Origin of the sequence: Thiocystis minor, assembly GCF_016653465.1 — a bacterium.
Classification (GTDB): Bacteria; Pseudomonadota; Gammaproteobacteria; order Chromatiales; family Chromatiaceae; genus Chromatium; species Chromatium minus.
The window spans coordinates 1-44,271 of record NZ_NHSQ01000030.1 but is presented as its reverse complement, the minus strand read 5'-3'; the positions used below and the strand labels follow the sequence as shown (position 1 = coordinate 44,271).

The window sequence follows — 44,271 nt, the reverse complement described above, 5'->3', positions numbered from 1 at the left end:
GGTCCGCGGCGACGGCATAAAAATCTCTCGTGAAAGCATGGATATTCCTGTGTGCAGAGAAAGACGTTCGACCTCGGCGAGGCCGGGATGGACAAGCGTACTGACGGTCCGCGTCACGGATTCGCCGACATGCTTGGGAAAACCTGGGTGAAGGCGGTCGGCATCGGCCCCCCCTGGAAAGGTGAGGTGCGCGCGCGGGGATTTAGGTGCCGTGGCGCTGGCGCACGATCGCGGTCGCGCGGGCCTGAATGCCGAGCAGAAACGCGGCACTGGGGGCCAACGTGCGCGGGTGGACCGGCAGTTCGTCGTTATGGCGGAAGGTGCGCGTCGGGATCGACGCCTGCGCGGCGCAGGCATGGCACTGCGTTTCCGGGCGCGCGCGCCGCGCCTTGAGCTGCGAGGACGACAGCGTGGCGAGCTTGTCGCAGCAGCGATAGCGGACGCGATAGCCGTGGGGCAGTCGGGCCAGAATCGTGACGCCGCCCACGACGGCGCCGGGCTGAAACACCGCGGACCGCGGTCGCGTCGCGTGCGGGCTGGGTGCGGCGGTCGGGGTGTCGGCAATGTTCGCCACCTGGCCCGAGCCGGGCGACAGGGCGACGGTCTCGTGTTGCGCGGTCATCGGGGTCTCTCCATCTCGACGAAAATCCTCGGCCAGTGGGCCGGTCCGGATCGGATCGGATCGACCGTGGGCGATCCGCGATTGCGTGGCGTGTCTTAAATTACGTGATAAAAAGTCGATCATCAACGGTTTTTTTGGCCGAAGAAAAGATTAAACAGTTGTAGTAAACTGGAAGTGTGAACCGTTTTTAAACGTGAACGGTGTTTTTGCTCACCACAGGAGTTTCCATGTCGACTTTCGGCGAACGCATGAAACACGAGCGCAGAACGCTCAATATCACCCAGGCCGCGCTGGCCAAGACGGTCGGGGCGGCGCAGCAGACCATTCATCAGATCGAGAATGACGTGGGGCGCGATACGCGCTTTGCGATCCAGATCGCCCAGGCGCTCGGCGTCAATGCGGAGTGGCTGAAAACCGGCGTGGGGCCGAAAACGCAGGCGGATTGGCGGTGGTATCTCGACACCCACGGACTGTCCGAGGACACCCGCGAGGCGCTCCGGGAGATGATTGCCGCCGTGCTGGCGGGACGGTTTTCCGAACGGCGTCTCCTGGTCTTGATGCGGACCTTTCTGGACGACTGAGGGTTGGTTTTAAGACTGTATGATCAGTGACAAACTTTTTTATCGATTGACCGTTTAACTGTCAGAAAGGTACTCTGGTTGCTCGTTGTCCTTCCGCCTGCGAGTCCGTCCATGTCGGCTGCCGTTTCCCCGCGCGACCCCGCCCCCCTCCATGAGCGAGGGGTCGCGGACACCGACATCAGCGCCATCGAAGGCGCACTCCAGATCCGCCAAGCGATGCGCGACCCTGCCCGGTGCGAGGATTTGCGCGATCCGTTGCGTCAGTCCGTCGCGTCGCTCGATGCGATGCACGCGGCGTTCTTAGACGTGTTGACACCGGCGCAGGTCTCGGCATGACAAACGACCGGGCGGCGTTGCGCGAGCGCGTCCTCGCGCCGTGAGCCCGTCATCGACGGACGCGCGAGGACTGGCGTGGCTTCGCGCGGGCAGCGGATGGCGACGCTTGGTGGCACGACCGTGCGACCCGGATGGCGGTCGCGACAGACCTGGCACAGATCGATGCCGACACCTGGCGGACCGACATGGCCCGCCTCCAGCTTCACATCCAAGGCGCGCCGCTCTCGGCCTGAGCGCCAGCCGTGCGTCCACCCCGAATCCTGCTCGACAAGGAGGCTTATGTACCCGCTGATCCCCGTGCTCTTTCGTCATTCCGTGCTGTTTTTGGTGCCTGTCGAGGGGCAGCCGTTCGTGCTGATGAAGCCCTTGGTGCTGGCGATGGGGCTGGTGTGGTCGGTGCAGCAGGAAAAACTCCTCAAGGATGCCCGCTGGCACGCCCAGACGCTTCCGCTCGCCGATGCCGACGGGGCGTCGGCGGCGGTGTGTCTGCCCCTGCGCAAGCTGTTCGGCTGGCTGACCAGTCTGCGGCCTTACCAGGCGAAAGCCGCGACGGACAACCGCGACAATTTTCTCACCTTTCAAAAAAACTGCGACGAGATCCTCTGGAACGCTTGGCGCAAGTGCGAATTCGCCCGGCTGACCGCACGGCCCGTGGCGCGGATTCCCGACCTCGGACCGGAATCGACACCCGCCGTCGCAGCGGCGGGCGCAAATCAGGCGATCGCGCCGGCGGGCGTGACGGATCGCGAGGGCGCGGACGACGCCCCGCTGGTCGCGGTGTTTCCGGGGGAGATCGGCGGGGTCGCTGGACAGGTCTGCCATGCGACCGATTTACATGCCTTCTTGGACGTCGGTCGCGACGTTTCGACCTGGCTCAACGAGCGCATCGTGAAATATGGATTCGTTGAAAATCAAGACTTTGCATTGGTTCCCCGAAACGGGGGCATCAAAAAAGGCCGAGGTGGAGACCGCCGCAGCAAGGATTACCTCATCACCCTCGACATGGCCAAAGAACTGAGCATGGTCGAGAACAACGCCAAAGGCCGCGAAGCCCGGCGCTATTTCATCGCCATGGAGCGCCAGGCGCTGGCTGCCGCCGGGCCGTCGGTACCGATCCGTCCGCCCGCGTCTGCACCCGCCCCCGCGTGGACCGACAGCCCGCGTCCGTTTCCCGCGCTGGATCTGACGCTCCAGGTGGCGGAAGTCGCCATGCGGAATCTGCGCCTGTCCGAGACCTCGAAAATTCGTCTGTTGGCCGACATCTGCCGGACCAAGGGCGTGTCGAGTTCGTTTTTGCCGGAGTTCGTCGACGAATCGCTGGTGCGCGCGCTCACGGATTTGTTGAAGGAACACGGGAGCGCGCACTCGACGATCGTCGCGAATCAAGCCTTGCTGGACCTGGGTCTGCTGGAAATTCTTACGCGCAAAAGCGCCAAGGGCACCGTGCGGGCGTTCAAGAGCCTCACCCTGGACGGTCTGGCCTATGGTCGCAACGAGACCAGTCCGCAAGCGCCCCGCGAAACCGCGCCGCTGTATTTCGCCGAGTCGTTTCCGACATTGCTGGCGCGCATCGAGGCGCACCTCGCGACGGCGGCAAGCGACCGGCCGCGTGCGCGGCGTCTGGGATCGTCGGTGCATTGAAGGAGATCAACGATGCCAATCGACAACGAACCGATGTCGCGCGTCCCCTCCGCCGAGAAGATGGACGAAATCCGGCTCGCCATGACGGCGGCAATGTCGCGTTCCGAACGCTTTTTAACCCATCGCGAATTTTTACGGCGTGTCTTGGCGCGCTTGGGGACACCAAGCGATGCGGATCGCCTGCTTAGAGCGTGGGGGTATCGACCGGATGCCTTGATGCGCACACGCGGCGCCTTGCTCGGGACGCGCACGGTGCAAGCGCTGCTGGACACCGTTATCGCCACGCGAGCGCAACGCTTGATCCCGACGCGCACGGGCAGGTTGCGTCTGGAGGACGCCGAATGACCGTAACGCTGCTTTTAACGCTTGAAGGGGCCGCCAAAACGCTGGCGATCAGCGCGCGCAGCGTGCGCCGCCTGATCGACGCGGGCGAACTCGCGCCGGTGCGCATCGGGCGATCCGTGCGCCTTAGTGCCGCCGATATCACAGCCTATGTCGACCGCCAAGTGTCCGGGAGTACTATTGCTCTTGGGGTGGTGGTGCCTGGAGACAGCACATGCCACGACGTAAGACCAAGACCAGACCGAAAGAAGGGATCTACGAACGGCCACGCTCGCCGTATTGGTGGGCCGTCTACCCCAGCGGGGTCGGGGGTTCGACTCGCCGCAGTACTGGGATTCCCGTCGCCGACGATCCCGAAGGTCTGAAAGCCGCCGCGATCCGTGCCGGTTGGATGGCCGAGAAGCAGATCGAACGCACGGGCGAGGGCAGCACGTTCGACGATCTGCTGTTGCTCTACCTCGACCAAGTGACTCCAGCCAAGCGTGCGCCGGAACGTGACCAGTGGAGCGCGAAAGCCTTGTTTCCGATTTTCACGGGGCGACGCTTGTCCGAGATCGGTGCGGTCGATGTCCGCGCCTATATTGCCCGCCGTCGAACGGCGGGGATTGCGCCAGGGACAATCAACAAAGAACTGGGATTGATGAGCGCCGCCAGTAATTGGGCGAAGCGTGAACTGGAGTGGGACATCTCGAACCCCTGGGGAACCCGCCGACAGAAGGAGCCAGCCGGGCGTAACCGCTGGCTCACGCGCGAGGAAGCCGTGCGACTCCTGAAGGCCGCCGCCCAGCCAACACGACTGATGCGCTCGCCGTGGCTGCTCGACTTCATTCGACTCGGGTTGTACTCAGGGATGCGACCGGGGGAAATGCTAGGGTTAGCGTGGCGGCGGGTCGATCTCAAAGGTGGCTCAATCACCTTTGAGACCGGAGACCAGAAAAATGGGAAGCTAGGACACGTCCCGCTAAACCGGGAGGCTCGGAAAGCGATCCTGGCACGCGCGCGATTCATAGCGGAATATTGTCCGGCGTCGCCGTGGGTGTTTTGTGATCGTCAGGGTGAACGGATCGCGAGCGTCAAAAAGGGATTTACCGCTTGCGTTAGGGATGCCGATCTAGTGGATGTGCATCCGCACGACCTGCGTCGGACGTGTGGAAGTTGGCTCGTTCAAGCGGGTGTTGGGATCGAGCGGGTGTCGGAGTTACTTCGACATAGCGATGTTGCGATCACGGCTCGCGTCTACGCCCATTTGCGACCGAGTGATTTGGCGGATGCGATCGCCATTCTCGACCGATAGGAGCAAAACGGCTCGGGAACGCATTTGCACACTGATTTGCACACAGGCCCGAGATCGCTTGAGGCAGGCAAGAAAAAGCCGCTGTTAAGCGGCTGATTCAAATCGAGAATATTGGTGGGCGCACGTGGGATCGAACCACGGACCCCTGCCGTGTGAAGGCAGTGCTCTCCCGCTGAGCTATGCGCCCTTTAAGACGTGCGATCATACGGGGAGAGCACTGAGAGGTCAAGATGCGCAGACCATCGATGATCTCCCGTCAGTCGCAGATTTTACCCGCATCAAGACCTAACTCCAGGATCTCCATACGATAGTTTCCACAGGGGTTCTCGGCTGTCGGTCCCTGGGTCAGCAGAACCAGGCCGCTGTCGATGCCGCGCTCGCCAAGCCAGTGGCGGGCGAACCGGGACCAGTCCGGGCGGTCCGCCTCCACTTGAATCGCATGGATGCCATAGGAAAATTGTAGCGATTGGCAGGTGGCTGGATTCGGGCTGAAGGCGAGAATCCAGACCGGCGGACGGAACCGCGCGACGTTGCGCGGGGTGCTGCCAGATTGGGTGGGGACGATCACGGCGCGGGGTGCGCTGTTGTTGATGGTGTGATAGACGCTGGCGGCAACCAGGTCGACCGCGCGCATGCGTTCGCCGCCATTGAAGCCGTCCATGGCACGTACGAAGGGCTGTTTGCTGCGCTCGGGTTCGACCTGAGTGGCAATGCCGGCGAGCATGGCGACGGCGTCCACCGGGTAGCGGCCCATCGCCGATTCGGCGGAGAGCATGACGCAGTCGGTGCCGCCGAGGATGGCGTTGGCGACGTCGGTGGCCTCGGCGCGGGTCGGGCGCCGGTAAATGACCATGGATTCCAGCATCTGGGTGGCGGTGATCACGGGTTTGCCGAAATGATTGGCCAGTTCGGTGATCTGCTTCTGGACCACGGCGATCCGCTCGATCGGGATCTCGACGCCCAAATCGCCGCGCGCGACCATGATGCCGTCGGCGGCGGTCAGGATGGCCTTCAGGTTGTCCAGCGCGTCGGCGCGTTCGATCTTGGCGATGATGAAGGGCGCATAGTTCATGGCCTCGGCGGCCCGACGCACGGCCAGGATGTCGTCGGCGGTGGCGACAAAGGACTGACTGACCGCGTCCAACCGGTGCTCGGCGGCAAAGCGCAGCCAGTCGTGATCGTTCTCGGTGAAGGCGGTGATGCCAAGATTGATGCCGGGCAGGTTCAGCCCCTTGCGGGAGCGGAGTTCGCCGCCGACGCGGACGTTGCAATGGATGTCCGTCCCCTTGACCTCCACGACCTTGAGCAGGATGAAGCCGTCGTTGAGATAGAGCCGGTCGCCCGGTTGCACGGCGTCGAGCAGGTCCGGAAAGCTGATGCCGATGCGGTGTTTGTCCCCAAGGATCTCGTCGGTGGTCAGGATGAGGGGATCGTCGCGTTGCAGTTCGATCGGTTCCTCGGCCAGATCGCCGATGCGCATCTTGGGGCCTGGGAGGTCGCCCATGATGGCGACGCGGCGGTTCGCGACCTTGGCGGCCTCGCGAATCCGGGCGATCACCGCGCCATGATAGGCTGGGTCGCCATGCGAAAAGTTCAATCGGGCCACATTCATTCCAGCCTCGATCAATTGCGTCAGTACCTCTAGGGTGTCCGACGCGGGACCGATGGTCGCGACGATTTTTGTTTTGTGGTCAGGCAGTTGCATGATTCATTCTCGGAAGGTAAAGGGAAGGGGAAAGTCGGCCGTGTCGTCCGCCAGGGTTGAGCGCGCCCTGGCGGGCGACGGATGGTTCAAAAGGATCAAAGACGTTGGTGTGAGCGCCGCCAGGCAAGGATGGCGGCGTGATCGATCGCCTGATCCTGGATATAGAGCCGGTCGAGCGCGGCTTTGCGCTCGGGGGGCGCGTCGCGCAGCAGGGTTGCGACGGTCAGGACGGGAGCCTGCTGCAAGAGTGCGCCACCCGTGATCCCAGCCAGATAGATGCTGCGGTCGCCGCTGCCCATCTGCTGTTCGACCCGACAATCCAGCCAGGACAGGGCGCCCGGATAGAGCGGATTGCCGCCGGGCGTGTCAGGCAGCACCAGATCCGCGAATTTGTCGACTCGGTGACCGCTGGCGAGTCCGAAGCGCCAGACCGTGTCCAGATCATCGTGGCGGAGCAGATGGAGCGCGAAGCGTCCGGTCGTCTCGATCCGACTCCAGGTGTCATGCTGTTTGGCGATGGCGATCAGCATCCGCGGCCACTCGGCGACGATGGAGGCGCGGGTGGCGGAGGTGGCGATCATGCCGCTCCGACGGTGGCCATCACCAGCCGTCACCAGCCACAAGGGTGGGTCGTAGAGATGGAAAATCCGGGAAACGGCGTCGCGGGTCTCGGGCGGTAGGTCGAACTCGTCCTGCATGGGGAAGCGCTCGCGGTCAGTTTATCACGATGGATGGCCTCGATTGGGTCAGCATGCCATGAAAAAGTGACGAAACGATTTTCAGGTCGGCGAATCGGGCAAAGGCTCGGGATCGATATCCTGGTAGGCATGGGGCGTAAAACGCGGCGTGCAGATCGCGAGAAAGATCAGGTCGGTGTCGCCGCGGTTGCCGATCCGCTGTCCCAGCCCGGCGGGGATGTGGACCAGGTCGCCCGCGCGCACCCGCCTGGATGCCATGCCTTCGACCTCGACCAGACCCTCTCCGCTCAGGATCAGATAACGCTCGACGATGCCCGCGAGCCGATGGAGCCGGGTCGTGACCTGGGGCGCGACCCGGGCACGGGCGATGGAGACCGCGGGATCGTCCTCCCGGTTCCAGGATTCCAGGATAAAACAGCCTTCGGCGGTGAGGAATTCATCCGCCTCGCGGGGCGTATAGACCTCGCCTCGCGTCATGTTCATTCGCGTCCGACTCATTCCATTCCGGCATGACGCCGATACGCGGCGGAGCGGCGGTCGCCGCCGCGCGGTCGCGGTAGGGCGCGACGATTCAGCAGGCTCTCGATGGCCTGGCAAAAGTCGGGATTGCCCAGGAGCCATGCCTTGTTGGTCGCGTCGCGAATCTCTTTCAACAGGTTGTCGTCGAGCGGGGATGCGGCCGTCTGGGCATAGCTGGCCTGGCGCGCCTTGGCGCTTCGCCCTAGACGCTCGTACTCCGGATGAGGCGTGATCAGGGGATCCTCGTTCCCCGCCGCATTGGCCCCATAGCTCGACCACGCATAGTCGGAGGTCTGCTCGACCAAACCCGCGCGCACCGGATTGGCTTCCACATAGTGACAAACCGGGAGCAGATAGGTCTTGGGATCCAGCAGGGTGGCGCGATAACGCCCCTCCCAGAGCGTGCCGGTGCGTTCGTAACGGTCGTTGAAATACTGCACATAATAGCGGCCGACATACTGCATCAGCTTGCCGATCCCGTTTTCCAGACGGGGCGTGAGCAACAGATGGAAGTGGTTCGGCATCAGGACATAGGCATGGATGTCGCACTGAAATTTTTCCGCGGCGATCCCGATTTTCTCCCAGAGAAACCAATAGTCTTCCTCCTCGAATAGGATTTGCTGTCGGTTGTTGCCGCGTTGAATGACATGCTGTGGATAGCCGGGCAGAACGAAGCGAGGTAGACGTGCCATGAGTAGGGTCGGATCCGGTTGATTGACCTGGGATCTAGTATAGACTGAGCCCACCGGATTTATACGCGATTGGAGAGGAACCAGCTCATGTCGCCGACAGCGCCCGCGGTTCGCGATCGAACGCTCCCCATCGAATCCGCGATGGACGAACTGCGTGCCGCGCTACGCCAGGGGCACGCGCTTCTTCAGGCGCCCACCGGATCCGGCAAGTCCACTTGGGTTCCGCTGGCCCTGCTCGACGCGGACTGGCTGAACGGCCAACGCATCCTCATGCTCGAACCGCGCCGTCCCGCCGCGCGCATGACCGCGGCGCACATGGCCGCGCTGCTCGGCGAGAGCCTGGGCGAACGGGTTGGCTATCAGGTTCGCTTCGAGCGTCGGATCGGCCAACACACCCGCATCGAGGTGATCACGGAAGGGATTCTGACCCGACGCCTCCAGTCCGACCCCGAACTCGATGGGGTCGGATTGATCGTTTTCGACGAATTCCATGAGCGCAACCTGCAATCCGACCTCGGGTTGGCGCTCGCGCTGGATGTCGTCGCGAATCTGCGCCCGGAACTGCGTCTGCTCGTGATGTCCGCGACCCTGGACGCCGAGCCGGTCGCCAGACTGCTCGGCGGCGCGCCGATCGTGCGCGGCGCGGGTCGGAGTTTTCCGGTCGCGGTCCAGTACGCCGAACGGACGCCGGACTCCGATCCGGTCCAGACGACAGTCGCCGGAATCCGCGCGGCGCTCGCCGAACACGACGGCGATATCCTGGCCTTTCTGCCCGGCGCCGGCGAGATCGATCGCTGCGTGGAGCAACTCGCCCGAGGCGCGGATAACGGCGTCATCGTCCTGCCGCTCCACGGCAGTCTGCCGACGGCCGCGCAGGATCGGGCGCTGCTGCCGGGCAAACCCGGCCAGCGGCGTGTGATCGTCGCGACCGACCTCGCGGAGACCAGCGTCACCATCCAGGGCGTGCGGGCGGTCGTCGACAGCGGTCTGACCCGCAAGCCGCGCTTCGATCCGGGTGCTGGACTCAGCCGCTTGGTCCTGGAGAGCATCCCGCGCGCCTCGGCCGAGCAGCGCGCCGGGCGCGCGGGACGCGTGGGACCGGGCGTCTGTTATCGCCTCTGGACGCGCGCCCAGGAGCATGGCCGCCCGGAGCATCGCACGCCCGAGATCCTCCAGTCCGATCTGGCCCCTCTGGTGCTGGAACTCGCGCTCTGGGGCGTCAAGGATCCCGCGCGACTGCGCTGGCTGGATCCGCCGCCCGCCCCGGCCTGGGAGCAGGCGGTGGAGCTTTTGCGCGCGCTGGACGCGCTGGATGCCGGGCACGCGCTCACCCGCTTGGGCCGCGCGATGGCGGAGCTGCCCATCCATCCGCGGCTCGCCGTGATGCTGCTGGGGACCGCGCCCGCGGCCCGCCAAACCGCCGCCGATCTCTGCGCGCTGATCTCCGAGCGCGACCCCATGCTCTCCGCCCCCGGCCTTGCCCGGTCGGCCGATCTGGGGCCGCGACTTCAGGCGCTCCAGGCCCTGCGCGATAAGCGCAGTCCGTTCGGCATGGACCGGCAGCGTCTCGCGGCCATCGAGCGCGTCTCGCGGCAATTGCGACGGCTGGCCGGCGAATCTCCGGCGGATGGCGTCACCGCTCCCAGTGCGCTTCTCGCCCTGGCCTATCCGGAGCGCATCGCCCAGCGGCGTGGCGGCGCGGACGATCGCTACCTGCTCGCCTCCGGGGCCGGTGCGCTGCTACCGCGCGACGATGCGCTCGCCGTCCATCCCTATCTGGTGGTCGCGGCGCTAGATGCGCGTGGGCGAGATGGACGTATTCAGTTGGCGCTGCCGCTCGCCGAAGCGGACTTGCGCGCGCAGTTCGCCGACCGGATCGAGACCGGCCGGCAGGTCGCCTGGGATCCGGAACGCGAGTGTGTCGCCGCGCGCGAACTCGTCCGGTATGGCGCCATCGTCCTCGACTCCCGCCCGCTTGCGCTGGGGGAACACGCGGAGGTGACCGGGCTGCTGCTCGACCGCATTCGCGATCAGTTCGAGCGGGCACTGAACTGGACCGACGCGGCGCACCAGTTGCAGGCGCGCGTCGGACTGTTGCGCCGAACCGATCCCGCCGGCGAGTGGCCGGATCTCTCGCCGGACGCGCTGCGCGACAGTCTGACCGACTGGCTCGCCCCTTGGCTCGCGGGCAAGTCGCGGCTAACCGAGGTCCAGCGGCTCGACCTGACGGCCATCCTGACGGCCCGCCTTTCCTGGGAACAACAACAGCGTCTGGAACGGGAGGCGCCCAAGGCGTTCGTGACGCCGGCAGGGAACAGCCGCCCGCTCGATTATGTCAGCGCCGAACAGCCCATCCTCGCGGTGCCGCTCCAGGAACTCTTTGGGCTGACCGAAACTCCGCGTCTGTGCGGCGGACGGGTTCCGGTCCTACTCCATCTGCTTTCCCCGGCCCGGCGTCCGCTTCAAGTGACGCAGGATTTGGCCGGATTCTGGGCGCGCGGTTACGCGGAAGTGCGCCGGGAGCTGCGAGGGCGTTATCCCAAACACCATTGGCCCGAGGATCCCACCCAAGCCAAGGCGGTCGTCGGCGGGATTCAACGGCGCTCGCATCGGATGTCGCCGACGGCAGGCGTCTGAATTCCGCGTTACGACGACCCGCCATCGATTCCGCGTCGCCGCGTCAGTCGGCGCACATCCAGCAGCAGGACCGCTAGCAAAAAGACCGCCAGACAGAGCGTCCCCGCCACCAGCGCATTCCAGCCGAGTCCCGAGACCAGCCCACGGCTCGCCAGATAGAGCGCGACCCCGAAGACCACATAGCCCAGCACGCGCCCGACCTCGTAGGGCACCGGGTAATAGCGACGTCCGAGCCAATAGGACATCGCCACCATCGAGCCGTAGCAGACCAGATGCGCCCAGGCCGCGCCCTCGTAGCCGTAAATGGGCACCCACCAGAGCAGCAGGACGATGGTGATCCCCGCGCCAATCAGCGAGACGCCAGCACCCATCAGGGTACGGTCGGTCAGTTTGTACCAGATGGACAGATTCACATAGATGCCGAGAAAGAGGCTCGCGAGCAGCAGCACCGGCACCACGCTCAGTCCCTCCCGGTAAGCGCTGCCGACGAAATACTGAAAGACATCCAGATAGAGCGTGACCAGCAGAAACAGAAAGACGCAGCAGATGACGAACCAGTTGAGCACCAGCGCATAGGTCTGTCGCGCGTCGCTCTGTTTGGCGTAACTGAAGAAAAACGGCTCGCCGGCATACCGGAACGCCTGGATGAAGAGCGCCATGAGGATCGACAGCTTGTAGCAGGCGCTGTAGATGCCGAGTTGCGCCATGTTGGTTTCGTCATCGAAGGGCAGCAGGTATTTGAGCGCGGCGCGATCCAGCATCTCGTTGATGATCCCCGCGAAGCCGATGATGACCATGGGGAGCGAATAGCGCAGAAGACGCCCGAAGAGCGCTGCCTGGAAGGTGCCGAATCCGTCCCGAAACTGCGGGGCCAGCAACATCAGCTTGAACCCGCTCGCCGCCAGGTTGGCGATGAAGACATAGCCCACGCCGATGCTCGGGTTCCAGAGCGATCCGAGCAGCGAGTGCGGATCGGACTCGAAGGCGCGCCGGCAGACGTAGATGAAGAAGATGGTCAGACCGACGTTGGCGCCGATCTCAATCAGCTTGAGCGTCGCGAAACGCTTCGCCCGATCCTCCGCCCGCAGGCGCGCGAAGGCGACCGAACCCACCGAATCCAGGGCCAGGATCGCGGCGCTCCACCAGACATATTCGGGATGACTAGAATGGCGCAGCAATTCGGCGATCGGCTCGCGCTGGACATAGATCAGCAGGAAAAAAGCGATATTCGTCAGCACCAGAAAGCGCAGCACCGTCCCATAGACGACCTCGGGCGGCCACTCGCCCCCGGCGCGAAAACGGAAATAGCCGGTCTCCAGCCCGAACATGAGCACCACCGCCAGAAACCCCATGTAGGCGTAGAACTCGGCAATCACGCCATACTCCGCCGGGGCGAAGGTATAGGTTAGAAAGGGGACCAGCAGATAATTGAGAAAGCGCCCCAGGACGCTGCTGACGCCATAGATGGCGGTTTGGGAAGCGAGTCGCTTGAGTGGGTTCAAGGTAGGGGTCCGGATGTGGCCTGACGGCGGATGCGGAGCGCATTCTAACGCAATCGAAGATCATCTCCTGGCCATGTCTGGTGGTGTTCTGCGGTCCGGCTGCCGACGTCGACGTCCAGTAGGGCGATGCTGATCGTCGATCTGGCCGGCACACGTTCGATCCGCCACCGCGCAATGGCCTGCGACCAGAAGCGCTGGATCAGGCCGCCATGGATCGATCGCTCCAAGGGCAACGCTTCCTGACCCAACAGATCCCAGGCTCGTTTCAGGGCCGGGAGCGGATCGTCCGGATCGACCGGCGCGGCGGCGAGCGATTTGCTGAGTTTGCGACCCCCGTCATCCACCGCCAGCGGTACATGGGCATAGCCTGGCTGGCTCAGGCCCAAGGACTGCTGGAGCAGGATCTGACGTGGCGTGGAGAGCAGCAGGTCGGCACCGCGCACCACATGCGTGATTCCCTGCCAGGCATCGTCGACGACGACCGCGAGCTGATACGCATGGATGCCATCGGCGCGTCGGAGCACGAAATCGCCGATCGTGGCCTCGATCGACTGCTCCCATGCGCCCTGGATACGGTCAACGAACGTGATCGGTTGTGCAGGCGCGCGCAGGCGCACGGTGCGCGGCAAACGTCCCGGCGGCAGGCCCGCGCGACAGGTTCCGGGATAGATGGGGCCTTCGAGACCTGGCAGGTCCAGCCGGGCGATCTCGGTGCGGCTGCAACCGCAGGGATAGGTCAGGCCGCGCGCGGCGAGTCGGTCCAGCGCGGACTGGTAGGCGTCGGAGCGGTCGCGCTGAAAAAGGACGGGGTCGTCCCACACGAAGCCGAATGCCTGGAGGGTGCGCAGAATGTCGGCGGCGGCGCCGGGAACCTCGCGCGGGCGGTCCAGGTCTTCCATACGCACCAGCCAGGCGCCGGCCTGCGCGCGAGCGTCGACGTAGCTCGCCACGGCCGCGAGCAGGGAGCCGAAATGCAGCGGTCCGGTCGGGGAGGGGGCGAAACGCCCCCTGTAGCCCGCCCGGGCGGCGAAGGTTTGCCCGGACATCGGCTCAGGGATCGGTTGAGTGCGTGCCGACGGTCAGCCGCGTTGTTTTTCGCGAATCTCGTCGAGCGTCTTGCAGTCGATGCAAAGCGTGGCGGTCGGACGTGCCTCCAACCGGCGGATGCCGATCTCCACGCCGCACGCCTCGCAGTAGCCGTAGTCGTGCTCGTCGAGACGATCGATCGCCTCGTCGATCTTTTTGATCAGCTTGCGCTCCCGGTCGCGGGTGCGCAGTTCCAGGCTGAACTCGGATTCCTGGGTGGCGCGATCATTGGGATCCGGAAAATTGGTCGCGTCGTCCTGCATATGGTGAACGGTACGATCCACCTCTTCCATCAGGGACTGTTTCCAGGCCAGCAGGATGCTACGGAAGTGCTCCTCCTGCTGGGGGTTCATATATTCTTCGTCGGCACCCGCGTTATAGGGTGCGAATCCGAACGCCGTGGTTTCTTGTGCTTTTGCTTCGGCCATCGATATCTCCCGAAGGCTCTGGTCGTGGGGATGCCCACGGCTCGGATTCCGCGCTCTGTTTCGGGAATCCGCACCGCGAAAAGCGCTCTTAAGTACCAGATCTGAGTCAAAGGGGCAACTGAATACAACTTGCAGGTGCGTAATCGATGCGTCGGAATCCCCGGTCAGGTACTCTTCGTGGCTTGCGGATCCCGCGCGGATCAAACGTTTCAGCTTTATGGAGTCCTTGCATGTATGGTTTCAAGGCCATTCTTTTCGATGTCGATGGCACGCTCGCCGATACCGAGCGCGATGGACATCGGCCCGCCTTCAATGCCGCCTTCGCGGAGGCCGGTCTGGATTGGGTCTGGGATGTCGAGCGCTATGGCGAACTGCTGACGGTGACCGGCGGCAAGGAGCGGATTCGCTATTTTATGGAATCCGACGGGATCCGGCTGGATCCCGCACTGGATTCGGACGCCTTTGTCGGCGGCCTGCATCGCGCGAAGACCCGGCATTATGTGTCCATGCTGCAAACCGGTGCGATTCCGCTGCGTCCCGGCGTACTGCGTCTGCTGCGCGAGGCGCGCGCGGCTGGGATCCGGCTCGCGATCGCGACCACGACCACGCCGGAGAATGTGACCGAATTGCTCGACCATTGCGGTGAGCCCGGTCTGCGGGACTGGTTCGCGGTGATCGCGGCTGGGGATGTGGTTCCGGCCAAGAAGCCGGCGCCGGATATCTTTCGGCTGGCGCTCTCCGAACTGGGACTCGACGCGCGTGAGTGCGTGGCGGTCGAGGATTCCGACAATGGCGCTCGCGCGGCGTTGGCGGCCGGGCTGAAGGCGTTGCTGGTGACGGTGAACGACTACACCGCCGCGCAGGATTTCGCGGCCGCGCCGCTGGTGGTGGACCGGCTCGGCGATCCCGGTCAGCCCGTCCGAGTGCTGTCCGGCGCGCTGGGCGGGAGCCCCTTCGTCGATCTGGCTGCGCTGGATCGGATGCACCGTCTGGCCCATCCGGCCGCTTGACGCCGTCCATGACGAACGTCAGCGACAGCCATCTCGCGGCTCGCGCCCAGGCGGTGGAGCCCTTTCATGTGATGCGCCTGCTGGCGCGGGCACGCGAACTGGAGGCGCTCGGGCGCTCCATCGTGCATCTGGAGATCGGCGAGCCGGATTTCCCGACCCCCGCGCCCATCGTGGCGGCGGGACAGGCGGCGCTTGCCGAAGGTCGGACGCTCTATACCCCGGCGGCGGGTCTGCCGGCCTTGCGGCAGGCCATCGCGGAGGAGTATGGGCGTCGCGACGGCGTGGACGTCGAATCCGCGCGCGTGCTGATCGCGCCGGGCGCCTCCGGTGCCTTGCAACTGGCCTTTTCCGCGCTTCTGGAACCAGGCGACCGCGTACTGATCGGCGATCCCTCCTATCCCTGCTATCGTCAGGTGCTGCGGCTGATGGGGGTCGAACCGGTGGCGGTGCCGCTGGGACCGGAGAACGACTATCGGTTGACCGCCGGGCAGGCGGAATCGGCCTGGGGGGCGGAGATCCGCGCGGTGATCGTCGCCTCGCCCGCCAATCCGACCGGCTCGGTGCTGGATCCCGCCACGCTCGCCGAGCTTTACGCGCTCTGCCGTGCGCGCGGGGCGGCACTGATCGTCGACGAGATCTATCGGGGGCTCACCTATGAGACGCCCGCCCGCACCGCCTTGTCGGTCGGGTCGACGGATCTCTATGTCATCAACAGTTTTTCCAAATATTTCGGCATGACCGGCTGGCGTATCGGTTGGGCGATCGCGCCACGGGAGGCGGCCGGGGTGCTGGAGCGTCTGGCGCAGAATCTCTATATCGCCGCCAACACGCTGGCCCAGCACGCGGCGCTGGCGGCCTTTGACGCGACGACGCGGGCGATCGTCGAGGAACGGCGCGGGATCTTCCAGCAACGTCGCGACCGACTGCTGAGCGCGCTGCGCGGGCTCGGTTTCGCGATTCCGCACACGCCCGCCGGTGCCTTCTATCTCTACGCGGGTCTACCCGAGCGAGTCGCGGAGGACGCGATGATCTTCGCGTCCCGGCTGCTGGAGGAGGCTGGCGTCGCGGTGACGCCCGGTCAGGACTTCGGCGAACATGAGGCGGGGCACCATGTACGCTTCGCCTACACCCGTGATCTTCGCGAACTGGACGAGGGCGTGCGACGGATCGGCGAGTTTCTGTCTGGCGGCGGAGGTGAATGCCGGACATGACTTGACCAAGCGTCAAACCCCGTCGGAGCCCGCAAGCGGGCGACGGCTGGGCGCATGGAAGGCATCCTGGCTGGTCACGTCGCCCGCAAGCGGGCTCCGACGGGTAGGATCTTTTCCAAAAAACGCCTGATCCTCCGCGCATCGGTACCTCACCCAGGCTCTTCGGCGGTCCGAACCTGTACCGAGGCTGGCTCGAAACCGGGCGCGGCTCGGTGGCCGATCCGATCCGGCGCGATGAAAAAGAACCCGCAGGTTTGCGGGGTCAGGTTCTCGGCCGCGACGCGCGGATATTTGCGACAACTGGGCGGGCGGAAAAGGTAGACCGAGCAACTGCTCAGTCCCGCGTCATCGAAGCGCAGAAAAGGGCAGGGGTAGGGGAGCTTGCAACAACTGCCGCAGCGGTTGCACTCGCCGCGACGATTCGGATCGATGGGCAACAGGGAGGTCAGAAAACGTCTGGTTTTATTGAGCATGGTTTGGTATCTCGGTTGGACGGGAATATCCTGATCGTGTCAGGCGTCGCAAAATCGTCATGAGATGCTAATGAAAAGCCCTGCCGCTGTCACTTAAACCCATCAGCGAGAACGCTTGCCTGGTCGCTGGACGCTCTTTTTCGGTTCCGGACATGTCTCAAGCCAACCCCTCGAATTCCTTTCATCCCTGTGACAGCGCTCAACGCGAAGCGAGCGAACTGCTTCTCGCCCTGCGCCAGGCGTTGCTCCGCAAGCCGCCCCGTCAACCCCGGCGCGGTGTCTGGGGACTGCTCCGGGAGCGTTGGTCCGGGCCGGCGCTCCCGGTGCGCGGTCTGTATCTGTGGGGCGGCGTCGGGCGCGGCAAGACCTATCTCATGGATTGGTTCGTGGGCGAGCTGGAGGTGCCCGATAAACGCCGGGTACACTTCCATCACCTCATGCGGGAGATTCACGCCTTGATGGCGCGTCTTCCCAAGCAGCCCGATCCGCTGGAGGTCGTCGCCGATCGTTTGCGCGAGGAAGCGCGCGTGCTCTGTCTGGACGAGTTCATCGTCACCGACATCGCCGATGCCATGCTCCTGCACGGTCTGCTGAAGGCGCTCTTCGCGCGCGGTGTGACGCTGGTCACGACCGCCAACGCCCAGCCCGACGATCTGTATCGCAATGGCCTGCAACGGCAGTTGTTTCTACCCGCCATCGAACTGCTCAAACGGCACACCCAGGTCTTCGAACTGGACGGTGGGGTTGATTATCGGTTGCGCACGTTGACCCAGGCGGGAGTCTTTTATCTGGAAAACGACGCTGGCGAGCGACGGCTGGCCGAGGATTTCGCGCGGCTGACCGGGGGGCACGAGGCGTCGTCCGGCGCATTCTCGGTCAATGGCCGTGCGTTTCCGGCACGGCGGGTCGGGATGGATGTCGTCTGGTTCGATTTCGCGGCGCTCTGCGCCACGGCGCGCTCCGCCGCGGACTATATCGAAATCGCCCGCGAGTTCCACACCGTCCTGCTGTCGGGCGTGCCGCGACTCGGTCCGAACCAGGAGGCCGCGGCCCGTCGTTTCCTGCATCTGGTCGACGAGTTCTATGATCAGCGCGTCAAACTCGTGCTGTCAGCCGCCGCGCCGATCGAGAACCTCTACCTTGGTGGCTTGACCGACTTTGCCCATGAGCGACTGCTCAGCCGCTTGATCGAGATGCAGTCGCGCGACTATCTGGCGGCGGCGCTGACGTCTTGATCTGTAGCGATCCTGCCCAGCAGGGTCTGCGTCATGGTATGCATGAGTTGTGGCAGCGTCCGCGCTCATCGGCCTCGCGACTGCCGCGGTTGCGGAATGCTAGACCCGAAGTCCCTGTAAACTCGATCGGTGGCGGGTCGAGCGACGGGTCGCTGCTGTCGAGCGGGTTGCAAAACTCCGTACTCAACACGATTTCAAGCGCATTCGCTCGTTCGCACCGGAGAATCCCATGAGTGCCGCGCAGTTGACCGCGTCGAGTATCGATCCGGATGAAGTCGCCTATTTTGAGCGTCTTGCTCATCGTTGGTGGGATACGGAGGGGCCATTCTGGCCGCTGCATCGTCTGAACGCCTTTCGGGTGGACTATATTCGCACGCGACTTGCCGCGGCATTCGGGCGCGATGCCGCCCTGGAGCGCCCTTTCGAGGGCTTGAATGTGCTCGATATCGGTTGCGGCGGCGGTATTCTGAGCGAGTCCCTGGCGCGCCTCGGCGCGCAGGTCACCGGCATCGAGATCACCGAAAAAAATGTTCGGGTGGCCGATCTGCATGCCCAGTGGAGCGGGCTCGAGATCGTATATCGGCTGGCGACGGTGGATCAACTGGTGCGCGAAGGCGCGCACTTCGACGCGGTGCTCAACATGGAGGTGATCGAGCATGTGGAGCAACTGCCGGCGTTTCTCGACGATTGCGCGCAACTGGTACGGCCGGGCGGGGTCATGTTCGTCGCCAGTATCAACCGTACCTTGGCGGCGCTGATGATGGCCATTCTCGGCGCCGAATACCTGTTGCGCTGGCTGCCTCGCGGTACCCACCATTTCCGCAAGCTCGTGCGTCCGCGCCAGGTGCTTGACCGGTTGGGCGAGCGGTTCGATTTGCTCCACAAGACCGGGGTGCGGGTCAATCCTTTCACGCGGGTCTTCGGCTTCAGCCGCTGGATGGGGGTGAACTATATGCTGCTGCTGCAAAGGCGTACGGTATAAGGATTTTTTAGTCAACATCGGTTGAATGAATGAGTTTCCACGCCTATTTTGCAGAAATCGCCTTAATCCAAGCGTGTCGGCGCATCGAACGGTGACGCCGGGAGAACGAGTAGTGGAGGATCGGCTGTCGTCGAAGTGAGGACTGAAGTGATGGAGACAAAACAACAAGAGTTTGAACGCTGGGTCGCGTTCATGGTTCGCGGCGATCTGGGGTATACCTATTTGCGACTCTATGCAGATGCCCCGCCCTGGGTGCGGGATATGGCCGTGAATCGTTTCGGCAAGGGAACCGTGTTCCTGCCGTCCCAGCAGTCCAGGCCGCAAGCGGCCTAAACTGCCCCGTCGGATCAGGTGTCCGTGTGTTCGAGCTTGATCCGCGCCTTCTCAATGCCCTGGTCGCGCAACAAGACAGCCGCGCGCTGGACAAGCTCCGCTGGACCGGCGAGGTAATACCGCCGTCCGCCGGGATCCGAATGATCGGCGCGCACCACGGCGATGACATCCTCGGGCTGGCCGCTCATGAGCGGGGTGAAGCTGAAGTTGTCCAGTGCGTCCTTGAGCGCCCGGCCCCAGTGAGCCTGATGATGGCCATCGGGATAGGTGGTGTCCCAATAGAGATGAAAGGATTCGATGAGATCGATGGAGACGGCGTGCTCGATCAGGCTCTTGATGGGCGCGATGCCGTCGCCGAAGGCGATCAGGATAGCCGGTTCCGGCGCGTCCTCGATGAGCACAAAATCGCCCTGGGGACCGGTGACGGTGACCAGATGGCCGGGGTGCAGGCTGTTGAAGACGTGCTCGGAGAAGGCGTCGTCCTGGCGTCTGACATAAAACCAGAGATTACGCCCATTGCAGGGACAGCTTGCGATGGACAATTCGCGCGTGGCGCCGTCTTCCAGCGTCAGATGCGCCCGCTGACCGGCCATGAAGCGCAGCGTGTGGGTGCGCGGTGTCTGGATGTTCAGGGCGATCAGGTCGGGCGAGAGTCGTTCGAGCTTGCGCAGGCTGGCCCGGATCTCCTGTTGCGGCAGGTCGTCGACCGACAGGGCTTCGGCGGCCTCGATGACCAGATCGGTGACGGCCGTTTGCGAGCAGGAGAGGAGGTAGCCCATCGACTTCTCGCGTTCGCTGATGACATAGTCGTGATCGCGGATCTTGCGGGTTTCGCCGCTGATCAGGCGAACCTTGCAGTCACCGCAATTGCCGCTGGAACAGCCATAACTCAGTTTGAGCCCGGCGCGCACCGACGCCTCCAGGATCGACTCGTTGCCCTCGACGAAAAAGTCGTGGCCGCTTGGGATCAGCTTGACGTTGGCTGCCATGATGCGCAGAAAGGTATCCTTGGCGAGAAGTTGGGCGTGCCCGTCGGGCGCGGGTTGGAGTGCGAGCTGGCGACGGGCGTCGTCGAACCAGTCATGGATCTCCCGTAGCCCCGCTGAAAGCTGCTCCGGGGGCTGCGTGGCGAGTCCCGCGAGCCGTGCGCCAACCTGATCCAGCAAGGCATCGGCGAGTTCGTTGGCCGCGATGCGTTCCGCCAGGGTTTCGCTTAGGCCGCGCAGACGCGACAGGAAGACCTCCGGGCTCGGCAGGACGGTTTCGCCCGCGTTGAGCTTGGGCAGAGCCTCGCGCTTGATGCGTTCGACCCGTTCCAGGGCATCGTCATTGGTCAGGCTCACCGCCGGATAGGCCCGCAGCAGATCCTCCACCGCCACCGCCCCCTCGAAGGTTGCGATCTCGCCGCGACGGATGCGGCGTTGCAGTTCGGCGCGGGTGACGCCGGCGAGACGGGCGGCGCGGGAGAGGCTCAGATAGGTCATGGATCAGAGATCTCCGCTGGCGCCCGCGGCCATGATCTCGTTCATGGTGTCGCGGACCTTGGTGGCGAGTTCCAGGAGCGTCGGCGGCAGATCGGCCATTTGAATCACCTTGTTCAGGTCCAGCGTCACCAGCCAGGGCTTGCCCGCCTGGTCCTCGATCAGGGTGATACGGCAGGGCAGATAGGCCGAAAAGTCCAGGTTCTCCGCGATCATTTGGGCGGCGATCCGGGCATCGCAGAACTGGAAGATCTCGATTCGCCCGGTGGGGACGCCCATGGCGTCCAGTTCCTGGGAGAGCGGCAGACGGGCGACCAGCTTGAAGTTCAGCGCATTGGCGCGCAGCAGCATGGAATCCACGGCGTCATCCGTGGACACGCCTTCCTCCAGCGGGAGTTTGTAGACGGTGTCGGCGATGGTCATGCCTTCCGCGTGGCTGGCGGAGACGGGCAGGAGCATCGGCAAGCAGGCGAGCAGAACCAGCCAAGGCGCGCGAATTCGGATGATTTTCCGCATGTCTTTTATCCTTCCTTATCGATGGTGTGGGGTTTTTATTGCGTTTCGTCGAAGCGGTAGTGTTTTTCCACCGGCTCCAGGATCTCCCAGACGCAGGAGAGACCGGCCGGAAAGCTGATTAGGTCGCCCCGGCCAAAGGTGAGCGGCTCGCCGCCGTCCGGCGTGACGACGAAGCGCCCGCGCTGTACGTAGCAGGTCTCGGTTTTTTCATAATGCCAGGGGAACGTGGACGGCTCTTTTTTCCAGAGCGGCCAGCCGTCGATCCCGAGTACCTCCAGTTTAGCGGGGGATGGCTTGTGCTCGCAGCGGATATTCAGGTCATTCATCGGTCGAAATCTCTCCAAAGCGTGAGGTCGGACGGTGGCGGTCGCGGTCTTGATAGTGCGGCTGTTCGGTGAGGTTTTCCAGACGACGAGTCGTCTGTGCAAGGGATTGTCTGCGTCACTGACTTCGGCGACACTCACGCCATGATCGATCGAATCGAAGACGAATCGCTTGAATCCATTGCCGCGCGTTTAGGCGAGCGGATGCTTCAACTCGGTCTCCGGCTGACGACCGCCGAATCCTGTACAGGCGGTTGGGTTGCAAAGACGGTCACCGACATCGCGGGCAGTAGCGCCTGGTTCGACCGTGGGTTTGTGACCTATAGCAATGCGGCAAAGCAGGAGATGCTCGGTGTCGCGTCGGAAACCCTGGACGCGCATGGTGCTGTCAGTGAGCCCGTGGCGAAAGAGATGGTTGCTGGCGCGCTGGCGCGGAGTCAGGCGGATACCGCCGTTGCGATCACTGGCATCGCCGGACCTGGCGGGGGTAGCGTCGATAAGCCGGTCGGCACCGTCTGGTTCGCTTGGGGGATGCCCGGTCAGCAGGTACTGACCGGGTGTGATCGATTCGATGGCGATCGTGACAGGGTGCGCCAGCAAGCGGTTCGGGTGGCGCTCGAAGGCTTGCTGGAACATCTGCGAGCGCGTGTCTGAACGCTGTTTTTACGCGCTTGCCAGGTAAGGACGATGATGTTGCCGTGACGGCACATCCTGCGGGCTTGCGCGCTTTACTGGGTCAGTGGCTGGCGTGTCTTCGGCGAGTCGATTGGGACGATATTCAAGGCATTCGTCATGACAAGCGTTAGGCGGCGCTGCAGTTCCGGTTGATCGCTCAGGGTGACCACCGTTGCGCCGATTCGCCGGAGACGCTCGTTCAGCATCCACAGCAGTGCGAGCCCGGAGTCGAAGACTCGATCGAGACGCGTCAGATCCATGATGCAGGTTCGCAGGCCGGCCGGGATGTCGGCGAAGACCCGGCAGGCGTCTTCCGAGATCGTCAGGTCGAGGTCGCCATGGAATAACAGATCAAGTCTGTCCTCGCTTGGAATGAATGACGTCATCATCGGCATGAAATCCCTCCTCGTGTGGAACGCGGCAATCCTGGGTGCATTGGCGTGGCCTTGCCGAACCGGCAAGCTTTGGCGCGAACGCGGTATCAATCCTTATAATGCTTTCATTTTTATTTTTATGAAATCGATCATGCCCCGCCGATCATCCTGGATGGCCGCTGGGTTAGGGCTGCTCGCAACAGTGCAAGTCCCACAGGACGTGGCCTAGCCGCCAAGTATTGTCTGTCATTGCTCGTTTGCCTAGTCCGTGCAGCTACTCTATCGCTCGTCGATTCGGAACAGGCGGATGCGCGGCGATGCACTCGCCACGCCTGCCAGGCCGGGCGCGGCTTCGGTTAGCCTGGGTACTGCAGCACCTTGACCGGATCGACGCGCCACTGCGCCGGCGACTCGGCGCTCTCGATCCGCTCCTCGGATCCCTTGCTCAAACGTGAGAGGTCCACGTCCCGCACGGTCAGATAGGTGCGTCGTCTGGCGTCCATGAAGACCCGCACGACCGGGTGGAACAGCCCTTTCCGGCCGGTTTCCACCACGACACCGAGCAGTCCGCTGCGCAGTCGTACCAGGGTTCCGACCGGATAGATGCCGACGCAGCGGATGAATTGCTGCACCAGATGCGCGTCGAAATGATGATGGCTCCATTCCAGCAGTTTGCGTAGCGCCTGATGAGGTTCCAGTGCCTTGTGATAGACGCGCTCGGTGGTGATGGCGTCATAGACATCGGCGATCGCGGCCATCTGCCCGTAAAGGGAGATGTCGGCGCCGGACTTGCGATTCGGATAACCGCTGCCGTCGATGCGTTCATGATGCTCGGCGGCCACCGCCAGGGCGATCGGCGGGATGCCCGGAACCTTAGTCAGGATGTCGCGGGTGTGGACCACATGGCCGCGCATGACGGTAAATTCCGCGTCGGTCAGTTGTCCCGGTTTGTTGAGGATCGCGGGGGGGATCAGAATCTTGCCGATGTCATGCAGGAGTGCGCCCAGTCCGATGTCATGGATCAACGCGCGCTCGATCTCCAGGGTGCGGGCAAAGGAGACCATGAGCACGGCGACATTGACCGAGTGCTCGAAGGTATACCGGCCCACGCGGCGGATGCGGGTGAGCGCCAGCAGGGCGTCCTGATTGCGAAAGATCGAGCCAACCATTTCGGTGACCAGCGGATTGACCTGCTCCAGATCGATCTGTTGGCCCAGGCGCGCATCCTCCATCAGACTGCTGACAATCCCGATCGCTTCGCTGTGAATCCGTTTTGCCTGATTGCGCTCCTCGGCCAGCGGGACCGCATGCTCCTCGCCCCCGCCGGTCCCGGCCACCTGGACCAGATCCTGTTCCAGCGCCTCCTCGACCTCGCTGGCGGTCGGGGCGAGCGAGACATCGAGTCCCTTGTCCGTATCGATGTAAATCTCGCGAATGCCCAACTGGCGAATCCGCTCCAGGCTTTTGTCCGCCTTGAGCAGAAAGCGATTCCGCATGAATCCATGATCCATCCAGTCGCAATTGAGATCTTGGATATACATGCCGAGTTGGAGTTGTTCGACCCCGATCTTCTTGATCATTCCATTCGCTCCTGACAGCGGAAAATGGCCGTGGATAAACGTCGCCGAGATCGGATCAGCGTCCCCAATTCAGCATCTCGCTGGCATGGTCGCGGGTGCGCGCGGTGATCTCGGTTCCGCCCAGCATGCGGGCGATCTCCTCGACGCGGTCCGTTGCGTCCAGGGGCTCGATGCGGGTATGCGTCTGACCGTCGAGGGTCTCCTTGCGGACCCGGAGCTGCGCGTGCGCCTGGGCGGCGACCTGGGGCAGGTGGGTAACGCAGAGAACCTGACGGGAGTCGCCGAGCTGATGGAGCAGTCGGCCGACGATCTCCGCCACGCCGCCGCCGATGCCGACATCGACCTCGTCGAACACCAGAGTGGGCACGCTGCCGCATTCGGCGGTCGCGACCTGAATGCCAAGACTGATCCGCGAGAGTTCGCCACCCGAGGCGACCTTCGCCAGAGGCTGCAGCGGTTGCCCCGGATTGGCGCTGACGAGAAAGTCGATGCGCTCCAGACCGCCGCTGCCGGCCCGCTCGCGCGGGAGCGGGTCGATCTGGACCGCGAAGCGTCCGCCAGCCATGCCAAGCTGCTGCATGGACGCGCTGACGGTCTCGGCGAGGCGGTCCGCGGTCGTGGTGCGGGCTTGGCTCAGGCGCTGGGCCAGGGTCAGGAAATCCTGCCAGGCGGTCTCATGCGATTCGCGCAGACCGGCCAGCGTGACATCGGCTTGTTCCAGATCGTTCAATTCAGCGCGCCGCTCGATCAACGTCTCCGGTAACCGCGAGGGAAAGACCCGATACTTGCGCGCCAGATCGTGAACCTGGGCGAGACGGGTTTCGACGGTCTCCAGCGCGGCCGGATCCAGATCCAGTCCGTCGAGATAATGGCGCAGACTGGCGGCGGCCTCGCCGGCATGAATGGCCGCCGTTTCCAGCAGTTCCCGGCTGTCGGCAAGCCCCGGATCGATGACCGCGAGTTCCGCGAGCTCGGCGGTCGCGGCACGTAGATGATCCTCGATCGAGGGTTCGGACTCCGCCAGGGTCTGCAGGACACGCGCGGCGGTCTCCTGCAGTCGGCCAAGATGGCTCAGACGCCGTTGTTCCTGGTCCAGCGACTCGATGTCGGCGGCGGTCATTCCGAGCGACTCCAGATCCTGGACCTGGAAACGCAGCAGATCGAGCCGCGCGGAACGTTCCTGAAAGGCCGTTTCCAGCGCGGCGAGTTTCTGATCGAGCGCGCGGAACTCCCGAAAGGTTTTCGCCACCGCATCCGCCAGAGGCCGATGGCCGCCATAGGCATCGAGCAGGTCGCGCTGGGCGTTGGCGCGCAGCAGGGACTGATGGGCGTGCTGACCGTGGATGTCCACCAGCAGATTGCCGAGATCGCGCAACTGCGCGCCGCTGGCCGGGCGACCGTTGATATAGGCGCGCGAACGCCCCTCGCGCACGATCAGCCGGCGCAGGATGCAGCCGCCCTCGTCGTCCAGTTCCTGTACGGCGAGCCAGTCGCGGGCGCCGGGGCAGGCGGCAAGGTCGAACTCGGCAAGAATCTCGGCACGCTCGCGGCCGGCGCGGATCATACCGACCTCGGCCTTGTCGCCCAGGGCCAGACTGAGCGCGTCGATCAGGATCGACTTGCCGGCGCCGGTCTCGCCGGTGAGCGCTGTCATGCCGCGCGGGCAGTCGAGTTCGAGTTGGCTGACGATGGCCAGATCCCGGACCTGGAGATGGGTCAGCATGGTTGTGCCCGCGTGGCGTGATGGCCGCCCCAGTGGAGCTTGGCGCGCATGATCTGGTAGTGATCGTGCCCCTTGGGATGGATCAGCCGGACCCGGTCCGGGTGACCGCTAATCCGCACCCAGGCGTCGGTCGGGAGTGGGAGCGCGGTCTGTCCGTCGCAGGTGACCTGGACGTGTCCCTGATCGTGCCCGCGCACCCGCACCTCGATGCGGCGGTCGCCGGGCACCACCAGCGGTCGGTTGCTCAGGTCGTGCGGACAGATGGGTACCAGCAGGATGGCGTCGAGCGCCGGATCGACCAGCGGACCGCCGCCGGACAGGGCATAGGCGGTGGAGCCAGTCGGGGTGGAGACGATCAGGCCGTCCGAGCGCTGGGCGTTGACGAAGACGCCATCGATATAGGTCTCGAATTCGATCATGCGCGCCGTGTTCCATTTATGGATCGCGACATCGTTGAGCGCCGTGTAAACCGGCCCTGCGGTTTGCTCGGTGACCACCGACGCCTGCAGCATGGAGCGGTGATCCGCTTCGTATTCGCCGGCCAGGATCCGGTCGAGGACCGCATCGATATCGCAGGGCGAGACATCGACCAGAAATCCCAGTCGGCCCAGATTGATGCCCATCAAGGGCACGCCACGCGCCGCAGTCGCGCGCGCGGTATGCAACAGGGTGCCATCGCCGCCCACCACCACGATCAGATCGCAGCGAGCGGCGAGTTCGGCGAGGGGGAGGGCGGTGCCGATGGGCGCGTCGAGCAGGTAGGAGCTCTCGGCATCGAGTAAACACGCCACCTCGCGCGAACGCAGATGATCGCTCAGACGCGCGAGGGTGCCACGCACCCGCTCGGGGTCGCCTTGCTTGGCAACGATGCCGACGGTCGTAAAATGCGGCATGGGATCTGAGTGGCATGGTGGCCGGCGGTGAAGACCGCGCAACGTTAGCATGGGGCGGCAATCGCGCCAAGACTGAATCGGCGAACGTGTGTGCGCAAGTGCGGGAGTCTTGACAGGCCCGGTCTCGATCCCTAAATTCAGGTGTTAGCACTCTCCGGTGGTGAGTGCTAAAATAGCGGCTCAGAAAGCTCATCTCCGGTTGACGATTCAAACCATTGTGATCGCTGGAAAATCGACATTGACATCCGAAACACGACCGACCGACAGCCCGGTCAGCGAGCGAGCGCTTCATTTTCTGAAAGCGCTGGTCGAGCGGTATATTCGAGAAGGTCAGCCGGTCGGCTCCCGTACCCTCGCGAAAGACACCGGGCTGGATCTGAGCCCGGCGACCGTCCGCAATGTCATGTCGGACCTGGAGGATCTGGGTCTGGTGGTGTCGCCCCATACCTCCGCGGGCCGGGTGCCGACCGTGGCCGGGTATCGGCTGTTCGTGAATTCGCTCCTGACCTGGCGCGCGCCCTCGGAGGACGATATCGCCTCGCTGCGCACGCGCTTCGATGTCCGCACGGATGCCAAATCGTTGATCGAGACGGCCTCGACGCTGCTGTCTGGCATCACGCATCTGGCTGGCGTGGTGATGCTGCCGCGCCATGAGCGCAATGTCTTTCGTCAAATCGAACTCCTGCCCCTCTCCGAAAAGCGGGTGCTGGCCATTTTGGTCACCAGCGAAGGGGAGGTGCACAACCGGATCATGGGTACGGAACGGTCTTTCACGCCGTCCCAGTTGGAACAGGCGTCGAATTATCTCAATCAGATGTTCACCGGCCAGGACATCGGCGAGGTTCGCAAGCGCCTGCTGGACGAGTTGAAGCACGCGCATGCCAGCATGGACCAGCAGATGATCCGCGCGGCGGCGCTGGCGCAGGAAGTCGTGGAGGCCGCCGAAAGCCGGGACGACTGCTTTATCGCCGGACAGACGAATCTGATGGAGTTTGGCGAGCTGGCGAGCATGGACCGGATCCGGCAGTTGTTCGATATCTTCAATCAGAAACGCGAAATTCTGCACATCCTCGACCGCTGTATCGCCGCGGAGGGTGTGCAGATTTTTATCGGCGAGGAGTCCGGGTACGCGCTCCTGGACGATTGCAGTCTCGTGACGACGAGCTATCGGGTCGATGATCGGGTGGTCGGCGTGCTCGGCGTCATCGGTCCGACCCGGATGGATTATCAGCGCGTGGTGCCGATCGTCGATGTCACCGCGCGGTTGCTGGCGGCGGCACTGCGCCAGTGAGGCGCCCGGCGCTGGCGCCGGGGCGTGCAAACAATCGAAATCATGCGAGCAGGCGACCCGGCGTCGAGAGCGACCGGGAGCATGCTCGTCCGCAGCCTTTGGAGGTCAACATGAACACGGATCCACATCGTATCGACCCAGAGCCGCCGGAATCGGCGGCCTCGGCGTCAGCGCTCCCCACTGGAGAGGAGTCGGCCAAGCGGGCGGCCGTCGATGCGTACATCAAGGCGTCGTCGGCGGATGTCTCGGAAACCCCCGAGGGTGGCGCGCCGGAGAGCGCCCCGCCCGCCGAGCCGTCGCTGCCATCGCTGGAGGAATTGGCCGCCGCGCTGAACGAGGTGCGCGCGGTGGCGGACGAAAATCGCGATCAGCTTCTGCGCGCGCGCGCCGAACTGGAAAACATCCGGCGCCGTCACTCCAACGAGCTTGAAAAGGCCCATAAATATGCCCTGGACAGCTTCGTGCGCGAACTGCTCCAGGTACGCGACAGCCTGGAATTGGGACATAGCGCGGCGCTGGAAGAGACGGTCAACATCGAAAAACTCCGCGAAGGCACCGAATTGACGCTGAAGCTGCTCGGCGACGTGATGGACAAGTTCGGGGTCGCGCCGGTCGAACCGCTGGAGCAGCCCTTCGATCCGGAATTCCATCAGGCCATTTCCACGCAGCCGCGCGCAGACCTGCCGCCGAATACCGTGGTGGCCGTCATTCAGAAGGGCTATACCCTGAATGGCCGGCTGGTGCGCCCGGCGCTGGTTCTGGTGTCTCAACAAGTCGCGTGATCGCCGGCTTGAATGGCGCGGGGTTTTCCCCAACTCACTGAACAATCTGGCGCCATCGCGCCACCAAAGACATTATCGGAGAATAGACTCATGGGAAAAATCATCGGTATCGATCTCGGCACGACCAACTCCTGCGTCGCCGTGATGGAAGGCGACAATGTGAAGGTCATCGAGAACGTCGAGGGCGATCGCACCACGCCCTCGATCATCGCCTACACCGGCGATGGCGAGGTGCTGGTCGGGCAGTCCGCCAAGCGGCAGTCGGTGACCAACCCCGCCAACACGCTCTTTGCGATCAAGCGCCTGATCGGGCGTCGCTATGAGGATCAGGTGGTCGCCAAGGACAAGGACATGGTCCCCTACAAGATCGTCAAGGCCGACAATGGCGACGCCTGGGTCGAGGTGAACGGGCGCAAGATGGCACCGCCCGAGATTTCGGCCAAGGTGTTGCAGAAGATGAAGAAGACCGCCGAGGACTATCTCGGAACCACGGTCACCGAGGCGGTCATCACCGTCCCGGCCTACTTCAACGACTCGCAGCGTCAGGCCACCAAGGACGCCGGGCGCATCGCCGGGCTGGAGGTCAAGCGCATCATCAACGAGCCGACCGCCGCCGCGCTCGCCTATGGCATGGACAAAAAACGCGGCGACCAGAAGATCGCCGTCTATGACCTGGGTGGCGGAACCTTCGACGTGTCCATCATCGAGATCGCCGAGATCGAAGGCGAGCATCAGTTCGAGGTGCTCTCCACCAACGGCGACACCTTCCTCGGCGGCGAGGACTTCGACATGCGGATCATCGACTTCCTGGTCGAGGATTTCAAAAAGTCGCAGGGCTTCGATCTGCGTAACGATCCGCTGGCCCTGCAACGGCTCAAGGAATCCGCCGAGAAGGCCAAGATCGAGCTATCGACGAGCCAGCAGACCGACATCAATCTGCCTTACATCACCGCCGATCAGACCGGTCCCAAGCATCTCAACGTCAAGCTGACGCGGGCCAAGCTGGAGTCGCTGGTCGATGAACTGGTCGACCGCACCATCGAGCCCTGCCGCATCGCGCTCAAGGATGCCGGACTCACCGCCGGGCAGATCGACGAGGTGATCCTGGTCGGCGGTCAGACCCGCATGCCCAAGGTTCAGGCCAAGGTCGAGGGCTTTTTTGGCAAGACTCCGCGCAAGGACGTCAACCCGGACGAAGCGGTTGCCATCGGCGCAGCCATCCAGGGCGGCGTGCTCGGCGGCGAGGTCAAAGACGTGTTGCTGCTCGACGTCACCCCGTTGTCGCTCGGCATCGAGACCCTCGGCGGCGTCATGACCAAGCTGATCGAGAAAAACACCACCATCCCGACCTCCGCCGGTCAGACCTTCTCGACCGCCGACGACAATCAGACCGCCGTCACCGTGCATGTCCTCCAGGGCGAGCGCGAGCGCGCCGTCGGCAACAAGTCGCTGGGGCGTTTCGATCTCAGCGACATCCCGCCCGCCCCGCGCGGCGTGCCGCAGGTCGAGGTCAAGTTCGACATCGACGCCAATGGTATTCTGAACGTCTCGGCCAAGGACAAGGCGACCGGCAAGGAACAATCCATCATCATCAAGGCATCCTCGGGTCTGTCCGAGGCCGAGATCGCCAAGATGGTCAAGGATGCCGAGGCCCATGCCGAGGAAGACCGTCAGTTCCATGAATTGGTCGCCGTGCGCAATCAGGCCGATTCCATGATTCATGCCACCCGCAAGTCGATGGATCAACTCGGGGACAAGATCGAGAGCGGCGAGAAGTCGTCCATCGAGTCGGCCATCAAGGAGCTGGAAGAGGCCATGAAGGGCGAGAACAAGGAGCGCATCGAGTCATTGACCAAGAGTCTGGGCGAGGTCTCCGGTAAGATGGCGGAACGGCTCTACGCGCAAGGCGGCGAGACCGCCGGTGCTGGCGCCGAGGAGAGCCAGACGCGGCAGGGCGGCTCCCAGGACGACGTGGTCGACGCGGAGTTCGAAGAGGTCAAAGACGACAAAAAATGAGCTTGATGGCTGGCCGACGGCCGCCAGTCACGAGGATGAAAGCGTACTGGCGCGCGGGTCGCCCGTGCGCTTTCTGTTTTGAAGGGGCTGGAGATTGGCCAGCCACTGGCGGTTGGACGTAAAGACATGGCAAAGCGCGACTATTACGAAGTTTTGGGGGTTCCACGCAACGCGAGCGAGGCCGACCTCAAGAAGGCGTTTCGACGGCTGGCGATGAAATATCATCCCGACCGCAACACCGGCGACGTGGATGCCGAGGCGAAGTTCAAGGAGGCCAAGCTGGCCCACGATGTCCTGAGCGACCCGAAAAAACGCTCGGCCTATGACCAGTTCGGTCATGCCGGCGTCGAGGCGGGCGCGGGCGGCTTTGGCGGCCCTGGCGATTTCGCCGGATCCGGCTCCTTCTCGGATATCTTCGGCGACGTTTTTGGCGATATTTTCGGCGGGCGCGCGGGCGGCGGACGCCGGACCCAGCGAGGCGTCGATCTGCGCTACGACCTGTCGCTCCCGCTCGAAGACGCGGTGAACGGTAAGGAAGTCAAGATTCGTCTCCCGACGCTGGTGGACTGCCAGTTCTGCGGCGGCAGCGGGGCCAAGCCGGGCACTCAGCCCAAGACCTGCACGACCTGCGGCGGGGTTGGCCAGGTGCGGATGCAGCAGGGATTTTTCTCGATTCAGCAGACCTGTCCCGAGTGCCGCGGCGCGGGTACCGTCATCGCTGAGCCGTGCAGTCACTGTCGGGGCCGTGGCCGGTTGCAGGAAGAAAAGACCCTGTCGGTCAAGGTGCCCGCAGGTGTCGATAACGGCGATCGCATCCGTCTCGCCGGCGAGGGCGAGCGCGGCGAGCAGGGCGGTCCGCCCGGCGATCTCTATGTGCAGATCCAGGTGTTGGATCACCCCATCTTTACCCGCGAGGAAAGCAATCTCTATTGTCAGGTGCCGATCGGCTTCGTCACCGCCGCCCTGGGCGGCGAGCTTGAGGTGCCGACCCTTGACGGCAAGGTCATGCTGAAGATTCCGGGCGGCACCCAGACCGGCAAGATGTTTCGGGTCCGCAACAAAGGCGTGAAACCGGTGCGCGGCGGACCGGTCGGGGATCTCATCTGTCGGGTCACGGTCGAGACCCCGGTCAACCTGACCGAGCGTCAGAAAGAACTGCTTCAGGAATTCGAGATCAGCGTGAAGGAGGGGGGATCGCACCACAATCCGCAGTCGCATTCCTGGCTGGATGGGGTCAAAAATTTCTTCGAGAAGATGGGGTTATAAGGAAGTTGTCAGTTGTCAGTTGTCAGTTGTCAGGTGACGCTTGCGGATGTTTTTCAGTACTGACGATGGGAAACCGCTTGAATGCGAGAAATGAACGGTATGAATGAAATCAGAATTGCCATCGCCGGCGCCGGCGGGCGCATGGGGCGTACTCTGGTGCAGGCCGTCACCGAGACCGAGGGGCTCGTCCTTGGCGCGGCGACCGAGCGCGCCGGCAGCTCGCTGCTCGGCGCGGATGCCGGGGAACTCGCGGGTGTCGGGCCTCTGGGCGTGGCAGTGGCGGCGGAACTGTCGGAGGTTCTCGATGATTTCGACGTACTGATCGATTTCACCGCGCCAGCGGTGACCATCGCTCATCTCGAACTCTGCCGCGCGGCGGGCCGGTGCATGGTCATCGGTACCACCGGACTCGATGAGACGCAGCGCGCGGCCATTGCCGCTGCTGGCGAGACGATCGGCATCGTCTTCGCCCCGAACATGAGCGTCGGCGTCAACCTCTGCTTCAAGCTGCTGGACATCGCCGCGCGGGTGCTCGGCGACGAGGTCGATATCGAGATCATCGAGGCGCACCATCGGCACAAGGTCGATGCGCCATCCGGCACCGCGCTGCGCATGGGCGAGGTGATCGCCGAGGCGCTCGGACGCGATCTCAAGGAGGTCGGGGTGTATGGCCGGGAAGGACACACCGGACCGCGCGAACGCCGAACGATCGGCTTCGAGACCATCCGCGCCGGGGATATCGTCGGCGAGCACAGCGTCTGGTTCGTCGCCGATGGCGAGCGGATCGAGATCGCGCACAAGGCGTCGAGCCGCATGAACTTCGCCCGTGGGGCCATGCGCGCCGCTAGCTGGATCGCCGGACGCGAGCGCGGTCTGTTCGATATGCAGGATGTGCTGGGGTTGCGGGCGTACTGATGATGCGGTCGGTCGCGGCTTGATATTAAGGCGATTTCTGGAAAAGACTTCACCGATTTCCCGTTCGTCCCGCCTGAAGCCGTTCGTGGTGAGGCCCTCGAACCACGAACGGCTTCAGGCGGGACGCCAGCTCTGTGCCACCTTTCCGGAAATCGCCGAATGTCTCGCATCGCGGTCAATCCTGGCAGGAATAGCCATGGGCGATCAGACCTTCCTCAAGATCGTCCGGGGCCGTCGGATGTCCGATCAGGTACGCCGCCGCGCTCAACGAGTATTCGCCGATCGCGTCGTCCACTGCGGCTTCCCATTCCTCCAGGCTATAATCGCCGCGCCCGAGCCACAGGAGCGCGACCAGTTCGGCACGCTGGCGCTGGCTCATCTCGCCGATGGCGCTGATCGTTTCGCGCAGGCTATAGTCCTCGCTGTGATCGGCGAGTACCTGGAGCGCCCAATCCTCGGAAGGACTGGCCGGCGTATCCGGTAGCACGACCTCCTCTTTGGCTTGAAATTCGCGGATTTTTGCGATGATGTAGCAGATGGATTCGAGTTTGATATGGAGCATCGCTCTGGGGCTCTTCGACAGTTGCAGGCATCCCAGGTGCATGACAGGAATACCTGATTTCTTGCGGTGTGAGTTTACTACGATTGACGTCGTCTCCAGGACCGCTTGCGTCAAGGATCTGATCTTCGGATCGTTGGCCAAGCGATGGCGATGAGTCGGTCCGCCGTTGGATTCAGGCCGGTCGCCGCTCCGACAGGCGAGGGGAAGAATCCGATCATGGGGCTGCGCCAAAGGATCCGCCGATCCTTGGCATGGTTTGGCGTGCTCGGCACGCTTGCGTTGCCAACGATCATGACCGGCTGCGACCGCGGCCCTCGCGAGCATGATGGGATCTTCAAGGCCGAGGTCGGTCGCGTTCCCGCGTCGCCCCAGCGGCCGGGCGATCCTGACAAGGGCTACGAGGCTTTGATTAACCGCTCGGTCGTTACCTGCGGATTGCCCTATCGGGTCTATCGGAAACACGCTGGCACCCGCCCGCCGGTCCCCGGTCAGCAGTTTCCGGGCCGCACCGGCCGGAATGCGGAACTGCCGTACATGCTGACGGCCCATGTCGCCCAATCCGGTGTCGAGCTGGTCACGTCCAATTGTCTGGGCTGTCATGCCGCGACCTTCAATGGTGAACTCGTCATGGGACTCGGCAACGAGTTTCTCGATATGACGGTCGATCCACTGCGCGTAGTCGAAGAACTTGGCGGCCTCATGGCTGATGGCGTGGAGGCCGCCGAATGGCGTCGCTGGGCGGCGCGCGTCACGGTCATTGCCGACGACATGATGACCGAGACAGTCGGCGTGAACGCCGCGCGGAATCCTACCCTGGCCCTCATGGCTCACCGCGATCCCAGGACACTTGCCTGGTCCGACGAACCCCTGATCGAACCGCCCCCCGAGAGACCGCTGCCGGTCAGCGTTCCGCCCTGGTGGAACCTCGGCAAGAAGCACGCGCTTTTCTACAACGCCGAAGGGCGGGGCGACCATGCGCGCCAGATGATGCTGGCCGCGATCCTCTGTACCGATTCGGTGGAGGAGGCCGCGGACATCGATGTCTGGTTCGTCGATGTCCGCGCCTATCTGGCGACTCTGAAGCCACCCGAGTATCCGTTTCCCATCGATCAGGGGCTCGCGGAGCAGGGCAGGGGGATCTTTCAGGGCAAGTGCAAGGCATGCCACGGTCTTCACGGAGAGGATGGGCGCTATCCCAATCGCGTCATCGCACTCGGCAAGATCAAGACGGATCCAGCGTTAGCGCGCCAGGGATTCGGCGAGTCGGATCGGTTCCTAAAATGGTTTCAGAACTCCTTTTACGGCCAAGGATCCCAGGCCGCACCAGCCCTCGGCTATATCGCCCCGCCGCTCGACGGCGTCTGGGCCACCGCGCCCTATCTGCACAATGGCTCTGTCCCCACCCTCGCGGCCCTGCTCGACAGCCGATCGCGACCAACCTATTGGGCGTTCGACCGCGAAGGCGACGCCAGACCCGTCTACGATCAGGGTCAACTCGGCTGGGCCTATCGGACCCTGAAGCAGGGCAAGGCCGGCGCCATGAGTTGGGACGAGCGCAACCGAATCTACGACACCCGCCTGGCAGGGTATGGCAACCAAGGGCACGCCTTTGCCGACGGGCTCTCTGTCGCGGCACGAGCGGCGTTACTCGAATATCTAAAAACGTTTTAAAATCAATTATTAAATCTGAATAAGCAGGCGTCTTCCAGTGAAATGCCAAATTAAGGCTTGCAAGAGTTCGGATGCATATATATTATTAGCAGCTCAGTTGCGGGGTGGAGCAGTCAGGCAGCTCGTCGGGCTCATAACCCGAAGGTCGTAGGTTCAAATCCTGCCCCCGCTACCATATAAAACAAAGGCTTAGAGGTTACCCCTCTAAGCCTTTTTTCGTTGCGTGACTGAAATGTCAGCGATATGTCAGCGCTGGGAATCAATGCGGGCGGTCGCTCGGATAAGTGAGGATTTCTCACATTTGGCCGGATCCTCCCAGCGCAGGCGAGGGGGATCGCGCTTGATTCGTGTAGGTGTCGCGATCTTTCCAGATCGATGGGATAAACTTCGTTTCAGCCATTGCCGAACCTCTGCATCAGATCGGTGAAGGTCAGGGCCTCGAAACGGGTGGTGCCGTCTCGGGGCCTGTTGTTGTCCGGGGGTCAGAGCAGCTTGACGAGGGCGGCGATCAGGGCGGCCTGGGCAAGCAACAAGCCGGCGAGCCACTTGATGATGTCGGCCTTGGCCGCTTCGATTTTGGTTTCCACATCCGCGACGCGCAGATTCAGATAATCGCGCGTCACCAGTTCCTCGCTGGTCGCGTCGCGAAAGGCGACCGCGAAGGCTTCAGCTTGGCTGTCGGGGATGCCCGCGTCTTTGAGGGTGCGGGCGAATTTCAGGGTGTCGAAAGTGATGGTGGTCATGGTCTGTGCCTCGGTGGTGTCTAGATCAGCTTGGCGACCTTCATCAAGACGCCGATGACGACGGTGGCTTGCAGGATTCCCACGCCGATGACCCAGCGGGTCAGGTCGGCTTTCGTTTCCGACAGCCGCGCTTCGAGCTTCAATTCCGATTCGCGGATGTCGCGCTTCAATTCAACGCGCAAGGCTTCAATGTCCCGCGTGAGATCCGCGCGAACGCCCGCGATGTCGCGCCGCAGATTGTTTTCATGCTCGACCGCTTCAGCCTTGGTCACGATTTGGCGCTCCAGAACCTCGGCCAAGGCGCGGGCCTGAGCCTCGGCTTGTTGCTCGCTGAAGCCGCCAGCTTTGAGCTTGGTGGCATAGTCCAGGGTATCGAGAATCAATGTGGTCATGATGTGGCGCTCATGTCATGTCAAGTCACGTCAGTCTATCCCGTTCTACTTCACGCGACGCAGCGGTGCCTCGGTCCGGTCCGCTGTCGGTTGGGGGATCCCTGCCTGCTCCAGAATCCAGCCTTCCAGATTGGTATGCCATTGGCGCAGCAGGTCCAGCGGGCGGCGGCGGTAGTGCTTTTCGGCGGTGGCGCTGGGCTTGTGCCCCTGGATCTGCGCGACGATCCCCACGGGCATCTCGACCCACTCAGACAGCGTACCGAACGAACGACGCAGACCGTGAAGGCTGAGTGCGGGGAGGCCGGCGGTCGTGAGCGCGCGGTTATGCGGGATGCGTGGCTCTTGGAGATATCCGGCGGCGGCGGCCGGGCTACTGAAAACCCATTCGTTGCGCCGGGGCAGGGCAGACAGCAGGGACGCGACATAGGGCGTCAAAGGAATGATGCGCTCGCCCTCCACCTTGTCGCGGATCGTGAGGCTGTTCCATTGGAAGTCGACGTTCGCCCACGTCAGGGTCGCAATCTCGTTGCGGCGGGCGCCAGTCAGCAAGAGCGTTTGCAGGTAGGCGGCGATCACAGGGTTGTCGAGTCGACGCACGGCGGCGAACCATGAAGGCAACTGCTCGCGCTGGAGCACGTCGTCCTTGGCACGTTTGGCGGGCAGCAGCTCCTTGACCGCGCGATGCTCGCAGGCGGCCGGCTCGGCGATGCCTTGGAGCGACGGCTGTTCTTCGCACCAGCCAAGAAAGGTCTTGAAGGCGCCGAACGCATGGCGGGCCTGGGTCGGTCGGACGGCGGTCTCGGATTTCAGCCAGGTGCGCAAGGTCGCGGCGGTGATCTCGATCAGGCGCATTGTCATCAGCGGCGCCAGCGGGCCGGCATTGGTCAGGGTCTTGCCTCGCTTCTTCGCCTCCCCGCCTTCGCGCGCCAAGTTGGTGTGATCGAAGCGATAGCGATCACACCACGCGTGGGAGCGGTCGACGAGATAGGCTTGCCAGGCGTCCCGGACCGTGACGGCCTGTCGTTGGGCCTCCAGATCCGCTGCATCGGCCTGTCGCTTGGCATCGATCTTTCTGGCCGTGACCCGTGCCAGTTGTTCGGCTTTGTGGTCGCGTGGGTCGGTACCCTGATCGATCAACATTTGCAGGCGCCGGGCCTCTGCTCTGGCCTTGTCGATATCCAGCGTCCGCACATCGCCGATAGCGACCCTTACCTGTTTGTCGTTGACGCGCGAATTGAAGATGAACGCCTTGGATCGGGAGGTGGTTCTGACGCCAAGTCCTGGTGCGTCGGAATCCCACAGATAGATCTGTTTGCCGGGCGGCGGGTGTGAAATATCGCGGATTCTGCCGGCGGTCAGTTTGATTGACGCCATAACCCGAAGGTCCCGTGTCAGCAATGTGTCAGCAGATTATGAAGCGCGAACTAACGCCGATAAACCCCCACTTTTTAAATCTCATAACCCGAAGGTCGTAGGTTCAAATCCTGCCCCCGCTACCATAAAAAAACAAAGGCTTAGAGGTTGTCACTCTAAGCCTTTTTTCGTTGCATGGCTGAAATGTCAGCTCCAGGAATCAATGCGGGCGATGGGTTAAAAAGCTGGCTCCACTGGCGGATCGATCAACAAACGAAGCGCCTTCACTGCAAGGTTGTGTCTGAGCGGACCACTAATTTCGGCGTTACTGGTCGTTAAATCTTGCCTAGGCTGGGATGCGTAATTTTTCCTATTCTGGATCGAGCGTCGTTTTCGTCCAGAGGCGGTCGGCAACCGTCGACGGATCGGCGTTGATCCTGTGCGCAAAGTCGCACACCCGGGCAATCGACTCCGCCGCGGCGGCATGGCAATGGATCATCCCACAGCACAGTGACGGGGCCGTGAACCCGGTCAACCGAAGCCGATCTCCGGGACGCGATCCGGCGTTTCGAGGAACGCGAGAGCGGCTGTCCGGTCAAGGTTTCCGGTGACCGAGCCTGGCAAGTCAAACAGGAGGTCGCGATGGCATGCGGCTTAAAGCTGATCGTTTAGGGTGACCCCGATACCGATCGCGTTCTGCTTCCAGTTGTAATCGATCAGGCTGTCTCCGTAACCGGTGAATGCCTGGACATACCCGCGCAATGGACCGAGCAGCGGGGGCGTGGTCCAGGAAAACTGGGCGGCGCCCTTGTCGGTTTCAAGGTTGCCGCGACCCATGAGCGAGAAGCTGTGTCCACGCCACTGATAGATGGCGGTGATATCGCCATGGCCGTAGTAGTCGAGGATGTCCGGATTGTCGTCATCCCCCTCGTCTTCCGCCAAGCGATACCAGGGCCGGATCAGCAACGCGAAATTGCCGCGCTCGATCCCGAATTCCGCGATGAGCCGATCCCAACTTCGCGAGATCGGGTCGGCGCGTCCGTTGGACTGGTGGGTGTAGCCGAAGTTGAACAACCGCCAATGGAAGCCGCCGAATTCGACATCGGGCCGGAAACTCGCCATCAACTCAGGCATGTAATTGTTTTCGCGGAAAGGGCGCGAGACCTCGTCGTTGTAGACCTGCCACTGACTTTGCTGGGTGTAAGCCGCCCAGATCCCGAAGCGCCGATTGTCGGTCGCCCACAGGCGCGCCTTGAAGCTGATCTGAAATCGCGCCTCTGCCGAGTCCAGTTCCACGTCCGGATCCTGGGTCGTCGCGAACAGGGTCTGGAATGGCGCATTGTTCGGACGGCTGGAATAGCGCGCGAATTGCAAATAATTGGGCCGATGGAAGGCGATGGTGTAGCGCTCGGAGTCGGGGGCGAAGCCCCAGGCGGCATCGATCGGCGATGACGGGGCGGATGCGTCCGTGTCGAACGAGTCGGAGGCGGACGCAGGAGCCGCCAGGGCCGTCATCGCGGCGCGTTCCGATTCCGGGTCTGGCGCAGGGACTGAGACGCTCGCGCTGATGCGGTCATAGCAGGCAAGCCGCTCCCGGTTGGACGTGATGGCCGCGCAGTCGCCGATGCCCGGCGGTGGAGTCCGCGCGAAGGCGGGCGCACCGAGCGCCGGGACGATCCCAAGCATGGCCACCAGTAAGGTCGCCGAACGGTGTCGAGATAAAGGTTTGATCATGCGCAAATTGTCTCAGTGAACTAAAAAGACCCAAAGAGGGTACCCAGCACGATGACCGCCGCCAGGGCGACCGTCGCGATATCGAAAGAGCTTTTCTTGCGAGCGGAACCGCAGACCGCGAGCAGGGTGACCACGGCGCCATTGTGCGGGAGGCTTTCTGTCCTCGGTCACGGGAAAGGCGCGGGTCGGTTGACGGATGCGATAGACATCGAACGTGATAACCGGGCGTGGGGGCGGGTCAGGCCAGCAGTCGACTCAAATGAGCCATCTCGACGCGGAAATTCTCGTGCGCCAGGCGAGCAGGAATTATCCTGTCGAGCCCGCTTCTTTTTTCGTCTCCATGCCATTTTATGAACGCTGCACAAATTCACAACTTTTTCCGCAATGACCGCTTTGCCGCGCATGTCGGGATCGAATTGCTGGAGGTCGCGCCCGGTCGCGCGCGCGCCCGGCTGGAGATCGACGACCGGCACCTGAACGCCGTGGGGGTGGCCCATGGCGCGGCCATCTTCAGCCTGGCGGACCTGGTCTTTGCCGTCGCGTCCAACTCGCATGGCACGGTGGCGCTGGGGGTGAATGTCTCGGTTTCCTTTATGAAGGCGGCACGGCGCGGCATGCTGACCGCCGAAGCGGAGGAGGTGTCCATCAACCCGAAACTCGCGACCTATCTCATCCGCGTCCTCGATGAGGAAGAGAGCCTGATCGCGCTCTTTCAGGGGACGGTCTACCGCAAGCGCGACACGCTCGACGCGTCTCTCCCGTCCGCGTAACGGCGCAAGCCGCCACTGCACAGGTGCAACATGAGCGACGAACTTGACATCGATCCCGTCCGTTTCGGTCTGATCGTCATCGCCGACGAGGTGCTCAAGGGCGAGCGGATCGACCGCCATCTGACCGCCTTCAAGTCGCTGCTCGGCGGGCGCGGACATGAACTGGCCTGGCACTGGCTGCTGCCGGACGAGCCGGATGCGCTCACGGCGCATCTGCGCTTTTCGATGGGGCGGCCGGATCCGGTCTTTGTCTGCGGCGGCATCGGCGCGACGCCGGACGATCACACCCGCGCCTGTGCCGCGGCGGCGGCGCATGTCGCGCTGGTGCGTCATCCGGAAGCGGCGACGCTGATTGAAGACAGGTTCGGCGCCGAAACCTATCCCCACCGCATCCTGATGGCGGATCTGCCGGACGGCGCCGAGTTGATCCCGAATCCGGTCAACCGGATCCCCGGTTTCTCGCTCTGCCGGCACTGGTTCCTCCCCGGCTTTCCGAAAATGGCCTGGCCGATGGCCGAATGGGTGCTGGAGCGGCGGTTCGGCCGCGCCGCCGTGCTGCGGGAAATGGCCGTGGAAGTGCGCGGCATCCCCGAGAGCGGTCTGATTCCGTTGATGCGGCATCTGGAGCAGGAGTTTCCGGAACTCAAGCTGTTTAGCCTGCCGCACCTGGGCGAGGATCCGCAGATCCTGCTTGGGTTCCGGGGCCGCGCCGGGCTGGAGGAGGGGATGGCCGCGCTGCGTCGGGAACTCGACCGCGCGTCGCTCGCGTATTCCGAGCCGTCCTGATGTCCGGGTTTGCGCTTCACCCCCGTCTTGCCGCCGATACCCATCGGCTGGCCGAGTCTCCCGACAGCCTTCTGTTGCTGATGAACCATGCGCTGGTGCCCTGGTTCATTCTGGTGCCCAAGACCCAGGAGCTTGAACTGCATCGGCTGGAGTTTGGGATGCGCCAGCGGGTGCGCGACGAAATGGATGCGGTCGCGGGCTTGCTGGAAGCGGAATTTCGACCCGATAAACTCAACATCGCCACGATCGGCAACCTCGTGCCTCAGTTACACATCCATTTGATCGGGCGCTTCCGACACGATTTCTGCTGGCCCAACCCGGTCTGGGGCCGGCCGGAACGACAGATCTATGAGGCATCGGAGGTCGCGCGGATGCGCGAACGGGTGTGCGCCCTGTCGAGTCATGGATTCCTGATCTGATGGATTAAGGCTGCCGCGGGCACCGGCAGCGGATTTCTGAACCCGCGCCGCAACGCTCCAGGCTCACAGCAACTCCAGGATCCCCTGAAGGGGAATCGCCGCCCACTCGGGTCGGTTATGCAACTCGTACCGGATCTCATAGAGCGCCTTGCGCAGCAGGAAATGTCTGATCAGGGCCGCCGTCGGCTCGGCTTCGGGCGGATAGAGCCGCTTGCCAGTCGCGGTCTCGCGGTAGGCGCTCAGGAAGCGTTCGCTCATGGCACGGCTCCAGTGCGCGAGCGGATCGGCCATGCGTTCGCGCTCCGCGGGATGACTCTGCGATCTCAGGATGCGCGCGCGCGACCGCATATCGAAAAGAGCGGAGCATTCCGGCGACATCGATCAATGGACATTCCTTGACGTGCCCGGCCTTCGGGCGACTGGCCGGCTCGCCCTCGAAGTCGATGATGACGACGTCGTTGCCGACAACCAGCACCTGACCAAGATGCAGATGCCATGACAGCGGATCTTGAGCAGGTCAAGCCCCGGCGGAAGCGGATCCATGATTTGCGCCAGCAGCGGTTCGCGTCGGGCCAGCAGTTCCTCGCCCAGTCCAGGCGCCGGCTCGGCAAGGTTCTTCAGTTGCGCTTCCAGCCGCGCCAGGGTCTCCAGCGCATCCGCGCGCAACCGCGCGCGCCAGGCATCCAGATCGGCGGCCGTGACCGGCTCCGGCTCGAAGGCCGGATCGACGCCGGGCCGGGCGAGCGCCTGATGCAACTCAGCGAGACGCCGGCCCAGGGTGTCGACCAGGGTCGCATAGCTGATCTGCGCCAGATCGGCGTCCCTGTCCTCGATACGATCACCGTAGGCATCGCTAAGCCGTCCCAGCAGATCGAGCGTGAAGCCCCACAACTCGCCTTGATTCGGGACATACTTCTGGAGCACGGCGAGGGTGGTCGTGATGCCATCCTCGCCGCGAACATCCAGCGTCCCGGCCAGTGGCACGATGCCTGGAAAGGGCGAAACATCGGTCAGAAAGCGCCCCACCTCGATCTCGGAACTGAGCCCCGGCCGCAGCCGTCGATAGATTTTCAAAAAGAGTCGGCTATCGAGAATTGCCGCGCTATAAGAGCGATCGAGCGGTTGCCGGATCTCTTGCGTCGCCGCGATGTCCGCGGCGAGCCGCGCCATGGCGGTGGTCGGCTGAAACACCAGGGTTCCGACATCCAGCGGGAGTTCGCCGCCGTCCCGAATCGCGGCCATCATCTCCCAGGCGAAACGCGCGTCCGCCAGGGCGTCGCACAGGATTTGTGATTGAGATCGGGCTGATGCGAGAAAAAACGGTGCCAGTAATATTGCTGAGCCAGGGGATCCCAGGCCCAGTTCGAGGTTTCGGTATCCGTGAAGATGATGCGCGTTTGCGCAAAGCGCCGATCGTCATCGCTCCAGACATAAAAGTCGCGCTTCCGCGATCCTTTTGGCGCCCGGCGCGCGGCCTGAAACCAGGGATGCTGGTCGGAGGTATGGTTGATGATCAGTTCGGTGATAACGCGCAAACCATACCGATGGGCGGCGCTGACGAAATGGCGGAAATCGCGGCGGCTGCCGTAGCGTGGATTGACGTTGCGATAATCGGCGATGTCGTAACCGTCATCGCGCATGGGCGAAGGATAGAACGGCAGTAACCAGATGGTGTTGACGCCCAGATCGCGGACATAATCGAGCTTCTGCGTCAGCCCGCGAAAATCGCCGGTGCCGTCCCCATCGGTATCGAAGAACGCCTTCACATGGGTTTGATAGATGATGGCATCCTTGTACCAAAGCAGGGGCGTTGGTGCATAAAGAACCAGAAGGGCAGAATTCCCCTTTCCCCATTTTCTCAGGACGCAGTGACCCCAACTCGCACCGAAACTGGCATTCCCAGGTAGGTCATCCTGTTCATGGCCGCGATCCGCGCATGAACCTCGTTCACCTGGGCGTCGAAAAGGCGTGAGGCCACTCCCACCCCGAAGAGTTGCTTGAGGCGGTACATGGCGTTTTCGGCGATGCTGCGATGGTGGTAGCCCGTGTCTTTTTTCCACTGCGCCAGTCCCTTCTCCTGGATCTCGTCGAGTGCCTGCGTGCGTGGATGATCGGCGTCCCAGGCCACCGCGTTTTCCCGAGGCGGGACGACCAACGTGGCTTGGTGTTCCGCCGCCACCGCAGACGCCTCGCGGGTATCGTCGGCCCCATCGGCATCGATCTGTTCAATGACCCCGTCGACCTGATCGATGAGTTCCCGAAAGACTTCGCCATCCGTCCAAGCGGGCGTCGTGACCGCCACGCCAAGGACGTCCTTGGCGTGGGTGTCGACCGCCAAATGGACCTTGATCCAGGTGCGCCGCTTCCCGGCGCCGTGTTGGCGCACCTTCCATTCCCCCTCGCCAAACACCTTCAACCCGGTGGAATCCACCACCATATGGATTGGCCCTGTGCGCTTCTGACGGGGGATCTGGACCGTCAAGCCTCTGGCACGACGCGACAGGTGCGTGTGATCCGGGATCGACAGGTCCAACCCCATTAGGCGCATCAGGGAACGGCCAAACCCTTCCAGCGAGCGAGACGGCAAGTGGAACACTTGCGTCAACACCAACAACGTCTGAATGGACCAGTCCGAGTCGCGCCAGGGCGCACCCCGCTTGCCCGTTGGCTCAGGCGTCC

Annotated in this window: 47 protein-coding genes and 2 tRNA genes; 22 read left to right on the top strand and 27 right to left on the bottom strand. The window is 63.4% G+C overall.

Features of this window, described 5'->3' with window-relative positions:
• Positions 1–202 precede the first annotated feature (202 nt).
• The gene (locus CCR95_RS02195) at positions 203–622 is read right to left on the bottom strand and encodes a hypothetical protein (RefSeq protein ID WP_201091454.1); all 420 of its coding nucleotides are present in this window, start codon (positions 620–622) and stop codon (positions 203–205) included.
• 227 nt (positions 623–849) lie between these two features.
• Here CCR95_RS02195 and CCR95_RS02190 point away from each other — a divergent pair, with 227 nt between their 5' ends.
• On the top strand, positions 850–1,203 hold the full coding sequence (locus CCR95_RS02190; RefSeq protein ID WP_201091453.1) for a helix-turn-helix domain-containing protein: 354 nt from the start codon (positions 850–852) through the stop codon (positions 1,201–1,203).
• Between the two features lie 260 nt (positions 1,204–1,463).
• Here CCR95_RS02190 and CCR95_RS02185 read toward each other — a convergent pair whose 3' ends face one another.
• Positions 1,464–1,751 (bottom strand): hypothetical protein, encoded by a 288-nt coding sequence (locus CCR95_RS02185; protein WP_201091451.1) that lies wholly within the window; start codon positions 1,749–1,751, stop codon positions 1,464–1,466.
• Positions 1,752–1,818: 67 nt separating this feature from the next.
• Between CCR95_RS02185 and CCR95_RS02180 the strand changes: the two genes are divergently transcribed.
• From CCR95_RS02180 to CCR95_RS02165, 4 genes are read left to right on the top strand one after another with little or no spacing between them, the layout of a single operon-like run.
• Positions 1,819–3,180 carry an antA/AntB antirepressor family protein gene (locus CCR95_RS02180; RefSeq protein ID WP_201091449.1) on the top strand — a complete coding sequence of 454 codons (1,362 nt, stop codon included), beginning with the start codon at positions 1,819–1,821 and terminating at the stop codon, positions 3,178–3,180.
• A gap of 12 nt (positions 3,181–3,192) precedes the next feature.
• Positions 3,193–3,525, top strand: coding sequence for a hypothetical protein (locus tag CCR95_RS02175; protein ID WP_201091447.1), 333 nt, complete (start codon positions 3,193–3,195; stop codon positions 3,523–3,525).
• The gene (locus CCR95_RS26240; protein ID WP_201091445.1) at positions 3,522–3,887 is read left to right on the top strand and encodes a helix-turn-helix domain-containing protein; all 366 of its coding nucleotides are present in this window, start codon (positions 3,522–3,524) and stop codon (positions 3,885–3,887) included. Before CCR95_RS02175 ends, CCR95_RS26240 begins: the two co-directional genes overlap by 4 nt.
• Before the next feature lie 26 nt (positions 3,888–3,913).
• Positions 3,914–4,816: a tyrosine-type recombinase/integrase gene (locus tag CCR95_RS02165; protein WP_201091456.1), complete on the top strand. Its 903-nt coding sequence runs from the start codon at positions 3,914–3,916 to the stop codon at positions 4,814–4,816.
• 112 nt (positions 4,817–4,928) lie between these two features.
• Here the strand turns inward: CCR95_RS02165 and CCR95_RS02160 are convergent.
• From CCR95_RS02160 to CCR95_RS02140, 5 genes are all read right to left on the bottom strand, one after another.
• A tRNA-Val gene (locus CCR95_RS02160) sits at positions 4,929–5,003 on the bottom strand.
• A gap of 69 nt (positions 5,004–5,072) precedes the next feature.
• Positions 5,073–6,521 (bottom strand): pyruvate kinase, encoded by a 1,449-nt coding sequence (gene pyk, locus CCR95_RS02155; protein ID WP_201091443.1) that lies wholly within the window; start codon positions 6,519–6,521, stop codon positions 5,073–5,075.
• Positions 6,522–6,616: 95 nt separating this feature from the next.
• Positions 6,617–7,219, bottom strand: a complete 603-nt coding sequence (locus CCR95_RS02150) for a flavin reductase family protein (RefSeq protein WP_201091442.1) — start codon at positions 7,217–7,219, stop codon at positions 6,617–6,619.
• A gap of 81 nt (positions 7,220–7,300) precedes the next feature.
• Positions 7,301–7,702 (bottom strand): cupin domain-containing protein, encoded by a 402-nt coding sequence (locus CCR95_RS02145; RefSeq protein ID WP_201091439.1) that lies wholly within the window; start codon positions 7,700–7,702, stop codon positions 7,301–7,303.
• Between the two features lie 11 nt (positions 7,703–7,713).
• The gene (locus CCR95_RS02140) at positions 7,714–8,430 is read right to left on the bottom strand and encodes a transposase (RefSeq protein WP_201091437.1); all 717 of its coding nucleotides are present in this window, start codon (positions 8,428–8,430) and stop codon (positions 7,714–7,716) included.
• An 87-nt stretch (positions 8,431–8,517) separates the two neighbouring features.
• On the opposite strand from CCR95_RS02140, the gene hrpB reads away from it, so the two are divergent.
• Positions 8,518–11,067 (top strand): ATP-dependent helicase HrpB, encoded by a 2,550-nt coding sequence (gene hrpB, locus CCR95_RS02135; RefSeq protein ID WP_201091436.1) that lies wholly within the window; start codon positions 8,518–8,520, stop codon positions 11,065–11,067.
• Between the two features lie 8 nt (positions 11,068–11,075).
• On the opposite strand, the gene CCR95_RS02130 is transcribed toward hrpB, so the two are convergent.
• Genes CCR95_RS02130 through dksA form a run of 3 tightly spaced genes read right to left on the bottom strand, consistent with a single transcriptional unit; the run spans position 11,076 to position 14,083 of the window.
• Complete coding sequence (locus tag CCR95_RS02130) at positions 11,076–12,569, bottom strand: lipopolysaccharide biosynthesis protein (RefSeq protein ID WP_201091435.1); 1,494 nt, start codon at positions 12,567–12,569, stop codon at positions 11,076–11,078.
• Positions 12,570–12,613: 44 nt separating this feature from the next.
• Positions 12,614–13,615 (bottom strand): tRNA glutamyl-Q(34) synthetase GluQRS, encoded by a 1,002-nt coding sequence (gene gluQRS / locus CCR95_RS02125; RefSeq protein WP_201091434.1) that lies wholly within the window; start codon positions 13,613–13,615, stop codon positions 12,614–12,616.
• A gap of 33 nt (positions 13,616–13,648) precedes the next feature.
• Positions 13,649–14,083 (bottom strand): RNA polymerase-binding protein DksA, encoded by a 435-nt coding sequence (gene dksA / locus CCR95_RS02120; protein ID WP_201091433.1) that lies wholly within the window; start codon positions 14,081–14,083, stop codon positions 13,649–13,651.
• Positions 14,084–14,313: 230 nt separating this feature from the next.
• On the opposite strand from dksA, the gene CCR95_RS02115 reads away from it, so the two are divergent.
• Both CCR95_RS02115 and CCR95_RS02110 read left to right on the top strand, forming a co-directional pair.
• The gene (locus CCR95_RS02115; protein WP_201091428.1) at positions 14,314–15,093 is read left to right on the top strand and encodes an HAD-IA family hydrolase; all 780 of its coding nucleotides are present in this window, start codon (positions 14,314–14,316) and stop codon (positions 15,091–15,093) included.
• Positions 15,094–15,101: 8 nt separating this feature from the next.
• Positions 15,102–16,304, top strand: a complete 1,203-nt coding sequence (locus CCR95_RS02110) for an aminotransferase class I/II-fold pyridoxal phosphate-dependent enzyme (protein ID WP_201091426.1) — start codon at positions 15,102–15,104, stop codon at positions 16,302–16,304.
• 149 nt (positions 16,305–16,453) lie between these two features.
• On the opposite strand, the gene CCR95_RS02105 is transcribed toward CCR95_RS02110, so the two are convergent.
• The gene (locus tag CCR95_RS02105) at positions 16,454–16,777 is read right to left on the bottom strand and encodes a hypothetical protein (protein WP_201091424.1); all 324 of its coding nucleotides are present in this window, start codon (positions 16,775–16,777) and stop codon (positions 16,454–16,456) included.
• 152 nt (positions 16,778–16,929) lie between these two features.
• Between CCR95_RS02105 and zapE the strand changes: the two genes are divergently transcribed.
• The 3 genes from zapE to CCR95_RS02090 all read left to right on the top strand — a co-directional run bounded on the left by zapE (position 16,930) and on the right by CCR95_RS02090 (position 19,327).
• Entirely contained in the window at positions 16,930–18,012 is a 1,083-nt protein-coding gene (gene zapE, locus CCR95_RS02100) for a cell division protein ZapE (protein ID WP_201091422.1), read from the top strand.
• 229 nt (positions 18,013–18,241) lie between these two features.
• Complete coding sequence (gene ubiG, locus CCR95_RS02095) at positions 18,242–18,994, top strand: bifunctional 2-polyprenyl-6-hydroxyphenol methylase/3-demethylubiquinol 3-O-methyltransferase UbiG (protein WP_201091420.1); 753 nt, start codon at positions 18,242–18,244, stop codon at positions 18,992–18,994.
• 150 nt (positions 18,995–19,144) lie between these two features.
• Positions 19,145–19,327 carry a hypothetical protein gene (locus CCR95_RS02090; protein WP_014777297.1) on the top strand — a complete coding sequence of 61 codons (183 nt, stop codon included), beginning with the start codon at positions 19,145–19,147 and terminating at the stop codon, positions 19,325–19,327.
• Positions 19,328–19,341: 14 nt separating this feature from the next.
• Here the strand turns inward: CCR95_RS02090 and CCR95_RS02085 are convergent, their stop codons facing one another.
• Genes CCR95_RS02085 through CCR95_RS02075 form a run of 3 tightly spaced genes read right to left on the bottom strand, consistent with a single transcriptional unit; the run spans position 19,342 to position 21,650 of the window.
• Entirely contained in the window at positions 19,342–20,811 is a 1,470-nt protein-coding gene (locus CCR95_RS02085) for a 2Fe-2S iron-sulfur cluster-binding protein (RefSeq protein WP_201091418.1), read from the bottom strand.
• A gap of 3 nt (positions 20,812–20,814) precedes the next feature.
• Complete coding sequence (locus CCR95_RS02080; protein WP_201091416.1) at positions 20,815–21,324, bottom strand: DUF302 domain-containing protein; 510 nt, start codon at positions 21,322–21,324, stop codon at positions 20,815–20,817.
• Positions 21,325–21,359: 35 nt separating this feature from the next.
• Positions 21,360–21,650, bottom strand: a complete 291-nt coding sequence (locus CCR95_RS02075) for a cupin domain-containing protein (RefSeq protein WP_201091415.1) — start codon at positions 21,648–21,650, stop codon at positions 21,360–21,362.
• A gap of 141 nt (positions 21,651–21,791) precedes the next feature.
• Between CCR95_RS02075 and pncC the strand changes: the two genes are divergently transcribed.
• Complete coding sequence (gene pncC, locus CCR95_RS02070) at positions 21,792–22,301, top strand: nicotinamide-nucleotide amidase (protein ID WP_201091414.1); 510 nt, start codon at positions 21,792–21,794, stop codon at positions 22,299–22,301.
• Positions 22,302–22,375: 74 nt separating this feature from the next.
• Here pncC and CCR95_RS02065 read toward each other — a convergent pair whose 3' ends face one another.
• The 4 genes from CCR95_RS02065 to CCR95_RS02050 all read right to left on the bottom strand — a co-directional run bounded on the left by CCR95_RS02065 (position 22,376) and on the right by CCR95_RS02050 (position 26,892).
• Positions 22,376–22,717: a hypothetical protein gene (locus CCR95_RS02065; protein WP_201091413.1), complete on the bottom strand. Its 342-nt coding sequence runs from the start codon at positions 22,715–22,717 to the stop codon at positions 22,376–22,378.
• Between the two features lie 335 nt (positions 22,718–23,052).
• Positions 23,053–24,276 (bottom strand): HD-GYP domain-containing protein, encoded by a 1,224-nt coding sequence (locus tag CCR95_RS02060; protein WP_201091412.1) that lies wholly within the window; start codon positions 24,274–24,276, stop codon positions 23,053–23,055.
• A 55-nt stretch (positions 24,277–24,331) separates the two neighbouring features.
• Positions 24,332–25,999 carry a DNA repair protein RecN gene (gene recN, locus CCR95_RS02055; RefSeq protein ID WP_201091411.1) on the bottom strand — a complete coding sequence of 556 codons (1,668 nt, stop codon included), beginning with the start codon at positions 25,997–25,999 and terminating at the stop codon, positions 24,332–24,334.
• A complete protein-coding gene (locus tag CCR95_RS02050) occupies positions 25,993–26,892 on the bottom strand; it encodes an NAD(+) kinase (protein ID WP_201091410.1) in 900 nt (299 codons plus the stop codon). The genes recN and CCR95_RS02050 overlap by 7 nt, the downstream gene beginning before the upstream one ends.
• A 238-nt stretch (positions 26,893–27,130) precedes the next feature.
• Here CCR95_RS02050 and hrcA point away from each other — a divergent pair, with 238 nt between their 5' ends.
• From hrcA to dapB, 5 genes are all read left to right on the top strand, one after another.
• Positions 27,131–28,183 carry a heat-inducible transcriptional repressor HrcA gene (gene hrcA / locus CCR95_RS02045; protein WP_201091409.1) on the top strand — a complete coding sequence of 351 codons (1,053 nt, stop codon included), beginning with the start codon at positions 27,131–27,133 and terminating at the stop codon, positions 28,181–28,183.
• A gap of 110 nt (positions 28,184–28,293) precedes the next feature.
• Positions 28,294–28,965, top strand: a complete 672-nt coding sequence (gene grpE, locus CCR95_RS02040) for a nucleotide exchange factor GrpE (protein WP_201091408.1) — start codon at positions 28,294–28,296, stop codon at positions 28,963–28,965.
• Between the two features lie 90 nt (positions 28,966–29,055).
• Positions 29,056–30,981, top strand: a complete 1,926-nt coding sequence (gene dnaK / locus CCR95_RS02035) for a molecular chaperone DnaK (protein ID WP_201091405.1) — start codon at positions 29,056–29,058, stop codon at positions 30,979–30,981.
• A 126-nt stretch (positions 30,982–31,107) separates the two neighbouring features.
• Positions 31,108–32,247 (top strand): molecular chaperone DnaJ, encoded by a 1,140-nt coding sequence (gene dnaJ / locus CCR95_RS02030; protein WP_201091402.1) that lies wholly within the window; start codon positions 31,108–31,110, stop codon positions 32,245–32,247.
• A 99-nt stretch (positions 32,248–32,346) separates the two neighbouring features.
• The gene (gene dapB / locus CCR95_RS02025) at positions 32,347–33,162 is read left to right on the top strand and encodes a 4-hydroxy-tetrahydrodipicolinate reductase (protein WP_201091401.1); all 816 of its coding nucleotides are present in this window, start codon (positions 32,347–32,349) and stop codon (positions 33,160–33,162) included.
• 175 nt (positions 33,163–33,337) lie between these two features.
• On the opposite strand, the gene CCR95_RS02020 is transcribed toward dapB, so the two are convergent.
• The gene (locus CCR95_RS02020) at positions 33,338–33,724 is read right to left on the bottom strand and encodes a DUF3775 domain-containing protein (RefSeq protein ID WP_201091399.1); all 387 of its coding nucleotides are present in this window, start codon (positions 33,722–33,724) and stop codon (positions 33,338–33,340) included.
• A gap of 246 nt (positions 33,725–33,970) precedes the next feature.
• Here CCR95_RS02020 and CCR95_RS02015 point away from each other — a divergent pair, with 246 nt between their 5' ends.
• Together CCR95_RS02015 and CCR95_RS02010 are read left to right on the top strand one after the other, a co-directional pair.
• Positions 33,971–35,395: a c-type cytochrome gene (locus CCR95_RS02015; RefSeq protein WP_242523008.1), complete on the top strand. Its 1,425-nt coding sequence runs from the start codon at positions 33,971–33,973 to the stop codon at positions 35,393–35,395.
• A gap of 98 nt (positions 35,396–35,493) precedes the next feature.
• Positions 35,494–35,570, top strand: a tRNA-Met gene (locus CCR95_RS02010).
• A 307-nt stretch (positions 35,571–35,877) separates the two neighbouring features.
• Here the strand turns inward: CCR95_RS02010 and CCR95_RS02005 are convergent.
• The 4 genes from CCR95_RS02005 to CCR95_RS01990 all read right to left on the bottom strand — a co-directional run bounded on the left by CCR95_RS02005 (position 35,878) and on the right by CCR95_RS01990 (position 39,617).
• Entirely contained in the window at positions 35,878–36,138 is a 261-nt protein-coding gene (locus CCR95_RS02005; RefSeq protein ID WP_201091397.1) for a CCDC90 family protein, read from the bottom strand.
• A 20-nt stretch (positions 36,139–36,158) separates the two neighbouring features.
• Positions 36,159–36,530, bottom strand: coding sequence for a CCDC90 family protein (locus tag CCR95_RS02000; RefSeq protein ID WP_201091395.1), 372 nt, complete (start codon positions 36,528–36,530; stop codon positions 36,159–36,161).
• Between the two features lie 45 nt (positions 36,531–36,575).
• Positions 36,576–37,904 (bottom strand): tyrosine-type recombinase/integrase, encoded by a 1,329-nt coding sequence (locus CCR95_RS01995; RefSeq protein ID WP_201091394.1) that lies wholly within the window; start codon positions 37,902–37,904, stop codon positions 36,576–36,578.
• A gap of 633 nt (positions 37,905–38,537) precedes the next feature.
• On the bottom strand, positions 38,538–39,617 hold the full coding sequence (locus tag CCR95_RS01990; RefSeq protein ID WP_201091392.1) for a phospholipase A: 1,080 nt from the start codon (positions 39,615–39,617) through the stop codon (positions 38,538–38,540).
• A gap of 350 nt (positions 39,618–39,967) precedes the next feature.
• Between CCR95_RS01990 and CCR95_RS01985 the strand changes: the two genes are divergently transcribed.
• From CCR95_RS01985 to CCR95_RS01975, 3 genes are read left to right on the top strand one after another with little or no spacing between them, the layout of a single operon-like run.
• Positions 39,968–40,387: a PaaI family thioesterase gene (locus tag CCR95_RS01985; protein ID WP_201091389.1), complete on the top strand. Its 420-nt coding sequence runs from the start codon at positions 39,968–39,970 to the stop codon at positions 40,385–40,387.
• A 30-nt stretch (positions 40,388–40,417) separates the two neighbouring features.
• A complete protein-coding gene (locus tag CCR95_RS01980) occupies positions 40,418–41,173 on the top strand; it encodes a competence/damage-inducible protein A (protein WP_201091387.1) in 756 nt (251 codons plus the stop codon).
• A complete protein-coding gene (locus CCR95_RS01975; RefSeq protein ID WP_201091385.1) occupies positions 41,173–41,592 on the top strand; it encodes an HIT domain-containing protein in 420 nt (139 codons plus the stop codon). The genes CCR95_RS01980 and CCR95_RS01975 overlap by 1 nt, the downstream gene beginning before the upstream one ends.
• A 63-nt stretch (positions 41,593–41,655) precedes the next feature.
• Here CCR95_RS01975 and CCR95_RS25085 read toward each other — a convergent pair whose 3' ends face one another.
• From CCR95_RS25085 to CCR95_RS01965, 4 genes are all read right to left on the bottom strand, one after another.
• On the bottom strand, positions 41,656–41,883 hold the full coding sequence (locus tag CCR95_RS25085; RefSeq protein ID WP_242523005.1) for a hypothetical protein: 228 nt from the start codon (positions 41,881–41,883) through the stop codon (positions 41,656–41,658).
• 90 nt (positions 41,884–41,973) lie between these two features.
• Complete coding sequence (locus CCR95_RS25080; RefSeq protein WP_242523004.1) at positions 41,974–42,837, bottom strand: hypothetical protein; 864 nt, start codon at positions 42,835–42,837, stop codon at positions 41,974–41,976.
• Positions 42,834–43,358: an alpha-amylase family glycosyl hydrolase gene (locus tag CCR95_RS25075; protein WP_338115327.1), complete on the bottom strand. Its 525-nt coding sequence runs from the start codon at positions 43,356–43,358 to the stop codon at positions 42,834–42,836. Before CCR95_RS25075 ends, CCR95_RS25080 begins: the two co-directional genes overlap by 4 nt.
• A 92-nt stretch (positions 43,359–43,450) precedes the next feature.
• A partial coding sequence (locus CCR95_RS01965) for an IS5 family transposase (RefSeq protein WP_201091383.1) occupies positions 43,451–44,271 on the bottom strand: 821 nt, incomplete at its 5' end.

Coding starts and splice junctions, on each gene's coding strand:
- CCR95_RS02195 (WP_201091454.1), bottom strand. CDS start 622: ATGACCGCGCAACACGAGACCGTCGCCCTGTCGCCCGGCTCGGGCCAG.
- CCR95_RS02190 (WP_201091453.1), top strand. CDS start 850: ATGTCGACTTTCGGCGAACGCATGAAACACGAGCGCAGAACGCTCAAT.
- CCR95_RS02180 (WP_201091449.1), top strand. CDS start 1,819: ATGTACCCGCTGATCCCCGTGCTCTTTCGTCATTCCGTGCTGTTTTTG.
- CCR95_RS02175 (WP_201091447.1), top strand. CDS start 3,193: ATGCCAATCGACAACGAACCGATGTCGCGCGTCCCCTCCGCCGAGAAG.
- CCR95_RS26240 (WP_201091445.1), top strand. CDS start 3,522: ATGACCGTAACGCTGCTTTTAACGCTTGAAGGGGCCGCCAAAACGCTG.
- CCR95_RS02165 (WP_201091456.1), top strand. CDS start 3,914: ATGGCCGAGAAGCAGATCGAACGCACGGGCGAGGGCAGCACGTTCGAC.
- pyk (WP_201091443.1), bottom strand. CDS start 6,521: ATGCAACTGCCTGACCACAAAACAAAAATCGTCGCGACCATCGGTCCC.
- CCR95_RS02150 (WP_201091442.1), bottom strand. CDS start 7,219: ATGCAGGACGAGTTCGACCTACCGCCCGAGACCCGCGACGCCGTTTCC.
- CCR95_RS02145 (WP_201091439.1), bottom strand. CDS start 7,702: ATGAACATGACGCGAGGCGAGGTCTATACGCCCCGCGAGGCGGATGAA.
- CCR95_RS02140 (WP_201091437.1), bottom strand. CDS start 8,430: ATGGCACGTCTACCTCGCTTCGTTCTGCCCGGCTATCCACAGCATGTC.
- hrpB (WP_201091436.1), top strand. CDS start 8,518: ATGTCGCCGACAGCGCCCGCGGTTCGCGATCGAACGCTCCCCATCGAA.
- gluQRS (WP_201091434.1), bottom strand. CDS start 13,615: ATGTCCGGGCAAACCTTCGCCGCCCGGGCGGGCTACAGGGGGCGTTTC.
- dksA (WP_201091433.1), bottom strand. CDS start 14,083: ATGGCCGAAGCAAAAGCACAAGAAACCACGGCGTTCGGATTCGCACCC.
- CCR95_RS02115 (WP_201091428.1), top strand. CDS start 14,314: ATGTATGGTTTCAAGGCCATTCTTTTCGATGTCGATGGCACGCTCGCC.
- CCR95_RS02110 (WP_201091426.1), top strand. CDS start 15,102: ATGACGAACGTCAGCGACAGCCATCTCGCGGCTCGCGCCCAGGCGGTG.
- CCR95_RS02105 (WP_201091424.1), bottom strand. CDS start 16,777: ATGCTCAATAAAACCAGACGTTTTCTGACCTCCCTGTTGCCCATCGAT.
- zapE (WP_201091422.1), top strand. CDS start 16,930: ATGTCTCAAGCCAACCCCTCGAATTCCTTTCATCCCTGTGACAGCGCT.
- ubiG (WP_201091420.1), top strand. CDS start 18,242: ATGAGTGCCGCGCAGTTGACCGCGTCGAGTATCGATCCGGATGAAGTC.
- CCR95_RS02090 (WP_014777297.1), top strand. CDS start 19,145: ATGGAGACAAAACAACAAGAGTTTGAACGCTGGGTCGCGTTCATGGTT.
- CCR95_RS02085 (WP_201091418.1), bottom strand. CDS start 20,811: ATGACCTATCTGAGCCTCTCCCGCGCCGCCCGTCTCGCCGGCGTCACC.
- CCR95_RS02080 (WP_201091416.1), bottom strand. CDS start 21,324: ATGCGGAAAATCATCCGAATTCGCGCGCCTTGGCTGGTTCTGCTCGCC.
- CCR95_RS02075 (WP_201091415.1), bottom strand. CDS start 21,650: ATGAATGACCTGAATATCCGCTGCGAGCACAAGCCATCCCCCGCTAAA.
- pncC (WP_201091414.1), top strand. CDS start 21,792: ATGATCGATCGAATCGAAGACGAATCGCTTGAATCCATTGCCGCGCGT.
- CCR95_RS02065 (WP_201091413.1), bottom strand. CDS start 22,717: ATGCCGATGATGACGTCATTCATTCCAAGCGAGGACAGACTTGATCTG.
- CCR95_RS02060 (WP_201091412.1), bottom strand. CDS start 24,276: ATGATCAAGAAGATCGGGGTCGAACAACTCCAACTCGGCATGTATATC.
- recN (WP_201091411.1), bottom strand. CDS start 25,999: ATGCTGACCCATCTCCAGGTCCGGGATCTGGCCATCGTCAGCCAACTC.
- CCR95_RS02050 (WP_201091410.1), bottom strand. CDS start 26,892: ATGCCGCATTTTACGACCGTCGGCATCGTTGCCAAGCAAGGCGACCCC.
- grpE (WP_201091408.1), top strand. CDS start 28,294: ATGAACACGGATCCACATCGTATCGACCCAGAGCCGCCGGAATCGGCG.
- dnaK (WP_201091405.1), top strand. CDS start 29,056: ATGGGAAAAATCATCGGTATCGATCTCGGCACGACCAACTCCTGCGTC.
- dnaJ (WP_201091402.1), top strand. CDS start 31,108: ATGGCAAAGCGCGACTATTACGAAGTTTTGGGGGTTCCACGCAACGCG.
- dapB (WP_201091401.1), top strand. CDS start 32,347: ATGAATGAAATCAGAATTGCCATCGCCGGCGCCGGCGGGCGCATGGGG.
- CCR95_RS02020 (WP_201091399.1), bottom strand. CDS start 33,724: ATGCTCCATATCAAACTCGAATCCATCTGCTACATCATCGCAAAAATC.
- CCR95_RS02005 (WP_201091397.1), bottom strand. CDS start 36,138: ATGACCACCATCACTTTCGACACCCTGAAATTCGCCCGCACCCTCAAA.
- CCR95_RS02000 (WP_201091395.1), bottom strand. CDS start 36,530: ATGACCACATTGATTCTCGATACCCTGGACTATGCCACCAAGCTCAAA.
- CCR95_RS01995 (WP_201091394.1), bottom strand. CDS start 37,904: ATGGCGTCAATCAAACTGACCGCCGGCAGAATCCGCGATATTTCACAC.
- CCR95_RS01990 (WP_201091392.1), bottom strand. CDS start 39,617: ATGATCAAACCTTTATCTCGACACCGTTCGGCGACCTTACTGGTGGCC.
- CCR95_RS01985 (WP_201091389.1), top strand. CDS start 39,968: ATGAACGCTGCACAAATTCACAACTTTTTCCGCAATGACCGCTTTGCC.
- CCR95_RS01980 (WP_201091387.1), top strand. CDS start 40,418: ATGAGCGACGAACTTGACATCGATCCCGTCCGTTTCGGTCTGATCGTC.
- CCR95_RS01975 (WP_201091385.1), top strand. CDS start 41,173: ATGTCCGGGTTTGCGCTTCACCCCCGTCTTGCCGCCGATACCCATCGG.
- CCR95_RS25085 (WP_242523005.1), bottom strand. CDS start 41,883: ATGGCCGATCCGCTCGCGCACTGGAGCCGTGCCATGAGCGAACGCTTC.
- CCR95_RS25080 (WP_242523004.1), bottom strand. CDS start 42,837: ATGATGGCCGCGATTCGGGACGGCGGCGAACTCCCGCTGGATGTCGGA.